The organism is Halobaculum sp. EA56, assembly GCF_051195075.1.
Taxonomy (GTDB): domain Archaea; phylum Halobacteriota; class Halobacteria; order Halobacteriales; family Haloferacaceae; genus Halobaculum.
Window position 1 is genome coordinate 1 of sequence record NZ_JBNTJX010000002.1, and the last position, 55207, is coordinate 55207.

Consider the following 55207-nt stretch of genomic DNA (forward strand, 5'->3'; position numbering starts at 1 on the left):
AAACCCGTGGTTAGCGTCTCTGTTGTCGGATTCATCCCCGCGCTAAAGCACGGAGCTTTCTCCTCGATTCTCCGTAATCACGAGGAGGTCTTCACCGAGAATTCTCGGCTGTTCGATCACCCACTCTTGGAGGTCCCGTCGCTCGAGGATATCGAGCTCAGCGAGGTTTCTCGGCTTCACCTCCTCGAGTTCCTGTTCGGCCTCGTCGACGCTGAATATCACACCTGTTATCTCTATGACTGTTGTATAATCTCTTTCTGTGCCCACCCTCCAGTTGAAGCTCTCGACTAATCTTCTGGAGATCTCCTGGGTGGTTCTTTGATTACTGCTGACACCAGGAGACCCCATTTCACCCGTCACGACCGGCGAGCGCGAGCGGGTTCTGCTCGACGTAGCCGTTTCAATGTCGTTCTGGATTTTCTCTCTCGTCGCGATACCCCGACGCGGTCGTCCGCCTCGACGAGCGCTAAGTTTTAATCCCTCAGTGGATTTCTCCCTCGTCGCGACGGTCGACGTCTTCCCCGTCTGGGTCGCCCTTAGGTGGTTTCAATCCCTGAGTGGGTTTCTCCCTCGTCGCGACGACAGCGGATGGCCCGAGCGACCTGGACGCGAACCGTTTCAATCCCTGAGTGGGTTTCTCCCTCGTCGCGACCACTCGCGAGGACGTCTCGAACACGGTCGACGAGTTTCAATCCCTGAGTGGGTTTCTCCCTCGTCGCGACCCGCCCTCACGCCGGAGCCGGCGGTGTTGCTCCTCCCAGTTTCAATCCCTGAGTGGGTTCTCCCTCGTCGCGACCGGACGATACGGTAGTGAGCAGTTCATAGCCGTCCCGTTTCAATCCCTGAGTGGGTTTCTCCCTCGTCGCGACTCGGCTACCTTCCGAGCGTCTTCGACAACCTCTCCTAAGTTTCAATCCCTGAGTGGGTTTGTCCCTCGTCGCGACACGACAGGTGTCGCGTATCGACGACCTCGACAAGTTTCAATCCCTGAGTGGGTTTGTCCCTCGTCGCGACGCTACTACCGTAGGGGGGCCTGGGGACCGGGTGGCCGTTTCAATCCCTGAGTGGGTTTGTCCCTCGTCGCGACGCAGCGTGAGCACGCGAGCATGACCGAGACCGAGTTTCAATCCCTGAGTGGGTTTGTCCCTCGTCGCGACATTAAGGACATATTCGAGTGGACACAAAACGAACGAGTTTCAATCCCTGAGTGGGTTTGTCCCTCGTCGCGACATTCAACCATGACATGAAAGACTCCATCCTCAGAGTTTCAATCCCTGAGTGGGTTTGTCCCTCGTCGCGACCGGAGCAACCTCGAAGCGGACACGCGCCACGTGTTTCAATCCCTGAGTGGGTTTGTCCCTCGTCGCGACCGGAGCAACCTCGAAGCGGACACGCGCCACGTGTTTCAATCCCTGAGTGGGTTTGTCCCTCGTCGCGACCGGAGCAACCTCGAAGCGGACACGCGCCACGTGTTTCAATCCCTGAGTGGGTTTGTCCCTCGTCGCGACGCCGAAGTCGAGGGTTTTTGAGCCCGTCGACAGCGAGTTTCAATCCCTGAGTGGGTTTGTCCCTCGTCGCGACGGGCGTGATCTTCGTCTCGCCGCGGCGGTGGTACAGTTTCAATCCCTGAGTGGGTTTGTCCCTCGTCGCGACAGGGGGTAATATACGCCGGAAAGATTCTATAGTTTGTGCTCAACCGGCAATTCGGCAGTCGATCTTCGTGGACCCCCACCGTACACAGACGACAAAAAGGTCCACGAAGCCCGATCTCAGATCACGTTTGACTGCTCATCCGGTGGCTCCGACCCGATGTCCGTGATGTCGTCAAGACATGACTCACACAGCCGGTAGATCCGGACTCGATCACCGTCGCTCTCGTCGATCCGGTCGGCCAGTTCGTCCTCTAACTCTACCCGCTCAGCCTTCGTCACATCCACCTCGAAGACGCTATACTGTCGCCACGCGCCGTATCGTTCGAGCGTCCGATACACCCGGCGCCGGTTAGCGTCGTCGCTGACATCGTAGGTGACCGCGAGTCTCACCGTGACACCTCCAGCGCGTGATACTCGTCGAGTTCACCGGTGATCGCTTTCCGGAGGAGGATCGACTGCTGGTGGATTGCCTTCCGACGAGTCACCTCGTATCCGAAATAGGGGTGGGTCAGCGTCTCCTCCATGTAGTCGTCGAACTTGTCGAGGTACGTCCGGAAGGCATCGTCCTGCAGCCGGTTATCGTCCCGGAAGTCGTCGTGGGTGAACGTCCCGCGGTTCACCACCCGGGTGACGAACGCGTCACAGAACAGGGGACGGAACTCCTCCTGCAGGTCAAGCGCCAGCGACGGTCGGCCGTGCCGGTCCGCGTGTAACACTCCGAGGAATGGATCGAGGTTGTAACTCCGGAGTCCCGTGAGTACCTCGTTTTTCATCATCACGTACGTCAGCGACAGCAGCGAGTTGATATGGTCTTCCGGCGGACGCTTGCTTCGCGTTTCGAATGTCCACCCGTCGACGAGCGTCTCGTCGAGTCGGGCGAAATACCGCTCGGCAGCCTCGCCCTCGATCCCTCTGAGGTCGTCCTTCGAGTCGGCGTGACCGACGCGTTCACTTAGATCCCGGAGCACGTCCGTACCGGTGACACCCTTCCGAGAGAGGAGCGTCCGCGCGTTTCGGATCTTCGCGCGGATCATCGCCTTTGCGATGTCGAGTTCGACCGCGTCCTCGAGCGCATACTGGGCACGGCGAACCTCTGCGATCGTGTTCCGTTCTGGAACGAAACTCCCGCGATACTTCCCGCGCTGGGTGAAATAGTTCAGCACGATTCCGTGTTCGTTCGCTTCAGCAACGAATGGCGTCGAGAAATTCACGCCCCCGAAGACGTTGATCGTTTCGACTTTCGCCGTCGGGAACGTCCCGAGATCACCTTCGTCGCCGTCGACATCGTGGACGACGATCTGGCCGCCATCGACGCGGACCTGTGTTCCTTGAGTCGTGACGTACACGACCGAGTCGAGGAACATTCCATCGCTGGCTTTCATAGTTCGGCCTCCCATTCCTCGCTTGGTACTCGGTCGGGTTCGAGGATGAGTGTCTCTTGGGGCATGCAGTATGAACGAGTCGAACATCCCTCGCACTTCCGTGGGTTCTCCGTGATCGGTGGGACCTCATCCGCGTCCATTGCTCGCATCGCGGCTATCCGCTCCCTCACTGCTTCCCGCAGCTCATCGGTGATCCTGATGTGCATCCGCTGGTCTGTCTCATAGAGATAGATCGCTCCTTCTCTGACCGGTTCGTTGAGATGCGCTTCCAGCAGCAGACAGTAGCCGGCCAGTTGAAGCTCATCGCTCTTGTAGTAGTCGCCGCTTTGGGCACGCTTGCGCTCAATCGGAATCGGCTTGCCGTTCAGTTCAAGCACGTCGATCTTTCCTTTCAACCCGAGGTCTTCGTCCTCAAGGTAGAGTTCGTTCAGCCACCCACCCCGGGTAGATTGTGAATCGTGCATCAATTGTCCCTCGGTTCGTTCGTAGTTTCGCCCCTGTGTATCGAAGAAGCGGAGATACCAGTATCGCCGGGGACAGTACACGAACTGATTCAGATCGGAGACATTGAGTAGTTCGTCGGTCATATCCGTCGACGCTCTACCCTAACTGACGGTGGGCCACCACCGTCGGAATCGACGTAGATTTTGTGCTGACCGTGACGGATTTCCACCGGCTGGACGACCTCTGGTAAGTCGACGACTTCGTAAAAGCGATTCATCAAACCATCGTCAATATCTGCATCTTCAAGGGATGATTCGGCGATTTCTGGGCGGATCCACGATTCGAACGTTTCTCTGATTTCGCGATTCGGCCCACTGTAGTCGAGCGGACGGTTTTCGTACCCTGGGAATCGCGCCGAAATCATGACTGGTTGACCATTCTCACGACGCGAAACGACGATCGTCTCGTCGTTTGCTATCTCGTCGATATCGTAATAGCGGAGTGTCGTGAGTAGGTCATACGTGGTTAATGCGTGTCGATCCCCTCTTGGGTAGCGAACGTTAACCGGCAACGAACGGCCGCGGAGGCCCCGAAACGCCTCGAAGCAGTGTTCAGTGAATCCGAGGAGCTTGTGAGTCACACTGTTGTTCGTGATCGGATGGCCGAACTCACCGACGCCGTCGACCGCACTCGTCACGCTCCGAACGAACGCCGCCCACTTGTCATACTCCGTGACGGATTCGAAGTCTTCTCTGAGCTCTTCGTTGAACCACTCCGAACCCTTCATTCGAGTGTGGATTGCGTATGCCGCTCGAAGCCCAACGAGCGCTCGTAGCACCGCGTGATCCTGTGCAGTACTTCGTCCTCTCCCAAGCCCCTCATAGATCGTCTCAACGAACGACGGGTAGTCGAGTCGATCCGGCCACGACATCTGCTTCAACCCATATACATGCACTACCGCCTCGTGCTGGCGGCCCGCGCGTCCGAACCGCTGGATAAACGAACTCGGGGTTGCCGGTGTCTCCATGAACAGTGTCCGGATGTCGTAATTGAGGCCGACTTCTCCCTTGCTTGTTGTGTTTAGGATGAAGAACGTCTCGTCCTCCAGCTGAGCGTCCGGGTCGTTTGTGTCGAACCCGTTATCTTTCGCAGTGTGTTCGAAAACATCCGGGAACTCCACTTGCAAGTACGTGTGAAAGTCGTTGCTTGCAGCGACGCTATTGAATACAAGCGCGACCTGAGGTTCCGACGTCTCTTCCGCCTCAGTAATGAGTTCTCGGAGACGTGTTGCGACCGCCTCCCGGTGGTCATTTATCGCAGCTTCCTCATGACGGGTGACGGTAACGTCCTGTCGGAATCTGTCACCATCGTCGTCATATTTCACAGAGAGGTCCCGGGTCGGAACAGAGAGTTCCTCGTCGATGAACGAGACGAACGATTCATCCGGGGTTGCCGACGCAAGGAGTACGTCCATTCTAGGACGCCGATCGAGGAAAATCTGAATCTGAAGCAGAAGTCCGCTTGCAGCGAGGTCCCCGTAGAAGTGAAATTCGTCGTAGATCACTGCATCGAATCTATCGAAGAACTGCATCGGTTTCGTTGCTCCCCGATACATGTCTTGAATGATCGCCTGCAGGATGTCCGGGTTCGTGACGACGATGTCGTGGCCAGCAAAGCGATCCGTGAGTTGGAGGAGGTTTTCTACCCGCTCGTCCCCGTGCCCAGACAACGAATCGGCGCTGAGCCGTGCGATATCAACGCCTTTCTTGTCAAACCGCTCTGCCTGTTGGTTGAGTAGCGCGTTCGTTGGGTAGACGACGAGTGTAAGCCCGTTTTGTTCGATCACTTCATGGAAGGTCGCAGTTTTTCCGGCACCAGTCGGCGCTCGAAGGATACCTACAGGCTCAGAGTCGGAGGCGCGAGCCCACTCGGCCGTCCGATTTTGGAACGCGCGAGCATACTCGAATCCACGGCGTTCGAAGCCTTCACTCGCCGGTTCTGTTGCCAGCGAAGCGCCCTCAACGATCATCTCGCCCCCTCTGGCAATACCTCCGGTAGGATCTGTTCACGAACGTACTCCGGATCCGCACCGACGAAATGTTGGAGTCGTGGGTCGTTCCCCCGGCGGAACGACTCACTCCGTTCCAACAGCTCGGTGAGTCGGTCGCTTGGAACGTCGTACACCTCGCTTAGCAGATACTTGTTCAGCACCAACTGATCGAGGCTAGTTTTCTGCGCACGGAACTCCCCGGTCTGTTTGATCCCCATTCGGAAGGCGGGCTGGTGGGGGAGGGGCCTTGCGCTCCAGACCGTGAATTCGAACGTTGATCCCGGTGCGAGCCCCTGATAGTTCCGGATTGTCTGCCATGCAGCGCCTGAACGTTCGAGGATCTCGGGTACGGACTTCTTCCCGGTTACTCGCTTTGCAACCTCTGGATCATTGGTCGTGAAGTGTCGTTCCGACCGGTAGTCAGTGCTCCGGAAGGTTCGCTCACTTGCGTCCACAGCGAGAGGCCGCATGTCGGTCACAAATACAGGGAGGTCTCGGAGGTGGTCGTACGACGGCTCGGTCGCTTCCGACCCTGTGAGCGCATACCGCTTTTCAAGCCCGAAGTAGCGATAGCCGAGGGCGTGCATGAGCGCAGTAGCCGATAGCATCGGCTCCGTCCGGATCGAGCGCCCCTCAGCGCTCGAATAGAACAGAGGGGCATACAGGCGAGCTTCGTAGGTCTGCTCAATCATCCTCCCCGAAGACGGTCATCGCAGCGTCAGTAAGGTCACGGAACTCAGCGGCAAGCACCTCGTCGGCATCGTCCGCCTCACGGGAGGCAACTGCCTGCATCCGTTCGTACCAGTCCGGGAACGACTCGGCCCCTTCAATCTCGCCGTACACTTCCCAATCGGAGCGGCGCACGTCCTCAATATACGTGCCGATACTGTCGCTCAGATCGTCGTCCTCGTTGTGGTACTCCATCAGAAGCTCGCCGGTCGACAGCGAAGTGTCATGCTCGCCGAGTACGATGCCGAGCACAGAGTTGCGGACGTTCCGTCCCGTTCGCGTCTCTCGGGCTCCGTATCGACCAGTATTCAAAAGGTTGTGAAGTGTGTACAGCAGCATCGGGCCTGTCGCTGCTTCCAACGTGATGAAATGTACGAGTGAGTTTCCTGGCTGTACCTTCACATAATCGAACAGGGCTTCGGACTGTTCGCCCTCTTCGTTACGCATCGTCCCGGACTCATACACCGCGTTCCGGGTCTCCTTGTTCATCAGGTCGTACTCGTCGGTCGTGTAGGTGTAGCCCTCAATAACCCGCGACTTGATCGCGAAATCCTGATCTCCGGTACCGGCGAGGCCGTACGTGAGTGTGCCGACGTTCACCGATTCTAAAAGGTCAGCCGGTTCGTTGTACGTATACGCCTCGTCCACGAGATCGCCGTCGAGTCCCCGAAGCAGGTCAAGTCCAGTTAGTCGTTCTTTGCTGGTGAATTTCTCGCCGTTAACCTGTGCGTGTAGTCGGTCACCGAACTCCTGCGTCTCGGCACGGTCGTTGCTGGAGTTGCGAAAGAGGGTCGGTTCGGTGATTTCCCGTTTGACGACGAGCGTAATGCTCGGCTTCTGCGTGCGGTAGATCTCGAACGAGTCGACGAGGCCGGTTTCAGGGTACGTGAGTGTCATTGGTTTTGTGAGGGGGTGATCAGTCGGCAGACTGTTCGGTTACTTCTGTCTCGTTTGGCTCGTAGTCGTACACCACCTGCTCGAAGGCGTACAGATACGAGTTGACGAGAGCGTTCTCCCAGTCGGAAAGCTTCTTGAGCGTGTACAGGTTGTTCTCCTCGAGATACGCTCGGAGCGCGTTCACGAACGCTTCAGCCTGTTCAGGTGTGGCATAGCCGGCGTAGTCTTCCCTGTCAGCTGCAGCGTACACTTGCGCTTCGACGTAGTCGAGGAGATCCTCCTCTGTCATTCGCTGGCTTTTCCCGCTGAGGAACGCGTCTATCGCCTCGCGGAAGATTTTCGTCTTCTTGTACTTGCTGTCGAACTGTTTGCCGAACAGGTCGATCCCCCGTTCGGCGACGGTTTGCATGTCCATGTATTGGTGGTGGTGGTATGTCTCAAGGTACGACTCCAGTTCACGGAGTCGTGACGGCTCGTCCACGTTCCGGACGACGAAATCGCTCAGCGAGTGGAACGTGTCTCGATCCAACTGGAGGTATGGATTACTCATCCCGGACTCGAAGCCGACCGTCGCGATGATCTTGTGCAACGCGAGCGCCCGGCGCAGGTGTGACTCCGATCCTTCCTCCCGGTCGACGAACGACGGGAGTGGACCGAATCGTGCCGCTTCATCGAGCCCGAGGACCTCTTGTTCTCGAATGGCTTCCTCATCGACGAACGCCTTCTCGGTGGGGTTGAACTGCGCGAACGGTCGACCGAGAACGACTTTCATCCCGACATCCTGTGCGCGTTGCATCAGTTGCCGGACGACGACCATCCGTTCGTTCTTTTCACCCATTGCCGGATGGCTCCCGAAACGGAACGGCTGGATGTAGTACTGCGGGGAGGTCAGGTTCTTCTGAACGCTTGTGTCTCCCAGATCTAGTGTTTCATCTTGCTCGAAACCAAGCATCTCCCCACCGAACAGATGAAGATCACCGAGGAACTCATCGAAGTAATAGTACGCGACGCCGACGCTCGCGTTCAGGTTTACACCCGCTCGATCACAGTGATCGGCGAGAAGCGCGTACTCGAGGTTGCACACCTCACAGATTGATTTGTACTTTTCGTGCGGTGGGACCCGTCGAGAGAACTCCTGGGTCCGGTATATTGCGGACAGTCCTTTTTGATACTGGGTTTCGGCAGGTGAACCACAGAGGAAGCACATCTCCTCTTTCGAGGGGAGATATGTCGATTCAGCCGCATCGAAGAAGTGATCGATGGCCGTCGCGATCGCGTCCGTCTCGGGTTCCAGATCTGCATAGAGGTCTGAACGGACCGCCGCCGCGAGCTCTTCGAGAAATTCTCGGTATTCATCGAATTTCCGTACGAGGTGAGCGATGAAGTGGATCTTCACCTTCTGTGGACCCTGCTCCTCGTAAATATCATCATATGCTGCCTGTACATCAGGGTCACTGAAGTCTGATTGACCGTCGATGTAGACCGCCTTTGCGAGTACCCCAAAGTATTGGTCGAACTCTTCGGGGATCCGTTCGAATCCTTCCACGCCTGCCGTCCCGGCGCCGAGGAGCTCTCTGAACTCCTCAGCGATGAGTTTCTCTTTTTGCTCCGGATCGAGAGCGAACTCTGCGAGGATGTCGTAATCGAAGGAGTTCCAGTTCAGTTTGCAAGAGAACGAATAGCTCTCGACGAGCATCTCCTTCAAATGGTCCCGGACTCGGACCTGTAGTGTTTCCCGGTCCGCTTCATTTCCGAGATACAGGACACGGCTTGGCGTACTACCGATGACTACGCCGTACTCTGTACCCCCGTCCTCACCGGTAATCACTTCTTTCGTTCGACTGACTAGTTCGTTGTTGAGCACTGGCTGCTCAACAGCGTTCAGCCTCACAAGGTGAATATCGTCATCGTCGACCTTCTTTGCGAGCGTTTCGTATCCTCCTTCGATCCCTTCACGAAGGATCACAGAAGCGACCTGATCACCGAGTCGACAGTAACGGTCGAGTCCGACGAACTCTGTGTCGGTCCCGCGCGTTTCTCGACTGTCTTCGGTCAGTTCGGTTCGCTGGACGAGGTACAGCAGGTCATCACGATATCCCTCACCGAGGAATTCTTCCACTCCGAAGTCGTCCCCACGTTCGAAGTACGTCTCGAAGGCTTCTCGCGTGTTTCCGTCGACTTCGACTCCATACGCTTCTCTGACGTACTTATTCGTGTCGTGGAGCACGAGGGCGGCTGCGAGAACCTCAAGTTCTTCTTCGAGCTCCATAATATCGCGGCCACCGTCGACTGCGGTATAGACGAACGCATTGACGCCGATCGTCATCGCATTAAGCAGGTGGGCGGCCAGGGAAGTCGTCTCCTCGGGCTCCGTTTTCGCATCGTACTCGCCGGCTGCATCAAGCACGTTCTCAATGAGTGGCGTACCGACGAGATACTCGTGAGCGTACTGCGCAGCGCCGGCAGGTGTTTCTCGATCTGTCACGATTGGACCCCCACCTCAACGGTTCCACAACCGCGCGCGACAGAACTCCCCACACCAGAGTACTCGCTGAACTGGGCGAGCGCTGTCACGGCGTTCCGCGTGGCCTCACTGGCGTCTTTGAATTTGTACGTGCACGTTCCGGTGAATCCCTGTGCGAAGATCGGCGAGCCGTCTTCGCCACGATTCACAAGGATACTGTGCGTTTCATACGCCTTCGCGTCGGGTTTCTCGATGAGGTTCCCCTCGAAGTCCGCACGGGTCATTCCCAGTTCTAATTCGTCGCTGCATTCCTCCGGGATCGTCGCGTTCCATTTGCGCAACAGCGACTGAAACACCGCTCCTCGGTGGGGAAACATCGTCGTGATTTCACCCGACTCGTTGATACAGGTCGGCGTCCGAAACCGTACCTCGATCTCGAACGTCTCTGGTCGGTCGTCGACGGTCGCGGCTGCGTCTGCAAGCAGCTCCCTGTGGGTGACGTTGCTGCTCGCAAAGCCACGAATTCGCATCGATCCCTCCGAGAGGTCGAGCGAGTCGCCACTGAACACGAACGCGTCCGCGAGTGCTTCGAAGACACTCTGGTCGGCCGGGTCGGTTACACCGAGCGAAAGCTGATACTCTTCGCTGGGGTCCACCTGCTTGTGGAATTTCCGGTCGGATCCCCGGAACGACCCAAGCAGGCCGCTGTTGTGAAGACTTCCGAGCTGTGAGTCGTGGATGCGCCTGCTCACGTCCGAAGCAACTTCATCGACGGCGCTCAACAGTGCTCCGTACACCTGATACCCATCCGCACTTGGAATCGCGAACGAGTCGGTCGGCTGGAGCGTCAATTCGACCTGCCGCATCGCCACCTCCGTTCGCCGAGTCGTTGTCCATCCTGCTGCACGTCTTCACACTGCAAGTTGGTATCACTTGAAATTTATTCACGTTATGATATATATGCAGGAACCTGCGATCGGTTACAAACATCTGCGGAATCCTGCGACAATACCGTTTAGGCGCAGGTGTACCTCTTCGGAGTATGCGCACGTACGTCTCGACGATCGGGTACTACGACACGCGGGTCGTCAGGCCGGTACTCGGACACGGGTTGAACGAAGGAGATGTCGTCGTGTTGCTCCGTCCGTACAACGATGACGAGGATGGGGACAGCGCGGTCGCAGACGTGAAACAGATCTTTTCGGAACTCGGGCCAGAGGTAGAGGTTATTGTCGAGCCGATCACGTACGACGAGTTTCAGACAGCGGTTCTGGAGTGTGTCGACGTGCTCACGGCGGCTGAGGGAGAAACAATCGTGAATTTCGGTGGCGGCCCGCGAGAGATCTTTCTCGCGTTTTCGATCGCCGCGCTCGTCGCAGACGAGAGGATCGACACAGTTCTCCAGTTCACCGACATTGATGAAGAAGTCAGGGAATTGCGATTGCCGAAGCTAATGGTTTCACCCCCAGCGAAGACGCACAAGACGCTGCGGACCGTCGCAGATCTCGGTGGAGAGTCGACACTCCCAGCAGTGGCTGAACGGAGCGACCAATCACGAAGTACCGTTGGTCGCCACCTCGACGAACTCGAAGCTGCCGGAGCGGTTCAAACCAAAAAACAGGGCAAAACGAGACAGATTACACTGACACTCGGCGGACGACTTCGGCTGCTCCAGCTCAACTGATTCGTGGACCCTCTTGAATGACGTGTATAGGGGGGGTCCACGATCCGCGCGTCCGTTCTCGCAGATCGTGCGTAAGCTATAGGCCCTCTGCGCGGAATATCACCCCCTGTCGCGACGAGGGAGAAACCCAGTACGGGATTGAAACTAAGCGACGGATCGACCAAGAGCTACAGCATCGAGTCGCGACGAGGGAGAAACCCAGTACGGGATTGAAACGGCGACCTGCTCCCGCAGGCGGCCCGCTCCGGCCCGGTCGCGACGAGGGAGAAACCCAGTACGGGATTGAAACAGCAGGCGTACGACGGGTCCGACGACGACTCGAAGAGTCGCGACGAGGGAGAAACCCAGTACGGGATTGAAACCGTTCCCGCGGTACAACGAGAGCCACTCGGCGCTCGGTCGCGACGAGGGAGAAACCCAGTACGGGATTGAAACTGAGTAGACGAGCCCGACCTGCATTTCCGGCGCGTCCGGTCGCGACGAGGGAGAAACCCAGTACGGGATTGAAACCAGGACTCGAACGTGCAGCGGACCTCACCGCCGTGTCGCGACGAGGGAGAAACCCAGTACGGGATTGAAACACGCCGGCGAGCCACCCGAGCGGGTCGGTGGCCTGGTCGCGACGAGGGAGAAACCCAGTACGGGATTGAAACAAGTCGAAGTCCCAGCTGACGGTCGATCCGGCGTTGGTCGCGACGAGGGAGAAACCCAGTACGGGATTGAAACCCTAACCGCCTAACCTATCACGGTCACGACAAAGGTCGCGACGAGGGAGAAACCCAGTACGGGATTGAAACTTTCAGGACATGGACACCGGGCCGGCGCGGATCGCGTGTCGCGACGAGGGAGAAACCCAGTACGGGATTGAAACCCAGTCAGCCCGGTCGTCGGGGAACTCAGCATCGACGGTCGCGACGAGGGAGAAACCCAGTACGGGATTGAAACACACTTGCGAAAGTCGCTCCGGACGCCGTGGACGAGGTCGCGACGAGGGAGAAACCCAGTACGGGATTGAAACCGGAAGTCGCCACGGTCCTCAAAGTCGGGGTTCGGGTCGCGACGAGGGAGAAACCCAGTACGGGATTGAAACGCCGCGTGACGACCTTGACGGGTGGGATGAAGACAATTGTCGCGACGAGGGAGAAACCCAGTACGGGATTGAAACATTGCCTCTTTTAGTGCATCCATCTTGCTGTTTTGGGTCGCGACGAGGGAGAAACCCAGTACGGGATTGAAACGTGTCCGTCGCGGGCGGGACAATCTCGACATTTTCGGTCGCGACGAGGGAGAAACCCAGTACGGGATTGAAACGACGTGGTTCTCCACAACGGCGCTTGTGCCAAACGTCGCGACGAGGGAGAAACCCAGTACGGGATTGAAACATGTAATGTCTAAATGGACTCGCGTGCGTGGGAGTTTGTCGCGACGAGGGAGAAACCCAGTACGGGATTGAAACTACGACTCGGTTGACAAGGACCGCGACGAGAACATTGTCGCGACGAGGGAGAAACCCAGTACGGGATTGAAACTCACTCCGGCGACTTAGTGTTATCGGCGGCGTACACGTCGCGACGAGGGAGAAACCCAGTACGGGATTGAAACAGGATGAGGGAAATCCGGCGGAGATGAGCAAGTCGGGTCGCGACGAGGGAGAAACCCAGTACGGGATTGAAACGTCAATGCTCTCGCACCGTTTGACCTTCCGCGCGTGTCGCGACGAGGGAGAAACCCAGTACGGGATTGAAACGAGCTGCCAGTACGCCTGCCCGGGCCCGAGCATGTCGTCGCGACGAGGGAGAAACCCAGTACGGGATTGAAACGAGCTGCCAGTACGCCTGCCCGGGCCCGAGCATGTCGTCGCGACGAGGGAGAAACCCAGTACGGGATTGAAACGAGCTGCCAGTACGCCTGCCCGGGCCCGAGCATGTCGTCGCGACGAGGGAGAAACCCAGTACGGGATTGAAACAGGGAGGCCCCGTAACGGCCGAACACGTCATGATAGTCGCGACGAGGGAGAAACCCAGTACGGGATTGAAACAGGACGTGTGGATCAGGAGTTCGCCACTTCGGAATTGTCGCGACGAGGGAGAAACCCAGTACGGGATTGAAACGCGTGAGTTGTTCCGATCGAGCTGCCATACTCGATCGTCGCGACGAGGGAGAAACCCAGTACGGGATTGAAACAAAGCGTTCTCGTCGAACTTGAACACCGAGGCGTCGCGACGAGGGAGAAACCCAGTACGGGATTGAAACTTCTCCGGCCGGAACGCCACACCAGACAACCCACGGGTCGCGACGAGGGAGAAACCCAGTACGGGATTGAAACATAGCTAATGGGCGCACTCGACGGATTCACGTCGTGTCGCGACGAGGGAGAAACCCAGTACGGGATTGAAACCTGTCGGTGCTGTCGCACGGCCGTCACAGCGGCCTCACGTCGCGACGAGGGAGAAACCCAGTACGGGATTGAAACGGACATTCTCGGAGACGCGGGCGAGGAGATCGCCGCGTCGCGACGAGGGAGAAACCCAGTACGGGATTGAAACCGTAGGCACCATTTGGCAGGCCACGAGAGCTGACCCGTCGCGACGAGGGAGAAACCCAGTACGGGATTGAAACGCGGAACGGCCTCCGACTCAGACTTCGTCCGTGTCAGGTCGCGACGAGGGAGAAACCCAGTACGGGATTGAAACCTCGACGGTCGTCATGCCGAGGGGTCCCCCGAGACCGTCGCGACGAGGGAGAAACCCAGTACGGGATTGAAACGCAGTCCCATCAACGTCGACGACGTCGGCGCACGTCGCGACGAGGGAGAAACCCAGTACGGGATTGAAACAGTATCGGGAACGGTGAGCATTGGACGGCCGAATAGTCGCGACGAGGGAGAAACCCAGTACGGGATTGAAACGAGGATGAGTAGTGTCAAGGAACCGGCGGCGGACGGGTCGCGACGAGGGAGAAACCCAGTACGGGATTGAAACTGGCGGTCGCCGGCGACCGTGCGCGACGGCTGGCTGTCGCGACGAGGGAGAAACCCAGTACGGGATTGAAACATTGGCAGCGGGTCCCGCATGCGCATATCGACGCCGCGACGAGGGTGAACGCGACGGGACGTATTTTGTCGCGGTAGACGCGATAGGAACGACGAAAGAGTGCGCGGCGTACCGTGTCTCGACAGACAAGCCACTGTGAGTCCGCGAACACTCGAGCCCGTCGTGTGGCTTCACCGCCGACAAGGATTGGAACGCGGCATGGAGCATTCTTTCTCGTGGCATCAAGCGGTTAGGAGCGGGACGCTCCGAATCAACGCCTGTGGAGACTGCGCTCTCTCCGAGCGGTTTCAGTTTCACCTGATAGATGACATGGGGCGGTCGTAGGTTCTCACTCTCAAACCGACAAACTGCGGGGAGAGACACAGACACTCACTCGCCAGAACACCTCCTCTTGAGATCACTTTCAGTTTCACCGAGCACGGACGGCTCGCGTCTTTATGTCCAGTGTCCGTTCTCATGTGTATGCTCCAGGACTGCTTACACGAGGGGGTCGAACTCCCGACGCTTCACCCGGGCGTGACGCTGCTCGATATCGACTCGTCGCTCGGCGTCGAGCCCCTGTGTGCGGTCGTCCTCGACCACTTGATCGGCGACTCCGGTCGCGCCTTCTGGGTCGACGCCGGCGGACACGTGCGAACGCGAACCCTCCACCGGCTCGCACCGCACCCACGGTATCTCGACCGGATCACCGCTGCACGAGGATTCACTGCGTATCAACACGCATCGCTGCTCGACCGGCTTCCACGGGTCGTCTCCGACGCAGCCGTCGACAGGACCCCACCCGCGCTCGTCGTCGTCCCCGCGATTGACCGGCTGTACCGCGAGGACGACATTCCGCGCGAGCAATCCAAGGACCTGCTCGTCCGCCGGCTTGCGACGCTGGCGGGGATCGCTCGCCAGCGTGATATCCCGGTGGTACTCACGCGGTCACGCGAGGACGACCTGAGCGCTCCAGTCGAAGCCGCAGCACACGAGACACTTTCGTGTACCGCGACAACGTTCGGGCCACGGTTCACCGACCAAGAAGGGACCGACGAGACGCTCGTCTACCACGTGGGCGACGGCTGGATGCAGACGACGCTCGCGTTCTGGCGAGAGATACTCGAACACCGCGCTCAGGTCGCCGGTGCTCCCGTCGACGACGGCGAGCAGACGATCTCCGTTGACGAGCCCACAGCACGAGTGTCCTCGCCCGTAACACCTGAGGGGTGGTGACTGTGGGTCGAACGAACCCCACCTTCCGCGATATCCTCGCTCGGATGGAAGACGAGTGGGGTGACTTTCGCCGGGAACTCCGACGCCGTCATCAACCGCTGTTCGACCGACTGTGGACGTACGCACGTGAGCACGCGGACGCTGCGAGCCAACTCAATCACCCTGACCGCCTCGCGCCCATGCTCGTGAGCATCGCCATCGAGCAGGAGGACCGCATCGACGAACTCGAACAGCGGGTCGACGAACTCGAAGCCGCTCGAGACGATTCGACGACCGACGGGCCCGACCGGGACGCACACCTCCGGAGGGACGAGTAACGACGCGATGGTGCTCACACTCGATTTCGACGACGACTGCGTGACCGAGTGGCGACTGGCTCGGGACAGCGTCGAGCGAACCGAAGTCGACGACTACCACCCAACCATGTACGTGGGTGCCCCTGTCTCGGAACTGTACGGTCTCGACGGCGGCCAGACGCCGAAACCACAGATACCGGATCGAGGGGCGCTCACCGAGTCCCTTCGGAGCCTCCGGGCGTTTCTGGAGGGACAGGCGGCGGTAGAGGACGCAGGAGTGGATGTGTGGAGACAGACGTTTCGATCGAGCGCCCGGCCCGTCCTTCGCGTCGACTGTCGAGGTATCGAGGACGTTCGTTCGATCGCCCGTCGGATCCACCAGTTCGGCGAGCCGGACGAACACACTTGCTACGACGTCGATCTCACTCGACAACTCCGCTACACCCTAGAAACTGAGACCGACCCTGTCCCCGATACCTCGAGTCGGGATCTCCGGACCCTCGAGATACAATTCCCTGCCCACGAAACTGGACTCGACTCCCTCCCTCAGCTTCAGGTGGGTGGCGAGTCGGTCGGGTCATCTCCCCGTGAGGTCGCGGAGGCGGTCTCACACCGGATTTCATCTGTCGACCCGGACGTTCTCGTCGTCGACACGGCACGGGTTGTGCCGCTGCTGTTCGAGGCGGCCGCGGAGTTCGGGTTGGAGCCGTACGCGCTCGGTCGCGAACCGGGGTACACCCAGTTGGCTTCGGAGTCGACGTACACCAGTTACGGGCAGGTCGGCCACTCACCTGCGCGCTACACCGTCCCCGGACGGGTGGTGCTCGACCGCTCGAACACGTTCTTCTACACGGAATCGGGGCTCGATGGGTGTCTCGACCTCGTCGAGCGAGCCGGGTTGCCCCTAGAGGAACTCTCGTGGGCGTCGATCGGACGCGTGCTGACCGCGATGCAGATCCGCGAAGCGCGCTCGCGAGGGGTGCTCGTTCCGTGGCGACCGTGGCGTCCCGAGTTCTTCCGGTCGGCAACGACGCTCGATACCGCTGACCGCGGCGGGACGACGCTCGCACCGGAGGTCGGTGTCCACGAGGACGTCCACGAACTCGACTTCTCCTCGATGTACCCGAACATCATCCGGACGCGCAACATCTCTCCCGAGACCGTCCGGTGCGGGTGTTGTGAGAACACACGCGTTCCAAACGTGGGGTATTCGATCTGCGAACGCGATGGCTACCTCCCCGATGTCCTCGGGCCGCTCATCGACGGCCGAAGCGAGATCAAACGTCGAATCCGCGAGACGGACGACCCCGACGAGCTCGCGACCCTGGAGGCACGGTCGTCGGCGATCAAGTGGATCCTCGTCTCGTGTTTCGGGTACCAAGGCTTCTCGAACGCGAAGTTCGGCCGGATCGAGTGCCACGAATCGATCAACGCGTTCGCTCGTGAGATCCTTCTCGACGCGAAGGACGCGCTGGAAGCGGGAGGGTGGCGCGTCCTCCACGGGATCGTCGATTCGATCTGGGTGACGCCGGCGCCGACCGTCGCCGATGCCGACCGTCGAGACCTCGAGCAGATCGCTCACGAAGTAAGCGAGAACACCGGGATCGAGTTGGAGTACGAGGCCGAGTTCGACTGGGTTGCGTTCTGCCCCCGGCGAAACGGCGATGGTGGAGCACTCACTCGGTACTTCGGTCGCCGCAGTGGGGTGCCGTACCCCGAAGAGGGTCTCGGTGACGCGGTGAAGACTCGTGGTATCGAGGCACGGCAGGACGATACCCCAACGTGGGTCGTCCGGTTGCAAGAGGAACTGATCCGGACGCTCGACCGCACGCACGATGCGGAGGCGACCTGTGACGTGCTCGCAGAGTGGATCGAGCGACTGGAGGGTGGGGACGTCTCTCCGAGGGATCTCCTTATCTCTCAGCGCGTCTCGAAGCGGGTAGAGCAGTATCGCCACGAGACGGTGACGGTCGCGGCGCTGAAACGGGCGAAGTGGAAAGACTGCGCGCTTGCGCCCGGCCAGCGCGTCGAGTACCTCGTCGTCGACGACGACGCGCGGGGACTCGGCCGTGTTCGCCTGGCACACGAGTCGCTCGACTCGTACGATACGGAGTGGTATCGTGCGCAGGCGATCCGGGCGGCAGAGAGCGTGCTCTCGCCGCTCGGGTGGGACCGAGAGCGAATCCGTGAGCGGTTGGAGGGAACGACCGCGCGAACCCTAGCGAGGTACAATGCACCGGAGTGATTCGATACGTGTACTCGCGTTGCCTCCGGCCACCGCGGTGGGAGCGTTCCAAGTGACCCACACGGGTAGTCCCTCCATGGACGAACAGACGACCGAACGACCCGATCCTCACAGAATTCGATGAGCTACTATAACGACAGTTCGTGGACGCAATGCCCGAAGTGCGGCGAAAAACAGAAAGTCTCCTCGGGGTGGGTTACCTGCCGGGAGTGCGGTGAATCCTTTCACGCATGAGACGCCGCCGGATCATCTCGATATACTCCGGTCCGTAGCTTCAGTTAGTTCGTTCTGTAGCGAGGGGTCGCGCTGTAGTGCGATGGATACCACCGGCTCTCGTCCGTGTCTGCCCGTCGAACGTACGTCTCCGCGTCAGTATGTCGCTTCCCGAGAAGGCGCTCGACGAGGAACGTCGTCGCTTGCACCTCGCTGAACACGTCCCGGTCGATCAGTTCCGCGGTCACCTCCTTCGCACCCGCAAACCACCCTCGGAGGGACCCGTCTCCGACCGGTTCGCCGTCGTACCACCGAACCGTACAGATCACGCCGTGGCCGTGTGACGGACTCTCCTCGACCGAGGTTGCCTCCGTGTGGAACCCCAACCAGAACGTCCGAAACGCCGTGACCTGGAACTCTCTCGTCACGATGTAGAACGCCTCGTGCATGTGGAAATCGAGGTGGTCGGCGAGTGCCTCTTCGATAGTGACTCCGACTGCAGTCGGTTCGAGACGAACCTCGGTCTGCTTGTGTCGGTGTTCCTCGGGGATGTACGTCGAAGCGGCCGTTCCGAGTTCCTCGTAGATCTCTCTGCTGCCGTCGTACTCCTCACCGAACGGTGTCGCTTCGGTGATTCGATGTTTCAGCCTGAGGTTGCAGCCGCCCCAGTGGGTGTAGTGCAGGTTGTACGTGTCGTCGGGTCGCTCGTAGGCGACGAGTGCTCGATGTCCCATCTGTCTGTGTGAGGCGAGATGAGTCGCCCCGCACCCGTCAGGGGGCAATAAAACGCTCACGAAGCCTCAGTTCTCGAGACCGCATACGGCAAAGAGCTCACCGCGCTCACCTTCGTATCAGATGAATACGGTACTAGGCCTCAGTTCACACTCGTTGAACTCTCACATGACATGAGGTATGCAAATATCCCCTCGAGTCGAACAACCGGATTCCTATCTGAGGTACACCAGCGATAGTGATAATACCGAAGCTACCGGAGACAAATATAATGGATCAAGAAGAATACCTCATCTGGGAAGTCGAAGAAGGAACGTTGTCAAGGGACGAAGCAGGGGCGATCATTGAGTCTCTCGCTGACCAAGTAGCGTCGGAGACCGAGGAGGAGATCGAGTACAGAGAAGTCCGCCCGCTGACAGGCCCCGAGACAGTCGTCATTTCATTCGTTGTCGGCGTAGCAAGCAAAGTAGCTGCACAAGCGATCTACGATGCACTCACCGACGCACCAGAAACACACTCCGTTCGTGTGAGCGACGGTCTCTCCGTCACGCACACCGGATCCGGAGATATCAATCTGACAGTTTCTGATGCAGAGATCGGAATCGCGGACGATCAGACGGATGATGAACTACGGGAAGAGTAACTGTCCGGGGCCGGCTACCCGTCGAACAGCAACCGGATCCGCGAGTCGAAGTGATCGATCAGCGTGTCACGGACGCGTTTGCTCGCATTCGGCGCAATTCGATCCGCAGCTTCGCCTTCGATGACAAGTGAGGTGAACACTTCCGCAAACAACTCCGATTCGCTCGTACGAGTACTGGAGATCCCGTCGATGTCAGATTCCGGGATCGGTCCGTGGAGTCGCTCGCTGATCCGTTTTGCTTCGGTCCGCTGTTGCTCCGTTTTGAAGACCGGATCACTCTCTTCGTGACCTGCATCAGCCGTAACAGCATCGTAGAACACGTGTCCGACCTCGTGAGCGAGCACAGGACCAGTTCGGTAGCCGAGGAAATCGAACGTGTCCTGACCGATCTCGATGATCTCGATCCCCGGAAGGTACTGACCGTACAGGCCATCGGCATGGAAATCGACGCCGAACTTTGTCTCCGAGATCAACCCGAGATCTCGGATGAATTGCTCGGCTTCTGCGGCACGGTCTTCGAGTACTTCGTGCCGGATCGTATCGACGTGCGGGAAGTCGTACTGTCGTGGATCGTCTTTCCACTCGTCGAGGTCCCGTGTCACAGGGTCGTTCCGGAGTTCGTCTCGCTCTTGGATATCCGGATCCCGTGTCTGGTGGAACTGTGCCGCTTCGATCCGCTTGTCACCGCCGCCTTGGAGCGTAAACGGCGTGTCTCGACCGCCGAGTCGAATGAATCCATCTGAGAGCTCTGTGATGTGTTCTTCGAGGTCGCGGTCGAGTGTGTACATGGACGGGATCCGTGCTTAATTCATCTCGGAGACGATTCGATCGAGCGTATCGACGAACGACTCAGCCGAGTCCTTTCGATCACGCGCGCTATACAACTGGGAGTCGACGGTACTCGGGTTGATGTTGAGGACGGTTGCGGCCTCCCCACGGCTGAACCCATGGATATCCCGCAGGGCATACACGTGCGCCTGCTTCTTCCCGAGGACACCGTCCTCTGAGAGACGTGCGGCATCGTTGAGCGCCTTGCCGACCGGTGAGAGGGTAACCTCCACCCCCGACTCGAGGAGCGCCTGAACGGTGTCGCTCATGACACTCGAGTCCACTTCGACCGTCTGCTTCGGGACGAACCGGTCGTCGGGCTGATCGTACTCTCCGATCGCGAGCTCGCCGCGTGAGTGGAGGTAGTACGCGACATCGCTTTCCAGTGTCTCGTTCTCAACGGTTGCGATCAGGACGGCCTCCTGCTTCGGGAGGTACTCCGGGAATCCACCCAGGGCGGTCCCGTCGATCATGCATCTACCTCCCTTGCCACCGTTGAATGGCAACTCATGTCGGTCCCGTATCTCTGACAGGGTATTAACCCTTTTGCCCAAATTATCTCTGACCCGATTCGCCACCTCTCTCGGTGTGTTCCGGTTCAGTAATCTCGTTCCCATTGTTTGCTACTGTACAGTAGCAATCTATGTCCGGAGTTTTATAAAACTGCCGGCAAATGAGAGGGATCGAGCCTCGGGCGTATATAAAGGACGTTCGAAGCAGGGGTACACGGCCCGAGTGAATACGCAGAAGTGACTGGAATCTCCAGAAGCGACTCTACCGCGATTACGGACAATAGCAGCGAACCGGTCCGTCGTTATGCTCCTCGCCGTCGGCTGTGATCTCACAAGTGAAGTACTCACCTTCGGGATAGATGAGAACGCGGTCTTCGTCAGTGTTCTCGATGCGTTCGACGTCTTCGATGGTCCACTCCGCGTCCTCATTCCCAAACCACGTGTAGTACTGGTTTTCACCGGCAACCTCGAAATCGAGTTTGTAGATACTGATGTACTAGAGTTCCCAGATCTGCCGACTGAGATTATCCCCGGCGACTCCTGATCTCAAACGTATATCAAGAGGAGCGTAACCGGGTTGATTAATCGTCGACGTCGAAATGATCGTAGAGCCGATCGATGGTGAACTGATTTCGGAGTTTCGTCACGGTATTTTGGTTCGCGTACATTCCAGTTTCCCAGTACGCATTCTTGATGCTACGGGTATCGCGCCACTCGACACCAACGAGATACTCCCGTTCTTCAGGACTCTCCGCATTCTCATCCATCGCCGTGGCGTCAAGGTCGGTTTCCAAGATCGGAATCTCCTCGCCGTCATCTGTTTCGACGGTAAACTCGGTTACCGGTGTTCGTTCACTGATTACCTCACCGACACCAACGTATCCTTCACCCGGAATATGTGTGAACACCCTATCGCCTACCGAGAGCTGCTTCAGCGTTCGGCTGTACCACGTTCCCTGACCGCCGGAAATGAATCCGTATTCTCTTGCGTCGGTCCACGACCGGTGTTTCCCGTGTCCGAACGAGACGTAATAATCCGTCCCGTTCCAGGACTCGCGTTTGCTCGGTGCTTCCGATGTGGACTGGGGGTCGACCAGCCACGTCCGAGCCAGGTATTCGCGCCCGTCGTCCTCGTAGTAATCGAACCGGACCGCGTTGATCGGTACGCTGTACTCGTCTGCGAGATATTCGATGATCCGCTCGGTCGCGGCATCGAGTTCGGCGGCGACAACCGTCAGCGAGTGAGTCTGATTGATATCCTCGGGAACTCCCGATTCACCCTCCGGTCTCGCAGAATCGAACTTCTCGCTGAACGCGGCTTCGAATTCCCGAGACTCATCATAGTCGTCAAAGATCTCTGTCAGATCGTCGTATGTGAGGGTTCGAACCCACGAGGCGTAATCCAGCACCTGCGCGACGACATCCCGCGGTGTTCGCTGTCGTTTGAGTTCGATCACGTGGAGGTCGCCCATAGCATCGATCCCGAGCAAGTCGAGTCGATTACCGCTCGCCGTCCGAACCTGCTGTCCGATGATCAAGAGATCCCGACCGAGGACGTGGGGGTCTTCACGGAGGAGCTCCTCCAGCCGCGACTCTTCATCGAGTGTGCTGGATGAAACCCGGGCGAAGTTACTGTCGTCCAATCTCCAGAGGCCGAATTCGATCGGCATGATCTATCTCTCGGAGGGAGAAGATATCTGTCTTCCCTACAGCAACGAAGTCTAACTTCACCCCCTACACGAACGGTCGCGCGTCAGCCAACTCGAACAACAACTCGACGTCCGCACGGGCGTAGTGGGTCAACATCGCTTCGAGCCCCGACACCGAGATATCGTCGCGCTTCCCGTCGATCGCGTCGAGATAGATCTCACCGAGGACGGCGAGGTCTGCCGACTCGACTGCCTCCGAGTGCTGCTTCGCCCACTCGGTGGACGGAACACCGTGCTCGAACGCCCCCGGAAGGGTCTCGACCGGTTCGATTCCGACCTTCTGCATCGTGTCCTCGAGGCTCGTGTACTCGCCGTAGCGTCCCAGGCGTCGGGCTGGAGGTCGATGTGGTCGATCTCGTCGAGTACCGATTGCACACGCTCGTGCGTCCGCTCACCGACCTCGGCACCGGCGATCCGGGCGCGACCCTCCAAATGAGCGAAGTCGAAGCGTTCGCCGTTGTACGTGATCACCGTCTCCACCGAAGCGATGTGATCCACGAGTGCCTCGATCAGATCGAGTTCGGAACGCGGCCCCCAGCCGTCCCGCCACTCCACGATCGTCTCACGTGCTCCGTCCACGTATTCGTGGGCGATCGCGGCTCCCGTGAGTTCGAAGTCACGAGAGTCGGTGAAGTTCGGGTACTCGTCGTCAGGAACTGACGGCGAGACGGTCTCGATGTCGAACGCGGCTCGTCGAATGTCGCTCACACCGACCGTAGCCGATTTGATTACATAAGGCTCCGCTCTGGGTGGGACCGATAACCATCGTTTGCGACGATGGTGACGTTCGGTTACGTCCCGCTCACAGCAGCCACACCTCGCTCCACCCCGTCACGGCCACGCTCACGCGCCCGTTGTACCAGTTCTTCGCGACGTTCAGCAACCGCACCTCATCGCCGACCCGAACACGGTCGGCGCCGCTCCGACGCCAGGCCGTGAACTTCGTCGTTCCGGTCTCATCCTCGATGAGGCCGACCTGGTCGATCTTCCGACTGTTCGGCTCGAACAACCGTGTCACCTCGCCTTGGATGTTCACTTGAGAGGCGTCCACGTCCGCCAACTGCTCGATGTCGACCACGCGCTCCGGCCGTGTTTTTTCCGCCTCCACAACCGCAAGCGACGCACTGAGAAGCGAGGTACCGTCCACGACCCGGTCGGCCAACTGCCGCGCGATCGCCGCTCGACTCGTTCCGTTCGACAATCCCTCCTGAAGCCGTGTCGCTTCGCGATTCACCGCCGCCAACGCCTCACTGTCCAACCGCGCCCTCGGGTCGCCCGGTTCGAATCGTGGGTCGACGCTCGCCGCCCGTTCTGCGAACGTTTCTCTTGCATTCCGGGCCGTCGTTTCCGCGACGTGCCGCGTCCGCGCTTCCCGGTCCGACCCCTGGCGCCGATCACGTCGCTCCACCGTCCGACGAATCTCTGCCTCCTCGGCCGCGATGCGTTCTTCCTCGACCAGCGTCAGTCCCCGACCCCGAGCAGCTGCCGTGTCCGTGTCGATCCGTCCGTGGATCTCGTGTTCGACCGACGGCCGGAGTGCGTTCATCCGGACAGCCGCTTCGTCGATGACTTCGAATCCGTCCTCGTCGATGACCGTCTCTTCCTCGTGAGTCTGTGCTACACCTTCATTACCGACGACGCTCTTGTGTGCCATTGGAGTAATCCACTCCGAAGTCGTTTCACGACGCCCGACAGCCGCGATCCCACTCGCGGCCCTTCTGCACAACACCGATTCCCGACCAGCCAACTCTGCGCGCGCCGCTCGCGCCTTCGAGCGCCCGAAGGGCGCGAGCGGCGCGCGCAGGGAGGCGAGGAGACGATCAGCCACGCGCGCCGGAGCGGCCGGGGCGAGCGGCCAGCGGAGCGTGGGTTCCGGGTTCGAGCGCGACGCAGGAGCGCGCAGAACCCGGGAGCCACAGCCCGCTGGCGTGCCCATCGGCACGAGCGAGCGCGGCGCGACGAGAGGAGCGCCGCGAACCCGGCCGCGAGAGGCGAGCGGGGCGGGTGCCGGCTGGTCCACGCGAGCAGGGTGCCAGCACCTCGGGCTTGATTCGAGTGCTATCGGTGGACGGGACGGACGAGGAGCGAGACGACCCGTTCAGAGTTCACACGAGAGCACGGCCCTGAACTACTGCTGATAATTGCACACCAACCATTATGACCTGTAATTTTCACAGTCGGGGTGATGTACGATACAGACGGTGAGCGTGTGACGATCGCGTGTGAAAACGACGCTGTCCCCGGTGAATTCCAGCCGCGGTACATCGCGGCCGGGACGTTCGTGGTTGATTACTCCACAAACCACTCGTTCGAACCGAGCGACGCACCAGAAGGTGAGCCAAAAACCGCCGTTGCGGAGGCATTCAACAGACTCGCGGAAGCCTCCCGCGCTGGAGGGATCGGAACACTACGTGGGGCACATACCGATCTACTTGCTGTCGGACGGTTTTCGAGTGATGGACTCGGACTAATCGAGGGTCCGCGGGATGGAGACAAGCACCTGAAGACACTACAGTTCTCTGAATATGCAGTCATGGGGCCGAGCGATGACGAATACGACAGCCTCTCGTCGATTTCTCAGACGAAGGGTGGAACAGTTGCTGGCCTCACCGAAGACGAGATCGCCGAACTCCAGACACACCTTGAACGGCTCGAGGCTCGGGGTCGGTTCCGGACGCCCGTCCGCTGACACTGGGGACTTTGTAATTCAGAACTAATACGCTTCTATGGCGAATCCGCTGTTCTCTACGTACACCCAGGGAGAAAATCGAGTCACGTCTACGATCCTCGCAGTGCTCGAACAGGTGAACGGGCGACTTGCAGAAGACATTCTCGAGACGCTCGTTGACGAATCCGACATCTCGCTTACGACCTTCGAGAACCAGGTCACTGGTACGAAATCCGTTCCTGACGGACGGATACAAGCGTCGACAGCGTTGTGGTTCGAGACGAAGACACGGCCCGATGCTGTCGACCGGACGGACACGGAGGACCTCGCGGACGTCGAGGAGTTCGAGCATCGTCCGACGCCCGAGTGGCTCTGAACCGAGCGAGTCGGCCGGTTACTGTCCGAGTCCGTCAAGTTGTATTTGTAAGAACCGGATGAGTTCGTCGATCTCGTCCTCAGGAAGTTCCGTCTGTTGGAACACGCCCTTGAACGAGTCCGCAAACCCGTCGCTCTCGAGTTCCGCCAGCACGCGTTCGATCTGTTCGGCTAACTGACTCGGATTTCCCCGATGGATGTGTTGTTCGATCCGGTCGAGTTCTGCTTCGGAACCGACTATCACCAGATCCCGCACATCCGCGAGCCGACCGCTATGGAGTTTGAGCGCGAATAGCAGCGCAGGCTCGGGAATGCACGCTGCCAGATCTTCCGCCACTTCGAGAGGCTCGACGGTGCTGTGTTCGTGGAGATAGCGGTACGACCACTCCGCGTCGGTCTGCCGACAACGGAGCGCGCCGACGAGTGCATCGAATTCGACAGCGTTGTCGCCCACCGATTTCTCGTACCGGACGATCCTCCCCTCGTAAACGTTTGCCACGTCGTTATCGAACGCTTTGCTGTACCCCAATTCGCTAAGGAGAGCGTCGTACGCGTCGAGTTCTGTCTCGGGGATCACCATATCGACGTCAGTCGTGAACCGAGTCTGAAACGCCGAGATCGCCCATCCTCCGACGAGAACGTACGAGAGTTCTTCAGCCTGTATGGCGCGGTGTGTGTCGGTGAGTTCGACTTGTCGGTCTTGAAGACTCATTGTGGCTTGTTCAGTCGGCAGTCATCTCGTCGTGATGACTCGCGTCGACGTCCACGTCGTGTTCGTCGGCGATCATCTCCAACGCAGGTTCGTACGCCGACCGGGTTTGCATCATCTGGTCGACTGCAGCGTCCAAGGGGATCACGGGATTGCCGTCGACCCACTTTGCGTCGATCGCCTCTGTCTGCGGGAACAGGATGTAGTGGACGCTCCCGTCGACATCGGCCGCGTCCGGGCGCTCACCGACGGTTGTGTCGACCCCGAACCGCTCGAAAAACTCGATCCACCGATCGATGTCGCGCTCGTGAACCTCGATGAACACGGGGTAGTCGTCGTGACCGCGGGCGATCTGGAATCCGCCGTGCGTCCAGACGTAGGCGGCGTCGATCTCCGTGTAGGCGAACTCCATTCGGGCGAAGTGAGGGATTACGTACGCGTCTTCCTGCGAAACCTCGTCGCGACTGTATAATGTCCCCATCAGTTCCTCGTAGCGCCGACGCATCACGTAGTCACGGACTCGAACTCCGCTATCGGTATTCGAGATAACTTCTGCATCGGCCAATCGTCCGACCCAGTCGTAGACCCATGAGTACGACGTGCCGATCTTGTTCGATATTCGGTTGATTGAATCGCCACGCTGTGCTGCCAAGACGATCTTTGCAGCGGTAGGATTCATCAAGTCGGTCGTCGTCATCTCTATTAGTTATCTCGAATGAGATGATACCTAATGAATCCGTCGGTGGATCCGGAACGGAGACGAGAGAGTGCTCGCTACCGATCCGGTGTATCGACTCCGCTACACGGTTTTACTGAGGTACTATACGAGATTTGGGAGAAGACGAATCGTAGGTGGGGTACCTCCGTAGAGTCTCGGAGTATCGCCACTGCGATATGCTACCGTGAGAAGCGAACGTGCTGACGTTCAGTATGTATACTCCGTGTGTAGCGTCCCGTCGTCCTCGTACAGGTACACGGTGTCACCGGAGTTGTTCCAGATAGCCGATCCGCTCCCCCAGTAGATATCACCGTCCGAACTGGAATCGGTCCCGTCGCCGGTATGGAGTCGTCCGGTCCCACCGGCGGTGAGCGTGTAACCGTCGGGGAACTGGTAGACGTGACTCGCCTCGTCCTCGACGGTCCACCCCGTCATATCGATGTCCGCAGTCATCGTATTCTCGAAATCGACCCACTCGTCGTTGAGCGTCGACCCGTCTTCGTTGACCTGCGCGACCGCGACATCCGAGCCCGAACTCGACGAGGACGGTCCGCCCGAGGCCACTTGGACCTCGTTATCGTCGAACACGAACGCCGTGTCGCCGTCGTCGTTCCACACGCTCGTCCCGCGACCCCAGTACAGGTCGGTGGTCGTGTCCGTTCCGTCGCCCGTGTGCACGCGGACGGTCGACCCCGCACCGAGCCCGAACGAATCGGGGAACGTGTAGGTCGTTCCTGCTTCGTCCTCGATCGTGAACCCGGACATGTCGACGATGCTCGATCCGTCGTTCGTGATGTCGACGTACTCCTCGCTGAGGTTCAACTCCGTCACGGAGATGGAATACGGCGACGGGTACGTCCGCGTCTGGACGAGCGCGCCGGCGTCGTCCCTGACGAAGACGGTGTCGCCGCCGTTGTTCCACACGGCCGACCCGCGACCCCAGTAGAGGTCGCTCGCGGAGTCGGTCCCGTCGCCGGTGTGGAGCCGAACGCTCGCGCCGGCATCGAGCGCGAAGCCCGAGGGAACGGTGTAGGTGTATCCCGCCTCGTCGGAGACGGTCCACCCGCTCAAGTCGACCTGGTCGTCACTCACGTTTGTCAGGTCGACGTACTCGTCGTTGAGGGTGTCTCCGTCGGGACTCACGGTCGGGACGATCACGTCCGGGACGGACCACGTGACCTGCGCGACGACGTCACCCGAGGGGTCGTCGACGGTCGCCGTATCGGCGTCGTTGTCCCACCGGAACATCGACGCGCCCCAGTAGAGGTCCGTCGACGAGTCCGTTCCGCTCCCCGTGTGCACGCGGACGGTCGCGCCCGGATCGAGCGAGAAGTCGGTCGGGAAGGTGTACGTGTCGCCGTCGGCGTTCGAGAGCGTGACGTCCGTGAGGTCGACCGTCGACCCGCCCTCGTTCGTGATGTCCACCCACTCCTCGTTCAGCGAACCCGCGTTCCGATGGACGCGGTCGATCGAGAGGTCGACACCCTGCGTCGAGCCGCTGTAGGCGCTCCACAGCGAGAAGTCCGTCGTGTTGAATTGGCCAGTGGTCACGAGCGACGGGTCGCTGTTGGCGTTGTTCGTGTCGTCCGTGACGGCGTCCTCGTTCAGCCGGAGGTCGCTGCCGAGCGCGCTCGCGAGGTCGTCGAGATTCGACCGCCTGGTGTCGGTCGATTCGGAACTCCCCATCAGGACGACTGCGCCCCCGTTATCACGGAACGTGGTGAGGGCGTCGACCTCGGCGGCGGTGAACGCGGCGGCCGGACTGGTCACGATGATCGCCCGGGCGTCCGCGAGCTGCGGGCCGGTCGTCGTTTCGACCGAGTTCACGCCGGCAAGCTCGATCCCCTGTCCCTCCAGATACCGCTGGTAATACACGGTGTCCTCCGCACAGCAGGCGTAATCGCCGCCAAACTGGTCGTGGCCGCCCTCGACGAACACCATCCCCGACCGGTCGCTCGCCGCGAGCGAGTCGACGAGATTGGTCAAGAATACGAAGTGCTCGTACTGTTCGGCGTATGAGTCGTGATCCTCCTGGATCGGTTGTCCGCCGAACAGCGCCGTGCGGGCGCCGGTGTCGACGCCGACCAGCGGGATCGGATCGCTCCCGTAGTCGACGGCGCCGGACCCGTGCGTCTGTGTCGCCTCGGCTTCCGCCCACATCGGGACGCGCGTCTCCGGGATCGCACCGTTCGTCGTCCGAACGCTCGACGTGTTCGGGTGGAACGTCTCGACGACGTCGTTGTCGCGGACCTCCGTCGAGTTCGCAGGGTCGCTTTGTCCCCACACGCCGAGTCCGTCGGCACGGGCGGTGTCTTCGAGGTCCCAGTACTCGTCTGTGTTCGACATCGTCGCGCTGTACACGCGGGCGTACCCCTCCTCGAGCGCGATCTTGTTGTAGACGGTGTCCTTCGTCCCGGACCCGTCGCGATCGTACCGGATCTTCGCGAGGAGGCGCCCGTAGATGTCTTCTTCCTCGGATTCGGAGTCGACTGCGATCTGGACGGCGGTGCCGACGGGGAGTTCGTTCTTCGCGAACTCGGAGGCGTTGTTCCCCCAGGTTTCGAGATACGCGTCGTCCTCGATACCCTCCCACTCGGCGACGTTCTCGTATCGTGTATTGCCGCTCCTCTCGGGAGTGTCGATCCCGAGGACACGGATGTTGTACGCCGTCCCGTCGCTGTCGAGTTCGACGTCGACGGTATCGCCGTCGACCTCGTCGGTGACGGTCGCATCGTACCACGTCCCCGGTTCGAGTTTCGTGTCCGCACCGAGTGCGGGTTCGCCCGCGAGCGTGATTCCACCTGCTGTCAGCACACCTTTCAGAAACGTGCGTCGTTGCATCGGCGAGTATGCTCTCCGATAGGAGGGTGAAAAAGATACGCTATCGAATATACATAAACTAAATAGTGGTACGGTGGACGCTATGGGGGTCTCCCCGGTCAGTCGATGCTATCGAGTTCGCCGAGGCGTGCTTGCTTCGACTCTCCGGTGAGATCGTCCACCCGTAGTCCCTTGGAGCGCGCCGCTGGGAGCTTGATTCGGTAGGTTCCGGAGTCCGTCCTGTGACAGTCGGCGGGAGCGAGGAACCACCACGGCTCACGATCGAATCGGACGGCGAGTCGAGCACTGAGACCGAGCATCTCGGCGAAGTACTGGAGGTCCGTGACTTCCTCGCTGTCGATGTAGATCGGATCGCCGGCGGAAGATTTCGCTTCGATCGCGTACCCGTACTCGCCGTTTCCGCAGATCACGTCCGGGAGCTCGCGCTCGGTCGAACTCCCTGACGCGGGCGCACGCATCGGTGCGAAGCCGGCGTCCGCGAGTCGATTCACGAGTTCGCGTTCGCGGCGGTCGCCTTTGGGGTTCCCGGGCATTCGTCAGCTGTCGCTGTCGTGGATAGGTGCGCCGACTGGAAAATTGCTCTGCCCGATGGTGATCACCGAAATCACTATACGGTGAGTAGACCACACCCGGAGTATGCCACGCTGGAAGCAGGTCGTTCGTGATCTGCGAGCGTGCGGTCTCTTGCGTCAATTCTGACTCGCGCGGGCGCCGTGTATCGTGACACACCGCGGCGCCGGCTCGAGAGCCGCTCCGAGAGGGGTCTATTCGGAGCGACGAGTCGTCTGACCGATACCGACACTACCAGCAACAGCACGACAGATGCCCGTAGATCACGAAATCACGCAAGCCGACCCGCGACCTGACCAGCTCGTCTCGTGTACTACCTCCCGGAACGACGAGACAGAACCGACCGAACTCTGCATTTCGTTCGAACAGTTCGAACCGGCGGCTCGGACCACCGAGACGGCGGGCGCGATCTTCGATATGTGCAAGCACGTCGCACTCTCGGAGAACGCCTCGCGACTGGTGATCACGGCCACCGAAACTGCCGATGTCGTCGAACTCCTCGTCGAGAACGGATTCGTCATCGACGAGTACACACAGACGGCCTATTGGACTGCCGACGGGGAGATCCGCCAGGTGAACGGGCGCGTGGAAGCGCACTTCCACATCGACGTTCCCGAGTCGGACTCACCCTGCGGTTGTTTGATCGAGGATCGGGAGGGGTACCCGGAACGGTAGTTCGGGTTCCGCCCTCACTTCTTCAGCTACGGTCCCCTGACTGAGTTCGGTAGATCGACTGGCGAGCACCGTAGCTCGAGGTCGCGTACTGGTTCGGAGCTCTGAAGCTGCCACGGATCCCCGTCGGAGTCTCGTTCGAACTCCTGGCGTCTCAAACACCCGTGATCCGGATCCGGACTGAACAGCACACGACGGAGTCTTGTTTCCCCGAGTCGGTACGTCAACTCGATCTCGTGGACCTGCATCAGTCGCCTCCGACGTGGTGCAGCCGACGGATGATGGTTCCACAGTCCGTGCACGTTTCGACGATCGAGTCGTGTTCGGGTTCACACCTGGTGTGACGCGTGTTCCACGGGTGTCGACAGGTTCGCACTCGTCCGTATGCGAGCGGGTCGCGTCGGGATGTTCGGAAATCGAATCGACACAGTCTGTGGAGGAGTATCTTCGATAGCACCTCACCCGTCAGGTGCGACAGACCGCCCACGCGATGGAGAATGGACCGCGTTCGACGGGGGTCGATATACTCGATCGTCGTGTCGGTATCTACGGGAGTGCTGCGCGATGGCAGCGTCCGAATCACGCGTTTCGAACGATTTCGTCCGTGAATCTCCGGGCGAGAGGTCGCTTCTGATACCGGTTGATCATTCTACCCGTTTCTCGATTCTCGCTGATGTGGCCCAGTAGGACAGAATCGGCGACAGGCGCCGGTTCGCGCTCGTTCTCCACAGAATCGGATCAGCGAGGATGAGTCAGGTCGGTCAGATCGTCCACAATCGCCGGAGAGACCCCCCGTGAAGTCGGTGTGACCGGGTATCCACGCCTACGATGGGCCACGGAACCCACTACTCGAATCACCGCTGCTCCAGTGCATATTCCCTCCATCGGAAGTGATCCCGCAATACCAACGCGTTCGAATACTCGTTCCAGTAGGGTATCTGCGTCGAATGACGGATTCAAATGACGTCCGATACTGGGATATCGGCACGTGGTGGATACTCGAGTCTCCCTCGCAACTCGACCACAAGGGTTCGCTTCGACTGGAACTATCGTGCCCGTCGCGTGCGACCGTCATGCCGGAGTACGTCGATAATGTCTCGGATATTTAGTAACAGAAAATCCCTAGCAGAGATGGATGTTGATCTAATACTGTACGACAACCCGACCATTCTTCGCGACTCGTACGGGTCGCGTTTCCGACAGTGATTCCGAGGTATCAGCCGCTCAGACGGCGGTTTCGTTCGCGTAGAGGCGACCGTATCATCCCCACCGCTTCAGGTCGACGGGGTGCCCCGGGGCGCGATTGGCTCTGTTGTTGATCCCCAATTCCCGCTCACGACGATGCCACGGGGGTTCTCTCCGGCGAAATAGACGTGCTGATGAATTTTGATCTGAATCCGGTGAATTCGGGGAGATCAGCCGATGTGTCAGCATACATGCTCATATGGTTTTCTCGATACGTCGTCGATTCTCGAATTCCGGTGAGAGAGTCGATTCTACCGGAGAAATCGCGGAAAGAAGATCTCAGGAACAGCGAGTCAAATCGCTATATGACTTTGAGACTCACCTCAATGACCCCAAAATTACGCACTATCAGCTTATTTGCCGTTGATTTCGCGGAGTTCGGATTCCAAACTCACATCGAATAGCTCCCGGTCGGTCGTGAATTCAGCCAGCGTTGCAGCCCTACGGTTACGACCGGACTCTGGATCCAACTCATCTGCCCCAGGTGGTGTGATTTTTTAAATACGATATCGGCACCAAGGTGGAGTAGGAGGCCCGGGTGGTCACGAACATCGTGGCCGGGTGCTGGCACACCCGACCGGGGTTCCGCAGAGAACCCATGAAGAGCAAACACACGTCGAGAGATGAACGTTCCGCTAAACCTGAGAGCCTCGAAGACAACCGGATCGGACCTATCCCCGAAATCAACCGATACGGAGAACCGACCGGGTACCAGTTCCTTCGGTGTCGTTGCTGCGGTACCGAGGTCATGACGGAAAGCCGTGAACACGCCACCCACTACGAGGGGTGCTCGTTCCAGTGAGCCGCAGTGAGCCCCCGGGAGAAGTCAGGGTTCGATTCGTCGGTGCGAACGGACTCGAACAGCGGCTTCGATTCGAGCCGCGAGCCTTCGATGACGGGTACTGGCGGATCGTCGAAGAGCGACTGGGAGGACGCTGGTCTCGAATCTGTCGGGAACCCGTCCGTGAACTCGACTACGATCACGTAACCGACCGGACACGGTCTGACCAGCGTTCGGAGCGTAGGTGGTCGGAATGACCGAGGATCCTCCTCTGGAGGACATCTCGCTCCCCTCCGAGGCGTACATCGCACTCCGGTGTGACCTACTCGTGATCGGCGATTCGATTATCACCGACAGACACCATGCGAGCGGGGGGAACTACGATCCGACCGACCCGGCAAACCAGATCGGAGGAACCATTCCCTCGTTTAGCCTTTCAGGGTGGCTACGACATGGAATGGAGCGGGCGATCCAACGTCGAGGGGGTACCGCTTGCCATCCCGGAGAAGCAAACGCGAACTTCAAGAAATCCGATGTGTACGAACGGGATCTCGAAGACGGGTACCATCCGAAGGGAGCCTGTCGAGAGCGGGGAACGCCGTGTCTCCTCGCGGAACTGTTCGGGGAACTCGGCGGACCCCCGGGGACGCTCCTGCGGCGTCCGATTCGGTTCTCTCCGGTTCGGTCCGCTGTCACCTACGAAGACGGTGAAGCGGAAGGCCACTACCGGAGACTGAGTCGACACATCGCCTCACGAAATCGTGACGACGGTCGCCAGTCGCTCAGAAGCGTCGAACTCGACGCGGTTGCGAACTTGGATGGAACATGGTACCTTCACTTTCGCGAGCCCTCCCCTGCATCGTTTGGGTTACTCGCTGCGGCCGTCGACTTCCTCGCGGAGCGACGGATGGATTTCATGCACCAACTCGGAGGTGCGCGAAACAACGGCGCTGGCATCATCGAACCCACCCTTTGCAACCCGCTGTATTCGACCCGCGAACTCCGACGGGTGTTCAACCGGAGTCGTAAGCCGACGGCCGCAATGGACGAGGCGGACGAGGAGTGGGCAGATACCGTTCGTCCGGCCTGTGAGAAGGCACTACAGACACGTATCGATGCGACCGACATGGAGGCGACCGATGCGTGATGAGGGCCGTCACAACGGTCATCTCGCCGTCTACCGCCACGACGTACACAAGTTTCTCCGACGGAGTCACGTGGATCGACGCGACACGTTCGAGGGTATCCGAGTGAACGAGTCAGTCGGCTACGGTGCAGATCGTGATGCTGCGAGACTGTCTCGACCGGACGGGGAGCCGTCAGCTCAACTCGATGCACACGTCCGCCACGAGCGTCTCTCGCTACTTTCCGGACGCTCAGTCGCTGAGGATGCTGGCTATGCGACCGACGACTGTGAGTATCGAACGACACTCCGTGAACTACTCTCGCACGAGACTGCCGCGGAGGCCCATCGAGCGTGGCTGTATAGTTGGCTGCCGGCGGTGTTCAACGAGTCGGTTCACTATCCGTACACCTCGCTGAAGTACCACACCTTGCTCGTGGCAGCGCTGTACGATGCGTATGACCGGGGTTACTCGTTCGATGACCTCTCTGTTGTCGTCGACCCGCCGAGCCGCGTCGAGCCGCACAGAACCGTCTACGCGGACGACCGGTTTGGACTCCGGATCGATGTGAACACTCCCCCCTCCAGATCGACTCTACTGGGGACGACCCCATCTCGTTCTTGGGCGACCGTGTGGAATACCCTCCCCGAACATCCACTCGCTGTCGAGAGCGATCGCTTCGAGATGGTCCTTGATTCCCAACTGCGACGAATCCGATCGTGGAGTACAGCCCTCCAGTATATCGAAGACTTCGAGGCGTGGAGGCCAACGCGATGACCGAAATTCAGCAGGTCTGCTTCGCCCTCGACGGCGATTACATGGGCCACCCGTATCACGTGTCTGGAAGTGCACTTGTCCACGCTATCACAAGTGACTCCGCACGACTCGCCGGAACGACGCTCAACGCGAGCACCGGCGTGTTTGTTCCCGGGGCATATGGGGTCTATCCGGAGGAGCATTCATCAGGTGGGATCAATCCCTCTCTCGGCGGGACGCTCCCGGAAGTGCGAACGTACGAGGATCTGTTCCTCTTCCGCGACGCCTCACACGCATGGATGCTGGATTCACGTCCAAGCGCGGCGACCAACACCCACGACCTACGTGTCCACGGTGGTAAACCTGTTTTCGCCCCGACAACGACCTTCGGGACGCCACCTGGGGCGTTTCACGACCGTCGATCGGTGCGTTGGTACGTCCACGCCTACTTCCACTCCGACAACCGGTCTGTGCTCCCGCTCACGGAGGATGAACTCTCTGAGCTGGCGGTCGGCGGTGCTAGGAACAACGGGTACGGTCGATTGGAGTACGTGGATTCACAACTCGTGGATATTACAGACCTCGACTACTCGTGGCTCGAGGACGCGAGCCAGTATTGCATCGAACTCGTTTCACCGTACGTGCTCTCATCCACCTACCCTCACGTTCGCGCGTCAGATATCCCGTGGTGGTGGGGGGTCTCCGGTGATCGAGTTCGGACTCGCGAGACGAGACTCGTAGAGCACGGAACAGAATACACCCTCAACACGGCCGATCACGGTCAAGTGTTCGAATATACCGGGTCAGATCCGATCGGGACGGCGAAGAACGGGATCACCCGTGCCGGTCCCCATTCGAAGTATGGGTTCGGCGAACTACGGGTGCTCCCACAGTAATACCGACTGAGTCACGGATACAGCGATACCCCAATCTAAAGAAGCGCCAGACGGGGGAACACGCGGGTGCTCGTCGTCGCGGAGTGACCGCCGGAGGGGAAGGGATGGTACCTTCCCCGGCCGGCTACTCCTTCGGGGTCACGGCGATGTAGCCGTCACTGCGGACCCGAACCCGGTGCGCGAGATACGTGAACTCGACGGCGGTGTCGTCGTCCCCGGCGGCGGTCGGGCTACATATCCGGTCCAGCGCGTCCGGGTCGACGACCTCGAACAGCGGCGCGTACCGACGCGGCTCCGTCGCCCGGATCTCGGCGGTCGTCTCGACGACCGCGACGCTCGGAGGGACGGCCTCGGGGTCGAACGTCGCGGTGTACTCCCCGGTGTCCTCGTCGTAGCTGACCGTCACCGAGTCGGGCGGATCAGGCGGCACTGTCGCCTCCGGTGAGGTGTCTCCCGTGGCGGCCGGCCGGGCCGACGCCCGAACCGGCGGCCGTCCGCGGCGCCGCGCCGTCGGGTCCGACCCCCGACAGGTCGGCCACGTCGGGAGCGCCGCGGACCGGGTCCGTCGGGGCTTCGACCCGGGCCGACGGTTCGCCCGCGACGGGACGCCGGGCGAACCGGAGGGAACCACGGACGCCTCGGTCGACGTCGTCGAGGTCCATACGCTCAGTATCGACGGAACTCTGGTTTATTCTTTCGCAATATCTCGACCACTCGGCGGCGGATTTGAACGCTCGGGCGGGTAGCGGAGATGTTTGCTACCCCCGACCGGAGACGGAGGGGTCGGCCGGGGAGGCTAACACGGCGGGCGACGAAGCGTCGCGGACAGCATGCTCGCGGACGTTCCGGGGATCCACCACGTCACGGCGATGGTCGGGGACCCCCAGGAGAACCTCGACTTCTACGTCGACACGCTCGGGCTCCGCCTCGTGAAGCGCACGGTCAACCACGAGGACGTCCTGCGGTACCACTTCTACTACGGCAACGGCGCCGGCGACCTCGGCACCGTCTACACCTGCTTTCCGTACCCGAACGAGCCGCCGGGTCGCCGCGGACGACCGCAGATCACCGCGGCGTCGTTCGCCGTCCCCGAGGGGTCGCTCGACTACTGGCGCGACCGGCTGGGCGCCCGCGGCGTCGACGCCGAGCGCGCCGACCGCTTCGACGACGCCGTCCTCCGGTTCGAAGACCCCGCGGGCACGCGTCTCGAACTCGTCGGGGCCGACCAGCCCGTCGAGCCGTGGACCGACGGCGGGGTGCCGGCGGACGCGGCGATCCGCGGGCTACACGGCGTCACCGCCCTCCCGACGAACCCCTTCGCGACCGCGAGCGTGCTCGACACGCTCGGGCTGGCGTACGAGGGCGAGGAGGGGGACCGCGTCCGCTATCGCGCCGGCGGCGATCACGCGACCGTGGTCGACCTCCTCGACAGGGGCGGCGACTTCGCCCGCGAGGGCCGGGGAAGCATCCACCACGTCGCGCTCCGCGTCCCCGACGGGACGGAACTCCGGGAGTGGCACGACCTGTTCCGCGAGCGCGACGTGGAGGTCTCCCGGATCCGCGACAGGCACTACTACAGGGCGGTCTACGTCCGCGAGCCCGGCGGGATCCTGATCGAGCTCGCCACGGAGGGCCCCGGGTTCGGCGTCGACGAGGACGAGTCGGCGTTCGGCGAGTCGCTCGTGCTCCCGCCGTGGGCAGAGGAGGACCGCGGGATGATCGAGGGGCAGCTCCCCCCCGTCGAGGTCCCGACCGGGGATCGCCGGTCCTGATGTTCCCGGGCGGGACGCTCCCCGACGGGCTCCCGGGGCCGCACGCCGGCGGTCCGGTCGTCACGGCCGGGGCGCCCCGCGGCGCCGCGAAGGCGGCCGTGGTCTGCCTCCATGGACGGGGGGCGACGCCGCAGGGCGTACTCAACCTCCTCGACCCGGTCCGTCGCCGCGGCGTCGCGTTCGTCGCCCCGGGCGCGGACCGGAGTCGCTGGTATCCGTACGCCGCCGACGCGCCGCGCGAGCGCAACGAGCCCCACCGCTCCTCCGCGCTGGCTGTCGTCGAGTCGACGCTCGCGGCGACCCGCGCGACGCTGTCGCTCCCGGCGGAATCGGTGGTTCTGGTCGGCTTCTCGCAGGGCGCGTGCGTCGCCGCCGAACACCTCGCGACCGCCGGCGGGCGCCATCCCGCGGCGCTGCTCAGCGGGTGCCTGCTCGGCCCCGAGGTCGACGCCGCGGGGGACGACGGCGACCTCGGCGGCGCGGCCGTGCTCGTCGCCGGCGGCGCGGACGACCGGCGCGTGCCGCCCGAGCGCGTCCGGGCGACCGCCGCGGTCCTGCGGGCGCTCGGCGGCGACGTGACCGAGCGCGTGTACGACGGCGTCGGCCACGAGGTCGTCGACGACGAGTTCGCGTGGCTGCGGAGCCTCCTGGACGGACTAGTCGAGGAGTGATCGGGGTCGCCGCGACCAGGGCGGGGACGCTCGGCCCCCGGAAGGGTCGGGAGAGAACGTTCCGCAGTCGATCGTCGGGCCGGGAGACGGAGACGTCCGGGCCCGGTCAGCGCATCCCGTCCAGCGACCGGACCGTGTCGGAGATGAGGTACGCCTCGGGGGACCGCTCGTCGCAGATCTCGAGCGCGTCGAACGTCTCCCGGCCGCCGTCGACGGTGATCCGGTAGGCGGTGCTCGAGAGGCGGACGTCGCGGTCGGCGGGATCGTACTCGGTGCGCGTCACACCCGTGGTTCCCGCCCGACGTGTATAACACGAGCGATTCGCGCAGCTCGGGGCCGAACACGACGCTATCCGGCGGTTTCGGGAATCGGCAGAACTCGCCAGGTCGGCGCCGCACGGCGATCGTTCGGGCGGCGGCGGGACCGACGCGACGCGCCCGCCACACACGCGTCCCCCGGACGGGCTGTCCGCTCGGGAGGCCGTCGTTTCCGCCCGGTCACTCCCCGAACAGTTCGCCGTACAGCGTCGCTTCCGCCCGCCGGATCCGTTCGAGGAACGCGCTCTTCGAGAGCCCCAGCTCCGCGGCCACCTCCTCGGATGTCGCCTCCCGCGGCACCGAGAAGTAGCCCGCCGCGACCGCCGCCCGCACCGCCTCCGCCTGCGGCGGGGTGAGGCCGAACCGCCCCGTCACCGGCTCGGACTCCTCACGGAGCGGGTACGTCCGCCCCAACCGGACGCCCACGGTCTCGCCGGCGGTCTCCATCACCCCCCGGAGCACCTCGTGGCCGACGACCGCGCCCGTGACGGCGGCGTCGCCGTCGCGGTAGACGACGTCCTCGACGAGCAGGCCCGCGGAGACGAGTTCGTGGACGACGCACGGGTGCTTGGAGAGACAGCGGTACGTGTCGCGCCCGTCCGCGCGCGAGCGGTGGAGGTACCGGATCCGGTCGTCGGCGTCCAGGCGGGCCGCGAGGTCGTCGTCGCGGGCGGCGCCGAACCGGAGGAGGACGTTCCCGTCCGCGCGCAGCTGCGGCGGCTCCGCGCGTACCCGCGTCCGCGTCGCCGCCGTCGCCTCCGCGAGCGGACAGTCGTCGCCGCTGACGCGCACCTCGACGGCGAGGCACTCCTCGATCATGGGTCACGATGGCACGGAATATATTTAAAGTACGTACATGTGCGGGCGAATCGGTAAGTGCGACAACGGTAACGGTCGATCATACATGAACATCGAGGAGGTCAAGGAGCGCGCCGGCCCGCGGCAGTTCGGGCCGAACGACGACATGCCCGAGGAGTACCGCGTGCGGGCGACGCGGATGATCCAGTTCCACGCGAACAGCGAGGTGATGGGCGGCTACCTCGACAAGGAGTTCACCCGCCACGCGCCGTCGCTGGACCGGAAGCTGGCGAACACCGCGAAGGTGCAAGACGAGATCGGCCACGCCCAGTTGCTGTACCGGGCGGCCGAGACGCTCGGCGTCAAGACGCGCGAGGAGATGCTGGAGGAGCTGAAGAACGGCGAGGGGAAGTTCCTCAACTGCTTCCACTACCCGGTGGACTCGTGGTACGAGGCGCCGATGATCGACTTCTTCGTCGACGGCGGCGCGATGCGCCGGCAGGCCACCCTCAAGTCGACGAGCTGGACGCCGTACGCTCACGCCATGGACAAGGTGTGCTTCGAGGAGGGGTTCCACGTGAAACACGGCGAGTCGATCCTCCGGGAGCTGATGCGGGGGTCGAAGGCCACCCGCGAGCGGATGCAGGAGACGTTCGAGGAGTGGTGGCCCCGCGTGCTCCAGTTCTTCGGGCCGACCAACGACCAGTCTACCCACAACGACTTCGCGATGGACGTCGGGCTGAAGACCGTCACCAACGACGAACTGCGCAACTCGTTCCTGAACATGTACGTCCCGAAGGCCGAGAAGTACGGCCTGGAGATCCCCGAGTACCCGCGCATCTTCGAGCGCGACGACGGGACGATGGCCGTCCGCGAGGACGACCTCGACTGGGACGAGTTCTGGACCATCGCGCGCAACGAGTACGAGGGCAGCCACGAACAGATCGGCTCGCGTCGCCGCCGGCAGGAGGCCGTCGAGTGGGTGCGCGCCAGCCTCGATAGCTGGGAGAGCGAGTCCGCGACCGCCCCGCAGGCGGCCGACTGACCATGATCTGGGAAGTGTTCAGACAGGAGGAGCCCGGCGACTACCACCGCCACGTCGGCAACGTCCACGCGCCCGACCGGGAGATGGCGAAGCTGTTCGCGCAGATCCAGCACGCCCGCCGGATGCAGACCAACTCCCTGTGGGTGGTGCCGCAGTCGGAGATCGGCGAGGTCGACGCCGAGGACGCCGCCTTCGGCGGTCGCACGGACAAGTCCTACCGGTGGGCGATGGCGTACAACGACATCGACGCCTCCTTCGCGCAGGAAGTGGAGGACAGCGAGGCCGAACAGCGCGAGGCGGCCCGGAAGCGCCGCGAGCAACTGGAGTCGGAGGGGGAGGCATGAGCGACGGACGCGCCGGCGACGACCCGGAGTACGTCGCCGACGGCGGCGCGGACGACGCGGCGGACCCGCCCGCGGCCGGGTCGCTCGACCGCGACGACCTCACCCCCGAGGGACAGGTGGCGCTGGAGGAGCTACTGTTCCGACTCGCCGACGACGAGTTCGTCCACGCCGAGCGGCTCACCGAGTGGCAGATCTTCGCGCCGACCATCGAGTCGGACCTCGCGCTCGCCAACGTCGCGCAAGACGAGTTCGGCCACGCCCGCCTGTGGTACGACCTCCTGCAGGAACTCGGCTACACCGAGGAGGAGTGCATCTGGCGGCGTCCCGCCGAGGAGTGGACGCACGCGACGCTCGTGGAGCGCCCGTTCCCGGAGGGCGGTTGGGGCGACGTCGTCGTGCGGACCTACCTGTACGACGTTGCCGAGCGGATCCGCCTGGAGGCGCTCGTCGACACCAGCTACGCGCCGCTCGCCGACCGCGTCGGCAAGGCGCTGGCCGAGGAGGAGTACCACCGCGAGCACGCCGTGAGCTGGCTCGAACGCCTCGCGGCCGACGACGACGCCCGCGAGCGCCTGCAGGCGGCCGTCGACGACCTGTTCCCGCACGCCATGTCGCTGTTCGCCCCCGGCGCCCGCGAGGGGGGGATCCGGGCCCGCGGCTTCCGCCGCGAGTCGCTCGCGTCGATGCGCGAGGAGTGGCTCGACACCGTCGTCCCGACGCTGGAGTCGTACGGGCTGACCGTGCCGGAGCCGGACGAGGTGGACCGCCCCGAGGCGACCGGACGCGACGGCAGCCACACGGACGAGTGGGACGACCTGTACGAGGCGTTCACCGCGACGCACCGCGAGGTCGACTTCGACCGCCCCGCGCGCCTGCGGGGGGAGGAGGCGTAGATGCCGACGAACATGCCGACGGACGTGCCGGACGGGTCCGCGGGCGACGCCGCGGGCGCGCCGGCCGACTCCGAGGCGTGCGGGTACACCGCCTACGACGACGGCGAGGCGCCCGAGGAGTACCCGAAGACGGGCGCGGGCGCCACCGGCGTCGAGGCCGACGTGTGGGACGCGCTCTCCGAGGTCGAGGACCCGGAGATGCCCGTCGGCGTGGTCGACCTCGGCCTGATCTACGGCGTGACCGTCGACGAGGGGACGGGCCGCTGTGAGGTGGAGATGACGCTCACGTACACGGGCTGTCCGGCCCGCGACATGCTCACGAACGACGTGCGCTGTGCCGCCGAGGCCGCGCCGGGCGTCGAGGAGGCCGAGGTACGCCTGCGGTACACCCCGGAGTGGACCGTCGCGATGGTGACCGACACGGGCCGGGAGGCCCTGCGCGAGTTCGGGCTGAGCGTCTGAGCATGCGCCGGAACGTCCCCGACCCGAGCGTGGCCGCCGGTGCCGCGGGGAGCGACGGCGACGACGACCCCGCGGAGTGCCCCTACTGCGGGTCGGCCGACACCGAGCGCGAGCACCCGAAGGGGCCGGGACTGTGCCGGTCGATGCACTTCTGCCGCGAGTGCGGCGAGCCGTTCGAGCGGTTCGGCTAGGGGCGGTCGCTCCCGCCGACGCGACGCCGACCGCTCGGTCGCCGCCGCCGCCGACGGCGACGGCGTCCACGTGACGTGTCCCTTCGACTGACCGCGCCCCGACCGTTAACACGGAGGCCGGAGTACGGCCAACCATGTCGGCGACGCCCTCCGAACGACGGCCCCGGTACCCGCTCGCGGCGGTCGCGCTGGTCCTCGCGGCGTTTCTCCTCCGGTTCGCGATCGAGTCGGCGATCGACTCGTACGTCGAGACGGGGTCGACGTGGCTCCTCACGTTCGGAACGGTCGGGGAGACGGCGACCGGCTACCTGCTCGCGGCGAACCTCCTCGCCACCGTGGGGGTGCCCGCGGGGGCGTTCTACCTGGGGTATCGATACGGAATGACGGCCTGACGGGTCCTCGCGGTCCCTCCCCCCCCCGTCCGTCGCATCGGCCGTCCCCGCCGTGTCCGATGCTCGTACTCGTCAGGCGTCCCCGCCGTCCCCGTCCTCCTCGCCGGCCCGCGTCTTGATGAGGAACTTCATGTCGCCCTGCAGGACGACGGTGCCGTCCCCCTTCGTCACCTCGCAGTCGATGACGACGAGGCCGGCGTCGTCGCGGCTCTCGACGTCGTGGGTGTCGGTCACCTCCATCTCCATCGAGATGGTGTCGCCGATGAAGACGGGGTTCGGGAGGTCCATGTAGTTCATCCCGAGGAACGCCAGCGCGGTGCGCTCGACGATGCCCGTCCGGTAGACGAACCCCGTCGCCTGCACGAACGTCATCGGGCCGTGGGCGATGCGCTCGCCGAAGGCGTTGTCCTCGGCGTAGTCGGCGTTGGTGTGCAGCTCCGTCCAGTCGCCCGTCAGCGCCGAGTGCATCACGAAGTCCGACTCGGTGACGGTGCGCCCGACGCTCACGAACTCCTGGCCCTCCTCGAAGTCCTCGAAGTAGTGCGGCTCGTAGCTGTAGGCCATGCCGGCCTGTCTCCGGATCGCGTGAAAGTCGTTTCGCGTGGCTCGGGGGGCGTACGGGTGTCGGTTCCGGGGGTGCCCGGCCGGGCAGGATCCCTCGCCTACTCGGGCGCCATGCCCTTCTCCGCGAGTTCCGCGAGCGCCTCGGCCGTCTTCGTCCGCGCCTCGCCGTCGACGCCCATCCCGTCGAGGACGTGCGGCGCCTTCGTGAACTGGACCTCGCGGTACTCGACCAGCTGGATCCGGTTGCCCCAGGGGTCACGGACGTCGACCCCGCCGGTGTCGAGCCGGTCGGCGTCGACCTCGTCCAGTCGCTCCTCGACGGCGTCGAGGTCGTCGACGACGAGCCCGACGTGGCGGTGGCCGTCCGGATCCTCCCCCGCGTCCGCCGTCTCGCTCAGCGCGACGAACTGGTCGCCCAGGTCGAGGAACGCCATCCCGGGGGCGGTCCCGCGCAGGTCGACGGCGAACAGCGACCGCCACCACTCCACCGCGGCGTCGACGTCGCCCACCTCCAGGGCGACGTGGTTGATGCCCAGCGCCCGCGCCCGGTCGTCCGGTCCGGTCATACCGGACGCACGGGCGGCGGGGACGTAGCCGTGGCGGCACCGGCGACCGGGCCCCGCGGTCGGCGGCGGCGTCGCGTCCGGACCTCGGGTCCGGCCGTCCGGAATACGAACCCACAAGCCGCCGCGGCCGAACCCGAACCCATGTACGAGGTAGGGATCGTCGGCTGCGGCGTCATCGGCACCCGGCTCGCGGAGTCGTTCGCGGCCCACCCGGAGACGACCGTCGCCGCCGCCTGCGACGTGGACGCCGAGCGCGTCGAATCGTTCGCGACGGAGCGCGACGCGGCCGCCTACACCGACCACGGGTCGATGCTCGACGCGGAGGACCTCGACGTGCTGTACGTCGGCGTCCCGCCGAACCACCACCGCGAGGTCGCCGCCGCGGGGCTGGCGGCCGGCGTGAACGTCGTCTGCGAGAAGCCGATCGCCGAGGACGCCGAGGCGGGCGCCGAACTCGCCACGCTGGAGGCGGGGACGGACCTCGCGACCGCGGTGAACCTCCCGTTCCGCTACACGCCGGGGTTCGTCGACCTCCGCGAGCGCGTCGCGGCCGGCGAGATCGGGACCCCCCGGCGCGTCTCGCTGGAGTTCCGGTTTCCCCGGTGGCCCCGCGAGTGGCAGGACGTGGACTGGCTCCGCGGCCGCGAGCAGGGCGGCCCGGTCCGCGAGGTCGGCACCCACTTCCTGTTCGGGGTGCGCGAGCTGTTCGGGGGGATCGACCGCGTGAGCGCCGAGGTGCAGTACTCGGGGCCGGACACGTACGAGGAGTCGGTCGTTGGGTGGTTCGAGGCGGGCGGTACGGGCGCGGAATCTGCCGACGGGGCCGGCCCGATCCACGGCACGTTCGACCTGCTGTGCGACCACGACCGGCCCGAGGAGAACCGCATCACCGTCACCGGGACCGAGGGCGAACTGGCGCTGACGGAGTGGCACCGGCTGGTCGCCGACCCCGGAACCGACGACGAGCGGGAGCTGTGCGCCGATACCGGCGAGACGACGCTGACGCTCGTGGACGAGTTCGTGACCGAGCTCGACGGCGGCGACGGCGACCTGGTCAGCTTCGCGGAGGCGACGGCCGTCCAGCGGGTCGTCGACGCCGTGTTCGACTCCGGGGGCGAGCCGGTCGCGGTCGGGGAGTGAGCGGGGCTATCAGATCCGGAACGAACGCCCTTTTTCCGACGATACCGACATGGAAGAAGCCGGTTACGTTAAGTCGCTCACACCTCTCCAATAGACGATGGCCGATTCCTCACGGCTCGACACCGGCGTTCCGGGGCTCTCCGAGGTCCTACGGGGGGGACTGATCCCGGAGCGCGCGTACATGCTCAGCGGCGACCCGGGAACGGGCAAGACGGTGCTGGGGCTCCAGTTCCTCTCGGCCGCCGACGGCCCCGCGCTGTTCGTCGGCTTCGAGGAGCCGGCCGAGCAGGTCCGGGCGAACGCCGCGTCCCTCGGGGTCGACCTCGACGGGGTCGCCTTCCTCGACCTCAGCCCCGACGGCGACGTGTTCGCGGAGGACCGCAGCTACGACGTGTTCGCCGCCGACGAGGTCGAGAGCGAGGGCGTCACCGCCCGGATCCGGGCGGCCGTCGAGGAGCACGACCCCGACCGGGTGTTCGTCGACCCGATGACGCAGTTCCGCCACTACGTCCGCGACGACTACCAGTTCCGCCGCGAGGTGGCCTCGTTCATCCGCTACCTCACCGACCGGGGCGCGACCGTCCTCTTCTCGACGCAGCCCACCTCGTCGGTCCCCGACGACGACCTGGAGTTCATCTGCGACGGCACGGTCACCCTCGCGCACGCCGAGAAGGGGCGCACGCTGGAGGTGACGAAGTTCCGGGGGTCGGGCTTCGCGAGCGGCGCCCACACCGCGCGGATCGGCGAGGGCGGCGTCCGGGTGTACCCGAAGCTCGTCCCCGGCGACCACACCGCGGCGTTCACGGCCGAGACGGTCCCGACCGGGATCGACGGGCTCGACGACCTCCTCCACGGGGGCTTCGCTCGCGGCACCGTGACCGTGCTGTCGGGCCCCAGCGGCGTCGGAAAGACGACGACGGCGACGCACGCCCTCGCGGCGGCGGCCGCGCGCGGGGAGCACGCGGCGGCGTACCTCTTCGAGGAGAGCGCGGCGACGTTCACGCACCGCTCGGAGTCCGTCGGGCTGGACGTGCGCGGGCTCCGCGAGGCGGGCGACCTCGCCGTCAGGGAGGTGGAGCCGCTGGGCGTCTCCCCCGACGAGTTCGCCGCGGACGTGCGCGAGGCCGTCGAGGAGGACGGCGCGCGCACCGTCCTGATCGACGGCGTCTCGGGGTACCGGCTCTCGCTGCGCGGCGAGCGGGACGACCTCGTCCGGGAGCTCCACGCGCTGTGTCGCTACCTCCGGAACGTCGGCGTCACGGTGATCCTCGTCGACGACGTGGCGTCGATCGCCGGCGATATCCAGGTGACGAGCGACCGGATCAGCTACCTCGCGGACACCATCGTCTTCCTGCGCTACCTGGAACTGCAGGGCGAACTCCGGAAGGCGATCGGCGTCCTCAAGAACCGCACCTCGGACTTCGAGCGAACCCTCCGGGAGTTCCGGATCACCGACGAGGGGATCGTCCTCGGCGACCCGATGACGCGGCTCCGGGGCGTCCTCTCCGGCTCCCCAGAGCTGGTCGATGACTGAGGGCGGGACGGAACCGCTGCGGGTCCTGCTCGCCGTCGACGAGCGGAGCGACCGGCGGCTCCTCTCGGCGTGGCTCGCGGACGCCGAGGGGTTCGAGCCGGCGGACGCCGACCCGGGGGCGCCGTTCGACGGCGACGTCGGCGCCGACGGCGACGTCGACGTGTGCGTGCTCGACGTCCGCGGCGCGCGCGCCCACGGCGACGCGCTCGCGACCGCACGGTCGCGGTGCGCGACCTACCTGCCGACGCTGCTGTTCGTCCCCGAGCGATACGGCGACCCCGAGGCGGCGCTGGCGGACCTGGGGACGGCGGCCGAGCACGTCGACGACACCGTCGCCGCGCCGGTCCGACGCACGACGCTCGACCGCCGGCTGCGGTCGCTGGGGCGGGCTCGGCGCTACTCGACGGAGCTGGCGGACAGCCGGGACCGCTTCCGGCGGCTCGTCGACAACCTCCCCGACCCGGTGTTCGCCTGCGAGGGGACGACCGTGACGTACGCGAACACCCCGGCGGAGTCGCTGCTCGGCGTTCCCGAGGGGTCGCTGGCGGGGGTCGAGCTCCCCGAGCTGGCGGTCCCGGCCGACCGCGAGGAGGTGACCCGGGCGCTGGAGGCGGCGCGCGCGGACGGGCGGGCCGGGCCGGTCGCGGTGTCGCTGTCGCGGTCGTCGTCGGTCGACGTGGACGGCGGCGCGGACGTCGGTCCGCGCGAGGCCGCCGGACCGGACCCGACCGCCGCGGCCGACGACGCGCCCGACGGTCCTCCGGACGACGACCGGGCCGCGGACCCGGTCCCGGTCGAGGTGACCGCGGTGGCGCTCGGCGACGGCGAGCTCCAGGTGATCGCCCGCGACCTCCGCGAGCGGCGCGAGCGCGAGCGGCAGCTGACGCTGTACCGGCGGGCGATGGACGAGGCGACCGTCGGCATCACGATCAGCGACCAGACCGACGAGGAGGAGGGGCTCGTCTACGCCAACGCGGAGTTCGAGCGGCTGACGGGCCGCGGGGCCGACGAGATCCTCGGCCGGAACCCGCGGTTCCTCCAGACGGACGCGACCGACCCCGACGCGGTCGCGCGGCTCCGGCGGGCCATCGACGCCGGCGAGGAGGCGTCCGAGACGGTCCTGAACCGCCGGGCGGACGGCCGCATGTGGTACAACGCGCTCGACATCTCGCCGATCCGCGGCCCGGACGGCGAGGTGACCAACTACCTCGGCTTCCAGCGGGACGTGACCGAGCGGGTGACGCGCAGCCAGCGGCTGACGGTGCTCGACCGGGTGCTCAGACACAACATCCGAAACCGGCTGAACGTGGTGCTCGGCTACGCCGCCGACATCGAGGAGGCGCTCCCGCCGGCCGGGGACGACGACGGGGACACCGACGGCGTCGGCGTCGGCGGGAGCGACGGGGCCGCCACCGCCGACGGCGAGGACGGGGGGATCGACGCCGGGCGGATCCGCACCGCCGCCGAGCGGATCCGGTCGGCCGCGACGGACCTGCTCGACCTCTCCGACAGCGCCCGTCGCTTCCGCGAGGACGTGGTCGCGGCGAGCGAGGGCGGCACCCCGGTCGACGCCGGGACGGTCGTCCGCGACGTGACCTCGGCCATCGCCGCCGCCCACCCGGAGGCGGAGGTCCGCTTCTCCGCGCCTGAGCGCCCGGTCCGCGTGCCCGGCGCCGCGCCCCTCGCGCTCGTCGCCGACGAGCTCGTCTCCAACGCGGTCCGGCACGTCGAGGGCCCGACGGTGACCGCGTCGCTGTCGGTCGAGGACGGGGACGTGGTGCTGCGCGTCGCCGACGACGGCCCGGGGATCACGCCCGACAGCCGGGCGGCGCTCGGCTCCGGGTCGGAGACGCCGACCGAACACGGTCAGGGGATCGGCCTCTGGCTCGTCCGGTGGACGGTCGACGCGGTCGGCGGGACGGTCCGCTACGAGGACGGTCCCGACGGCGGGGCGGTCGTGATCGCGCGGTTCCCCGCCGTCGACCGCGGGGGCGACGAGGACGGCCCGGGGGGCTGACTCACCGCCGCTCGCCGCGCAGCCAGAGGTAGCCGCAGCCGTCGAGCGAGGCCGTGACGCCGCCGTCGGCGACGCGGTAGTCGGCGTCGCCGAGGACGCGCTCGGCGTCGGCCGGGTCGACGTCGAAGCCGACGACGACCTCGCGGGGCTCCCCCGAGAAGTTGTGGACGCACAGCAGCGCCCGCCCCTCGCGGTCGAAGCGGTGGGCCCACACCTCCGTCGGGTCGGTGTGGACGATCGAGAACTCGCCGCGGCTCACCGCCGGGCTGTCCCGGCGGGCGCGGACCGCGTCGGCCACGCGCTCGAACAGCGACCCCTCGACCCCGCGCTGGCTCGCCACGTCCGCCTGGTACACGCCCGGCCAGCCGGTGCCGTCGACCGGGATGACCAGGTCTCCGGGGTCGGCCTCGGAGAAGCCGGCGTTCGGCTCGCTCCCGTCCCACCGCATCGGCGTGCGGACGGCCTGTCGCTCGGGCAGGTCGAGGTCGGCGTGCATCCCGATCTCGTCGCCGGAGTTGACGATCGGCGTCCCGGGCAGCGACAGCAGCAGCGAGTGCGCCATCGCGATCCGGTCGTGGTCGCCGTCGTACAGGTCCGCGAGGCGGAGGCGGTGGCCCCGCCCGAAGATCCACGAGTCGCGGCCGTCGCCGCCCTGGCGGAACTCCTCGCGGGCGTGTTCGAGCGCCTCGTGCGGGAGCTTCAGGAGGTTCCACTCGTCGTGGTTGCGCAGGAAGTTCGCCCACCAGGCGTGACCGTCGGGGTCGGGCTCGGGGAGCACCTCGAACATCCGGTACAGCGGCCACACGTCCTCCACCCCGATGCCGTAGGTGACGTGGGAGTTGCCGACGAAGTTGAACAGCGCGTCGAACCCCTCGCCGTCGGCGAAGTAGAAGTCGAGGCGGTCGGGCTCGTCGTCCGCCTCCGCCAGCAACACCGCCTCGTCGTTCACCGCCCTGACGCGTCGCTTCAGCTCCCGGAACAGCCCCTGTGGGTCCTCCAGCCTGTGGGCGTCGTGTCCCTTCGGGAGGATCATCGGGTGGGCCGCGTCGATGCGGAAGCCGTCGACGCCCCGGTCCAGCCAGAACTCCGCGATCGAGAACAGCTCCTCCTGCACGGCGGGGTTGGCGACGTTCAGGTCCGGCTGGTGCCAGTAGAACTGGTGGAAGTAGTGTTTGCCCGCCGTCTCGTCGTACGACCAGACGCCGTCCTCGAACTCGGGGAAGATGTTCTCGGTGTGGTACGCCTCCTCCACGTGGCTCGTCCACAGGTAGTAGTCGTGGTACTCGGACTCGGGGTCCTCGCGTGCGCGCTGGAACCACTCGTGGTCGATGGAGGTGTGGTTGAGTACCAGATCCGTGATCAGCCGCATCCCGCGCTCGTCCAGTTCGTCGACGAGGGCGTCGAAGTCGTCGAGCGACCCGAGGCGGTCGTCCACGTCGCGGTAGTCGGCGACGTCGTAGCCGTTGTCGCGCAGCGGGCTCGGGTAGAACGGCCGCAGCCACAGGCAGTCCACGCCGAGGTCGTCGAGGTAGTCGAGGCGGTCGATCACCCCGCGGACGTCGCCCCAGCCGTCGCCGTCGCTGTCCCGGAAGGTCTTCACGTCGAGGCTGTAGACGACGGCGTCGCGGTACCACTCCGGGCGGCCGCCGTCGGCGAACACCCCGGCCGCCGTCGACGCGCCCCCGCCGGACCGCTCCCGTTCCCGGGTTCCGTCCCCGCTGGCGTCTGCGTCCATGTCGCTCGGCGATGTGCGCGGCGGCCGGTAAAACCTCTCGAAGCGGTGGCGGCCGCGATCCGGTCCGGTCCGGTCCGGCTCGGTCCCGTTCGATCCGCCCGGGTCCGGTCCGGCTCGGTCGCCCCCGCCCCGGTCGGCCCAGCCTCAGCGATCGGTGCCGGTCAGGCGGTCGTCCCAGTCGATCCACTCGTGTTCCCACCCGGTCTTCGCGAAGTAGCCCTGCTGTGAGAACTCGGCGTCCTCGCGGCGGGTGCGGTTGCGCACGCCGGCGCCGGCCTGCTCGCCCTCGACCAGCAGCGGCGGCAGCGACACCGGGCCGGCGGTCTCCGCCTCGACCAGCCGCCCGGCGTCGTCGGACTCGTAGGCGACGACCGTCTGGTCGGCGCCGCGGCCGCGCGGGAGCACGAGCCGCCCGTCCGGCGAGAGCTGGTCGCGCAGGTCGCGCGGCGGCTCGACGGCCGCCGCCTCCACGAGCACGCGGTCGAACGGCGCGTACGCGGGCAGGCCGCGGGCGCCGTCGGCGCGGTCGACCAGCACGGCGTCGTAGCCGGCGGCCGCGAGGTTCTGCCGGGCGTCGTACACCGCCGGGCGGGAGATGTCGACGGCGTGGACGCGTCTCGCGCCGACGACCTCCGCGAGCACCGCCGCGGTGTAGCCGACGCCCGCGCCGACGACGAGCGTCTCGTCGCCGGGGGTCGGCTCCAGCGCCGACAGCAGGCGCGCGACCGTCGCCGGCGCGAGCACGCGCGTGCCGCCCTGCTCGCCCGCGCGGTTCGCGTACGGCGCCTCGGCGACGAACTCCTCGCGGGGCACCGTCGCCATCGCCTCGCGGACCGCGTCCGCCGGCGCCTCGCCGAGGCTGTGCTCGACCGAGTCGAGCATGTCCTCGCGCAACAGCGCCGGGTCCGGTCCGTCCATGGCCGACGCGAGGGACTCGCAGGTAATGAACTGCACGCTCGGACGTCGACCGGGCGGCCCCGTCCCGATCGAAGTCGCCGTCGCCGTCGGGCGGATCACGGGTGGCTCTGCTCGCGCTGCCGTGGCCGGACCGTCGCCGCGGACCGCCGCCGGCCGCTCGCGGTCGGCCGTGCGCGCGCGGCGCACAGGACGGCGAGCACTTTTGCGGAGCCGGTCGTCCGTACGGCCGATGGATCCGGATCTACGCGAGGCCGTCGCCGACCTCCCGCCGAGCGCGAAGCTCGTGTTCGTCGTGCTGGCCGAGCACGACCGACTGACGCAGGCCGCGCTCGCGGAGGAGACGATGCTGCCCCAGCGAACCGTCCGGTACGCCCTCGACGAGCTCCGCGAGGCCGGCGTGCTGGCCGAGGAACTGAACATCATGGACGCGCGCCAGCGCTTCTACTCGCTCGTCGACGGCGACCGTGCCGAGGACGCTCCCGAGGTCGGCCTCGCGACCGAGTCGTCGGCGTCGGCCCGGTAGGTCGCCGGGGCCGGCGCTCCGGGTCGGCGACCGCGGCGGCCGCGGCTACGGCCCCGACTCGCGCTCCGCGCGCGTCCCGCGGACCCCGCGAGCGAGGGCGACGAACGCGACCGATTCGAGGTAACAGCAGCCGACGAACAGCGTCCAGAAGCCGGCGTCCCCGACGCGGATCCCCGCCCCGTTGTACAGCGCCGTGTCGAGGAGGAACGCGCCCGCGAGCGCCGGCCACGCGACGACGGTCAGGATCCCGGGGAGGGAGGCGAGTCGAACGACCGCGAGGAGGGCGAGCAGCGCGGCCGTCGCGGCGAGGGTGACGCGGGCGCCGGCGGCGGCCCGGAGGTCGTCACGGATCGACGTGTGGAGGGCCATCGGCCGAGCCTCGCGGCGAAGCGACAAAACGGTCGGGGCGGGGTCACCGCGGTCGCGACGGCGGTCGGGGACCGGTCGATCCGGCCGGCGCCGACGACCACGTCACCCCTCGAAGACGCCGACGGCGGCGTGTCGGTCGGTGCCGGGGACCGGGTCGACGCGCACGTCGGCCAGCCCCGCCTCGGTCAGCCAGTCGCGGACGGCGGCGGGGTCGTGGGCGCCGCCGTGGCCGGCGGCCAGGCCCCGCGCCTCCGCGGCGACGGCGGCCTCGGAGCCGTCGTCGAGCACGTCCGTCGCGACGAGGGCGCCCCCGTCGCCGAGCAGGTCGACCGCGGCCGACAGCGTCGCGCGCGCCTCCGCCGAGTCCATGCCCGAGAGGGCGTCGCCGAGGAACGCGAGGCCGAACGACCCGTCGAGGGCGGTCGCGGGGCCGGCGTGCAGCGTCACGCGGTCGCCGTGGACGCGGCCGAGTAGGTCGACCGCCGCCGGCGACTCGACGAGCGTCGCGTCGAGGCCGCGGGCGGCGAACTCCGCGGCGTACGCGCCCGAGCCGCCGCACAGGTCCACGACCGTCTCCGCGTCGGGCGCCGCCCGGACCGCGGCGGTGACGCACGCGCGGACGGTCGCGTCGTCGGTGGCGTAGTGAGCGCCCAGCGCGTTCGCCTCCCACTCGCGGTGGCGCTCGGGCGGCACGCCCGTCTCCAGCGTCTCCGGCAGGCCGACCAGCTCGTCGAGCACGTCGAGCTCGTGGGGGATCGGCCCGATCGAGCGCACGTCCCGCTTGGCGAGCATCCCGAGCGCCCGGTTCGTGGGCTCGTACTCGCCGTCGACCGCCTCGAGGAACCCCAGCGTCGCGAGCGCCTCGACCAGCCGGGCGGCCCGCGGCTCCGACACGTCGGTCTCGGCGGCGACCTCGGCGGGCGTGCCCGCCGTCGACAGCAGCGCCTCCAGCACCCCGGTCCGCCGCGCGGCCCACACGAGGAACAGCGCCTCGGTCCCCAGGCCGGTCCGCTCGTCGCTCGGCATCGTTCCCGAGGCTTCGACGGCGGGGACAAAAGGCCATCCCTCCGGCGCGGCCGCCGCGCCGTCGACGGCCCCGTCTCCGACCGCGCGACCGTCGCCTCGTCGTCGGCTCCCCGTCCCCGCCAGCGCGGTCGACCGCCTACCCCGTCGGGTCGCCGTCGCCGCCGCGCATCGGGACGAACCGGACGCCGCCGTGGTCATCGCGGTCGACGCCGTCCTCGCGGACGGTGAGCCGGATCAGCCGCTGGCTCCCCCCGAACGGGCCGTCAGCGGGGCCGACCGGCGCGACGACCCGGCCGCCCGCGCGGACCTGCTCGACGACCGCGTCCGGCACCTCGGGCGCCGCGCACGTGAGGTACGCCGCGTCGTAGGGGGCGTGCTCTGGCCACCCCTCGTGGCCGTCGCCGACGCGGACCCGGACCGAGTCGTAGCCGAGGCGCGCGAGGCGCTCGCGGGCGTCGGCGGCCAGGTCCGGGTCGTACTCGACGGAGTAGACGGTCCCGGGGTCGACCAGCTCGGCCGTCACGGCCGCGTGGTAGCCGCAGCCCGTGCCGATCTCCAGCACGTCGTCGCCCGGCCCGACGTCGAGCAACCCGCACATCAGCGCGACGACCGACGGCGCGCTGACGGTCTGGTCGCCCCCGATGGGCAGGGGTCGGTCGGCGTAGGCGGCGCCGGTCCCGTGACCGGGGACGAACTCGTGGCGCGGCACCGACGCGAGCGCCTCCAGCACCGCCGGGTCGACCTCGCGGCGACGGCGGAGCCGGTCGACCATCCGCTCGCGGGCGGCCTCGGTGTCCATACCGGGGCTTGGTCGCCGCGCCACAAAACGGCTTGTCCCGATCCCTCACCCCTCCACACGACCCGCGGCGACGGCGGGCGAACGGGGCGCGTTCGCCCGACCGTGGCCGCTCCGTCCGACCTACGGCGCGACCAGCCGGTCGACCGTTCCGCGGAACGCCGCCCCGTCGAGCGCGGGCGAGGCGCCGGCCCACGCGGCGTAGGCGACGCCGCCCTCGCGCCACAGCGCCTCCCACGCGCCGTGCTCCTCCGTCAGCGCCGCGTAGTACGCCTCCGTCCCGCGCAGGTCGACCCGCTCGCGGGTCTCCGCCGGCTGGTCGGCTGGCTCCGGCGGCAGGTCCGGCGCGAGCGGACTCCCCTCCGCTGCGGCCGTGATCCAGAGGTGGTCGCTCCCGTTCGCGCGGTTGCGGAACACGCACTCGACGGCGTCCGCCTCGGGGAACGCGAGCGCCGAGTCGAACAGGAACACGTCGTCGCTCGCGGGCACGAGCGGGCGCACGGGCGGGTCGCGCGCGAGCGACGCCCGCGACACCGGCCGGCTCCCGTCGTACGGCCGCCCCCCGGCGTACTCCCACAGCCCGTGGGGGACGCCCGGCGGCCGACAGGCGTACCGGACCCAGTAGTTCAGCGCGTGGAACGGCGCCGCGCGGACCCCCTCGCTGGCGGCCGCATCCGCGGGCTCGAACCCGCGGAGCAGGGCCGCGAGCTCGTCGTCCGCGAACGACCCCTCGGTGACAGACGCCTCCAGTTGGGCGCGCTCGCGCTGGAGGCACGCGCCGCGGCGGTCCTCGTAGTCGGTCCCGAGCCAGCCGACCGCGTCGCCGCAGTCGACCGGCGTCGGGTCGGGCGTGCGCCACAGCGGGGCGACGCCGGCGGCGGGCGGCGCCCAGTCGTACAGGAACTCCTTGATACGCAGCCCCCGGCCGTCGCCGCGGACGACCGCGCGGACGCTGCAGGGGTTGCCGTCGCTCCACGGCGTCTGGCCCATGTCCGCGGCGTCGACCCCCTCGGGCCGGCCGGGCGGCTGTT

Annotated in this window: 57 protein-coding genes, 1 pseudogene and 2 CRISPR repeat arrays (1 of these 60 cut by a window edge); of the genes and pseudogenes, 26 read left to right on the forward strand and 32 right to left on the reverse strand. The window is 64.4% G+C overall.

From position 1 onward, the window contains the following. Positions 1-42 precede the first annotated feature (42 nt). From ACQUQ1_RS03135 to cas6, 9 genes are all read right to left on the reverse strand, one after another. Complete coding sequence (locus ACQUQ1_RS03135) at positions 43-360, reverse strand: hypothetical protein (RefSeq protein WP_435062811.1); 318 nt, start codon at positions 358-360, stop codon at positions 43-45. A gap of 472 nt (positions 361-832) precedes the next feature. Beyond that, a CRISPR array of direct repeats spans positions 833-1653; the repeat unit is 37 nt; unit sequence GTTTCAATCCCTGAGTGGGTTTGTCCCTCGTCGCGAC. A gap of 116 nt (positions 1654-1769) precedes the next feature. Next, complete coding sequence (gene cas2, locus ACQUQ1_RS03140; RefSeq protein WP_435062812.1) at positions 1770-2042, reverse strand: CRISPR-associated endonuclease Cas2; 273 nt, start codon at positions 2040-2042, stop codon at positions 1770-1772. Beyond that, positions 2039-3034: a CRISPR-associated endonuclease Cas1 gene (gene cas1, locus ACQUQ1_RS03145; protein WP_435062813.1), complete on the reverse strand. Its 996-nt coding sequence runs from the start codon at positions 3032-3034 to the stop codon at positions 2039-2041. Before cas1 ends, cas2 begins: the two co-directional genes overlap by 4 nt. Continuing rightward, positions 3031-3621, reverse strand: coding sequence for a CRISPR-associated protein Cas4 (gene cas4 / locus ACQUQ1_RS03150; protein ID WP_435062814.1), 591 nt, complete (start codon positions 3619-3621; stop codon positions 3031-3033). The genes cas1 and cas4 overlap by 4 nt, the downstream gene beginning before the upstream one ends. Then, complete coding sequence (gene cas3 / locus ACQUQ1_RS03155; protein WP_435062815.1) at positions 3618-5507, reverse strand: type I-D CRISPR-associated helicase Cas3'; 1890 nt, start codon at positions 5505-5507, stop codon at positions 3618-3620. Before cas3 ends, cas4 begins: the two co-directional genes overlap by 4 nt. Next, positions 5504-6220, reverse strand: a complete 717-nt coding sequence (locus ACQUQ1_RS03160; RefSeq protein WP_435062816.1) for a hypothetical protein — start codon at positions 6218-6220, stop codon at positions 5504-5506. The genes cas3 and ACQUQ1_RS03160 overlap by 4 nt, the downstream gene beginning before the upstream one ends. Further along, on the reverse strand, positions 6213-7154 hold the full coding sequence (cas7d, locus tag ACQUQ1_RS03165) for a type I-D CRISPR-associated protein Cas7/Csc2 (RefSeq protein ID WP_435062817.1): 942 nt from the start codon (positions 7152-7154) through the stop codon (positions 6213-6215). The genes ACQUQ1_RS03160 and cas7d overlap by 8 nt, the downstream gene beginning before the upstream one ends. A gap of 19 nt (positions 7155-7173) precedes the next feature. Continuing rightward, positions 7174-9639: a hypothetical protein gene (locus tag ACQUQ1_RS03170; RefSeq protein ID WP_435062818.1), complete on the reverse strand. Its 2466-nt coding sequence runs from the start codon at positions 9637-9639 to the stop codon at positions 7174-7176. Continuing rightward, complete coding sequence (gene cas6, locus ACQUQ1_RS03175) at positions 9636-10484, reverse strand: CRISPR system precrRNA processing endoribonuclease RAMP protein Cas6 (RefSeq protein WP_435062819.1); 849 nt, start codon at positions 10482-10484, stop codon at positions 9636-9638. Before cas6 ends, ACQUQ1_RS03170 begins: the two co-directional genes overlap by 4 nt. A 176-nt stretch (positions 10485-10660) precedes the next feature. Here cas6 and csa3 point away from each other — a divergent pair, with 176 nt between their 5' ends. The 5 genes and pseudogenes from csa3 (at position 10661) to ACQUQ1_RS03200 (ending at position 18111) form a co-directional block, all read left to right on the forward strand. Continuing rightward, entirely contained in the window at positions 10661-11302 is a 642-nt protein-coding gene (gene csa3 / locus ACQUQ1_RS03180) for a CRISPR-associated CARF protein Csa3 (RefSeq protein ID WP_435062820.1), read from the forward strand. Positions 11303-11410: 108 nt separating this feature from the next. Then, positions 11411-14355: direct repeats of the CRISPR family, unit length 37 nt; unit sequence GTCGCGACGAGGGAGAAACCCAGTACGGGATTGAAAC. A gap of 46 nt (positions 14356-14401) precedes the next feature. After that, positions 14402-14656, forward strand: a pseudogene (locus ACQUQ1_RS03185) (zinc ribbon domain-containing protein); the annotation flags it as partial. A gap of 161 nt (positions 14657-14817) precedes the next feature. Further along, positions 14818-15570 carry a hypothetical protein gene (locus ACQUQ1_RS03190; RefSeq protein WP_435062821.1) on the forward strand — a complete coding sequence of 251 codons (753 nt, stop codon included), beginning with the start codon at positions 14818-14820 and terminating at the stop codon, positions 15568-15570. Positions 15571-15572: 2 nt separating this feature from the next. After that, complete coding sequence (locus ACQUQ1_RS03195) at positions 15573-15887, forward strand: hypothetical protein (protein WP_435062822.1); 315 nt, start codon at positions 15573-15575, stop codon at positions 15885-15887. Positions 15888-15894: 7 nt separating this feature from the next. Then, complete coding sequence (locus ACQUQ1_RS03200; protein WP_435062823.1) at positions 15895-18111, forward strand: type B DNA-directed DNA polymerase; 2217 nt, start codon at positions 15895-15897, stop codon at positions 18109-18111. A 278-nt stretch (positions 18112-18389) separates the two neighbouring features. On the opposite strand, the gene ACQUQ1_RS03205 is transcribed toward ACQUQ1_RS03200, so the two are convergent. Then, positions 18390-19058, reverse strand: a complete 669-nt coding sequence (locus ACQUQ1_RS03205; RefSeq protein WP_435062824.1) for a DUF6735 family protein — start codon at positions 19056-19058, stop codon at positions 18390-18392. 269 nt (positions 19059-19327) lie between these two features. Between ACQUQ1_RS03205 and ACQUQ1_RS03210 the strand changes: the two genes are divergently transcribed. After that, on the forward strand, positions 19328-19699 hold the full coding sequence (locus tag ACQUQ1_RS03210) for a hypothetical protein (RefSeq protein WP_435062825.1): 372 nt from the start codon (positions 19328-19330) through the stop codon (positions 19697-19699). A 14-nt stretch (positions 19700-19713) separates the two neighbouring features. On the opposite strand, the gene ACQUQ1_RS03215 is transcribed toward ACQUQ1_RS03210, so the two are convergent. Both ACQUQ1_RS03215 and ACQUQ1_RS03220 read right to left on the reverse strand, forming a co-directional pair. Continuing rightward, a complete protein-coding gene (locus tag ACQUQ1_RS03215) occupies positions 19714-20487 on the reverse strand; it encodes a hypothetical protein (protein ID WP_435062826.1) in 774 nt (257 codons plus the stop codon). 15 nt (positions 20488-20502) lie between these two features. Continuing rightward, positions 20503-21000, reverse strand: coding sequence for an RNA polymerase sigma factor (locus ACQUQ1_RS03220; RefSeq protein ID WP_435062827.1), 498 nt, complete (start codon positions 20998-21000; stop codon positions 20503-20505). 343 nt (positions 21001-21343) lie between these two features. Between ACQUQ1_RS03220 and ACQUQ1_RS03225 the strand changes: the two genes are divergently transcribed. After that, positions 21344-21583, forward strand: a complete 240-nt coding sequence (locus tag ACQUQ1_RS03225; RefSeq protein WP_435062828.1) for a hypothetical protein — start codon at positions 21344-21346, stop codon at positions 21581-21583. Positions 21584-21620: 37 nt separating this feature from the next. Here the strand turns inward: ACQUQ1_RS03225 and ACQUQ1_RS03230 are convergent, their stop codons facing one another. Both ACQUQ1_RS03230 and ACQUQ1_RS03235 read right to left on the reverse strand, forming a co-directional pair. After that, positions 21621-22709 carry an endonuclease NucS domain-containing protein gene (locus ACQUQ1_RS03230; RefSeq protein WP_435062829.1) on the reverse strand — a complete coding sequence of 363 codons (1089 nt, stop codon included), beginning with the start codon at positions 22707-22709 and terminating at the stop codon, positions 21621-21623. 64 nt (positions 22710-22773) lie between these two features. Then, positions 22774-23034 (reverse strand): hypothetical protein, encoded by a 261-nt coding sequence (locus ACQUQ1_RS03235; protein WP_435062830.1) that lies wholly within the window; start codon positions 23032-23034, stop codon positions 22774-22776. A 59-nt stretch (positions 23035-23093) separates the two neighbouring features. On the opposite strand from ACQUQ1_RS03235, the gene ACQUQ1_RS03240 reads away from it, so the two are divergent. Next, positions 23094-23408, forward strand: a complete 315-nt coding sequence (locus ACQUQ1_RS03240) for a hypothetical protein (RefSeq protein ID WP_435062831.1) — start codon at positions 23094-23096, stop codon at positions 23406-23408. A 142-nt stretch (positions 23409-23550) separates the two neighbouring features. Here ACQUQ1_RS03240 and ACQUQ1_RS03245 read toward each other — a convergent pair whose 3' ends face one another. Then, the gene (locus ACQUQ1_RS03245) at positions 23551-24576 is read right to left on the reverse strand and encodes an SOSS complex subunit B family protein (protein WP_435062832.1); all 1026 of its coding nucleotides are present in this window, start codon (positions 24574-24576) and stop codon (positions 23551-23553) included. 357 nt (positions 24577-24933) lie between these two features. On the opposite strand from ACQUQ1_RS03245, the gene ACQUQ1_RS03250 reads away from it, so the two are divergent. Continuing rightward, positions 24934-25437: a hypothetical protein gene (locus ACQUQ1_RS03250; RefSeq protein WP_435062833.1), complete on the forward strand. Its 504-nt coding sequence runs from the start codon at positions 24934-24936 to the stop codon at positions 25435-25437. Between the two features lie 37 nt (positions 25438-25474). After that, positions 25475-25792: a hypothetical protein gene (locus ACQUQ1_RS03255; RefSeq protein ID WP_435062834.1), complete on the forward strand. Its 318-nt coding sequence runs from the start codon at positions 25475-25477 to the stop codon at positions 25790-25792. A gap of 18 nt (positions 25793-25810) precedes the next feature. On the opposite strand, the gene ACQUQ1_RS03260 is transcribed toward ACQUQ1_RS03255, so the two are convergent. The 4 genes from ACQUQ1_RS03260 to hjc form a co-directional block, all read right to left on the reverse strand. Next, positions 25811-26503: a hypothetical protein gene (locus ACQUQ1_RS03260; protein WP_435062835.1), complete on the reverse strand. Its 693-nt coding sequence runs from the start codon at positions 26501-26503 to the stop codon at positions 25811-25813. Positions 26504-26513: 10 nt separating this feature from the next. Further along, a complete protein-coding gene (locus ACQUQ1_RS03265) occupies positions 26514-27179 on the reverse strand; it encodes a helix-turn-helix domain-containing protein (RefSeq protein ID WP_435063293.1) in 666 nt (221 codons plus the stop codon). A 246-nt stretch (positions 27180-27425) separates the two neighbouring features. After that, a complete protein-coding gene (locus tag ACQUQ1_RS03270) occupies positions 27426-30059 on the reverse strand; it encodes a lamin tail domain-containing protein (protein WP_435062836.1) in 2634 nt (877 codons plus the stop codon). Positions 30060-30157: 98 nt separating this feature from the next. Beyond that, positions 30158-30592, reverse strand: coding sequence for a Holliday junction resolvase Hjc (gene hjc / locus ACQUQ1_RS03275; RefSeq protein WP_435062837.1), 435 nt, complete (start codon positions 30590-30592; stop codon positions 30158-30160). Positions 30593-30881: 289 nt separating this feature from the next. Between hjc and ACQUQ1_RS03280 the strand changes: the two genes are divergently transcribed. After that, positions 30882-31304: a hypothetical protein gene (locus tag ACQUQ1_RS03280; RefSeq protein ID WP_435062838.1), complete on the forward strand. Its 423-nt coding sequence runs from the start codon at positions 30882-30884 to the stop codon at positions 31302-31304. 2019 nt (positions 31305-33323) lie between these two features. On the opposite strand, the gene ACQUQ1_RS03285 is transcribed toward ACQUQ1_RS03280, so the two are convergent. Then, positions 33324-33530: a hypothetical protein gene (locus ACQUQ1_RS03285; RefSeq protein WP_435062839.1), complete on the reverse strand. Its 207-nt coding sequence runs from the start codon at positions 33528-33530 to the stop codon at positions 33324-33326. Positions 33531-33580: 50 nt separating this feature from the next. Here ACQUQ1_RS03285 and ACQUQ1_RS03290 point away from each other — a divergent pair, with 50 nt between their 5' ends. From ACQUQ1_RS03290 to ACQUQ1_RS03300, 3 genes are read left to right on the forward strand one after another with little or no spacing between them, the layout of a single operon-like run. Then, on the forward strand, positions 33581-34474 hold the full coding sequence (locus ACQUQ1_RS03290) for a hypothetical protein (RefSeq protein WP_435062840.1): 894 nt from the start codon (positions 33581-33583) through the stop codon (positions 34472-34474). After that, positions 34467-35228: a hypothetical protein gene (locus tag ACQUQ1_RS03295; protein WP_435062841.1), complete on the forward strand. Its 762-nt coding sequence runs from the start codon at positions 34467-34469 to the stop codon at positions 35226-35228. Before ACQUQ1_RS03290 ends, ACQUQ1_RS03295 begins: the two co-directional genes overlap by 8 nt. Then, entirely contained in the window at positions 35225-36103 is an 879-nt protein-coding gene (locus tag ACQUQ1_RS03300) for a hypothetical protein (protein WP_435062842.1), read from the forward strand. The genes ACQUQ1_RS03295 and ACQUQ1_RS03300 overlap by 4 nt, the downstream gene beginning before the upstream one ends. Positions 36104-36227: 124 nt before the next feature. Here ACQUQ1_RS03300 and ACQUQ1_RS03305 read toward each other — a convergent pair whose 3' ends face one another. Then, positions 36228-36533, reverse strand: coding sequence for a HalOD1 output domain-containing protein (locus ACQUQ1_RS03305; protein WP_435062843.1), 306 nt, complete (start codon positions 36531-36533; stop codon positions 36228-36230). After that, entirely contained in the window at positions 36523-36765 is a 243-nt protein-coding gene (locus ACQUQ1_RS03310) for a hypothetical protein (RefSeq protein WP_435062844.1), read from the reverse strand. The genes ACQUQ1_RS03305 and ACQUQ1_RS03310 overlap by 11 nt, the downstream gene beginning before the upstream one ends. 168 nt (positions 36766-36933) lie before the next feature. Here ACQUQ1_RS03310 and ACQUQ1_RS03315 point away from each other — a divergent pair, with 168 nt between their 5' ends. After that, the gene (locus ACQUQ1_RS03315; protein WP_435062845.1) at positions 36934-37875 is read left to right on the forward strand and encodes a VOC family protein; all 942 of its coding nucleotides are present in this window, start codon (positions 36934-36936) and stop codon (positions 37873-37875) included. After that, on the forward strand, positions 37875-38546 hold the full coding sequence (locus tag ACQUQ1_RS03320) for an alpha/beta hydrolase (RefSeq protein WP_435062846.1): 672 nt from the start codon (positions 37875-37877) through the stop codon (positions 38544-38546). The genes ACQUQ1_RS03315 and ACQUQ1_RS03320 overlap by 1 nt, the downstream gene beginning before the upstream one ends. Before the next feature lie 106 nt (positions 38547-38652). On the opposite strand, the gene ACQUQ1_RS03325 is transcribed toward ACQUQ1_RS03320, so the two are convergent. Together ACQUQ1_RS03325 and ACQUQ1_RS03330 are read right to left on the reverse strand one after the other, a co-directional pair. Then, entirely contained in the window at positions 38653-38829 is a 177-nt protein-coding gene (locus ACQUQ1_RS03325; protein ID WP_435062847.1) for a hypothetical protein, read from the reverse strand. Between the two features lie 214 nt (positions 38830-39043). Then, on the reverse strand, positions 39044-39682 hold the full coding sequence (locus ACQUQ1_RS03330) for a helix-turn-helix domain-containing protein (protein ID WP_435062848.1): 639 nt from the start codon (positions 39680-39682) through the stop codon (positions 39044-39046). 85 nt (positions 39683-39767) lie between these two features. Between ACQUQ1_RS03330 and ACQUQ1_RS03335 the strand changes: the two genes are divergently transcribed. From ACQUQ1_RS03335 to ACQUQ1_RS03360, 6 genes are all read left to right on the forward strand, one after another. Then, the gene (locus ACQUQ1_RS03335; RefSeq protein WP_435062849.1) at positions 39768-40706 is read left to right on the forward strand and encodes a Phenylacetic acid catabolic protein; all 939 of its coding nucleotides are present in this window, start codon (positions 39768-39770) and stop codon (positions 40704-40706) included. Between the two features lie 2 nt (positions 40707-40708). Next, the gene (paaB, locus tag ACQUQ1_RS03340) at positions 40709-41050 is read left to right on the forward strand and encodes a 1,2-phenylacetyl-CoA epoxidase subunit PaaB (RefSeq protein WP_435062850.1); all 342 of its coding nucleotides are present in this window, start codon (positions 40709-40711) and stop codon (positions 41048-41050) included. Then, positions 41047-41943, forward strand: coding sequence for a 1,2-phenylacetyl-CoA epoxidase subunit PaaC (gene paaC / locus ACQUQ1_RS03345; protein WP_435062851.1), 897 nt, complete (start codon positions 41047-41049; stop codon positions 41941-41943). Before paaB ends, paaC begins: the two co-directional genes overlap by 4 nt. 24 nt (positions 41944-41967) lie before the next feature. After that, complete coding sequence (paaD, locus tag ACQUQ1_RS03350) at positions 41968-42405, forward strand: 1,2-phenylacetyl-CoA epoxidase subunit PaaD (protein WP_435063294.1); 438 nt, start codon at positions 41968-41970, stop codon at positions 42403-42405. A 2-nt stretch (positions 42406-42407) separates the two neighbouring features. Continuing rightward, complete coding sequence (locus ACQUQ1_RS03355) at positions 42408-42596, forward strand: PaaD-like zinc ribbon domain-containing protein (protein ID WP_435062852.1); 189 nt, start codon at positions 42408-42410, stop codon at positions 42594-42596. A 134-nt stretch (positions 42597-42730) separates the two neighbouring features. Then, complete coding sequence (locus tag ACQUQ1_RS03360) at positions 42731-42988, forward strand: hypothetical protein (protein WP_435062853.1); 258 nt, start codon at positions 42731-42733, stop codon at positions 42986-42988. 72 nt (positions 42989-43060) lie between these two features. On the opposite strand, the gene ACQUQ1_RS03365 is transcribed toward ACQUQ1_RS03360, so the two are convergent. Both ACQUQ1_RS03365 and ACQUQ1_RS03370 read right to left on the reverse strand, forming a co-directional pair. Further along, positions 43061-43552, reverse strand: coding sequence for a MaoC/PaaZ C-terminal domain-containing protein (locus ACQUQ1_RS03365; RefSeq protein ID WP_435062854.1), 492 nt, complete (start codon positions 43550-43552; stop codon positions 43061-43063). A gap of 98 nt (positions 43553-43650) precedes the next feature. After that, positions 43651-44118, reverse strand: a complete 468-nt coding sequence (locus ACQUQ1_RS03370; RefSeq protein WP_435062855.1) for a VOC family protein — start codon at positions 44116-44118, stop codon at positions 43651-43653. 141 nt (positions 44119-44259) lie between these two features. Between ACQUQ1_RS03370 and ACQUQ1_RS03375 the strand changes: the two genes are divergently transcribed. From ACQUQ1_RS03375 to ACQUQ1_RS03385, 3 genes are all read left to right on the forward strand, one after another. Beyond that, entirely contained in the window at positions 44260-45258 is a 999-nt protein-coding gene (locus tag ACQUQ1_RS03375; RefSeq protein WP_435062856.1) for a Gfo/Idh/MocA family protein, read from the forward strand. A 97-nt stretch (positions 45259-45355) separates the two neighbouring features. Continuing rightward, on the forward strand, positions 45356-46792 hold the full coding sequence (locus ACQUQ1_RS03380; RefSeq protein WP_435062857.1) for an ATPase domain-containing protein: 1437 nt from the start codon (positions 45356-45358) through the stop codon (positions 46790-46792). Then, positions 46785-48809, forward strand: coding sequence for a PAS domain S-box protein (locus ACQUQ1_RS03385; RefSeq protein WP_435062858.1), 2025 nt, complete (start codon positions 46785-46787; stop codon positions 48807-48809). The genes ACQUQ1_RS03380 and ACQUQ1_RS03385 overlap by 8 nt, the downstream gene beginning before the upstream one ends. A 1-nt stretch (position 48810) precedes the next feature. Here ACQUQ1_RS03385 and ACQUQ1_RS03390 read toward each other — a convergent pair whose 3' ends face one another. After that, positions 48811-50544, reverse strand: a complete 1734-nt coding sequence (locus tag ACQUQ1_RS03390; RefSeq protein ID WP_435062859.1) for an alpha-amylase family glycosyl hydrolase — start codon at positions 50542-50544, stop codon at positions 48811-48813. Positions 50545-50688: 144 nt separating this feature from the next. After that, on the reverse strand, positions 50689-51462 hold the full coding sequence (locus ACQUQ1_RS03395) for a protein-L-isoaspartate O-methyltransferase family protein (protein ID WP_435063295.1): 774 nt from the start codon (positions 51460-51462) through the stop codon (positions 50689-50691). A 229-nt stretch (positions 51463-51691) separates the two neighbouring features. Between ACQUQ1_RS03395 and ACQUQ1_RS03400 the strand changes: the two genes are divergently transcribed. Next, a complete protein-coding gene (locus ACQUQ1_RS03400) occupies positions 51692-51985 on the forward strand; it encodes a MarR family transcriptional regulator (RefSeq protein WP_435062860.1) in 294 nt (97 codons plus the stop codon). A gap of 45 nt (positions 51986-52030) precedes the next feature. Here the strand turns inward: ACQUQ1_RS03400 and ACQUQ1_RS03405 are convergent, their stop codons facing one another. The 4 genes from ACQUQ1_RS03405 to ACQUQ1_RS03420 all read right to left on the reverse strand — a co-directional run. Next, on the reverse strand, positions 52031-52354 hold the full coding sequence (locus ACQUQ1_RS03405) for a hypothetical protein (protein ID WP_435062861.1): 324 nt from the start codon (positions 52352-52354) through the stop codon (positions 52031-52033). Between the two features lie 102 nt (positions 52355-52456). Next, the gene (locus ACQUQ1_RS03410; protein ID WP_435062862.1) at positions 52457-53380 is read right to left on the reverse strand and encodes a methyltransferase domain-containing protein; all 924 of its coding nucleotides are present in this window, start codon (positions 53378-53380) and stop codon (positions 52457-52459) included. Positions 53381-53516: 136 nt separating this feature from the next. Further along, positions 53517-54179, reverse strand: a complete 663-nt coding sequence (locus ACQUQ1_RS03415) for a protein-L-isoaspartate(D-aspartate) O-methyltransferase (protein WP_435062863.1) — start codon at positions 54177-54179, stop codon at positions 53517-53519. A gap of 120 nt (positions 54180-54299) precedes the next feature. Continuing rightward, positions 54300-55207: the 3' portion of a hypothetical protein gene (locus ACQUQ1_RS03420; RefSeq protein ID WP_435062864.1), read on the reverse strand. It continues 178 nt past the right edge of the window; only the last 908 of its 1086 coding nucleotides appear in the window; its start codon lies beyond the right edge, outside the window; the stop codon is at positions 54300-54302.

Excerpts from the sequence above, each read along its gene's own strand:
- csa3 (WP_435062820.1), top strand. The coding sequence starts at position 10,661 with ATGCGCACGTACGTCTCGACGATCGGGTACTACGACACGCGGGTCGTC.
- ACQUQ1_RS03395 (WP_435063295.1), bottom strand. The coding sequence starts at position 51,462 with ATGGACGGACCGGACCCGGCGCTGTTGCGCGAGGACATGCTCGACTCG.
- ACQUQ1_RS03390 (WP_435062859.1), bottom strand. The coding sequence starts at position 50,544 with ATGGACGCAGACGCCAGCGGGGACGGAACCCGGGAACGGGAGCGGTCC.
- ACQUQ1_RS03160 (WP_435062816.1), bottom strand. The coding sequence starts at position 6,220 with ATGATTGAGCAGACCTACGAAGCTCGCCTGTATGCCCCTCTGTTCTAT.
- ACQUQ1_RS03265 (WP_435063293.1), bottom strand. The coding sequence starts at position 27,179 with ATGAATCCTACCGCTGCAAAGATCGTCTTGGCAGCACAGCGTGGCGAT.
- paaC (WP_435062851.1), top strand. The coding sequence starts at position 41,047 with ATGAGCGACGGACGCGCCGGCGACGACCCGGAGTACGTCGCCGACGGC.
- cas4 (WP_435062814.1), bottom strand. The coding sequence starts at position 3,621 with ATGACCGACGAACTACTCAATGTCTCCGATCTGAATCAGTTCGTGTAC.
- ACQUQ1_RS03405 (WP_435062861.1), bottom strand. The coding sequence starts at position 52,354 with ATGGCCCTCCACACGTCGATCCGTGACGACCTCCGGGCCGCCGCCGGC.
- ACQUQ1_RS03380 (WP_435062857.1), top strand. The coding sequence starts at position 45,356 with ATGGCCGATTCCTCACGGCTCGACACCGGCGTTCCGGGGCTCTCCGAG.
- cas7d (WP_435062817.1), bottom strand. The coding sequence starts at position 7,154 with ATGACACTCACGTACCCTGAAACCGGCCTCGTCGACTCGTTCGAGATC.
- ACQUQ1_RS03365 (WP_435062854.1), bottom strand. The coding sequence starts at position 43,552 with ATGGCCTACAGCTACGAGCCGCACTACTTCGAGGACTTCGAGGAGGGC.
- ACQUQ1_RS03375 (WP_435062856.1), top strand. The coding sequence starts at position 44,260 with ATGTACGAGGTAGGGATCGTCGGCTGCGGCGTCATCGGCACCCGGCTC.
- ACQUQ1_RS03190 (WP_435062821.1), top strand. The coding sequence starts at position 14,818 with ATGCTCCAGGACTGCTTACACGAGGGGGTCGAACTCCCGACGCTTCAC.
- ACQUQ1_RS03335 (WP_435062849.1), top strand. The coding sequence starts at position 39,768 with ATGAACATCGAGGAGGTCAAGGAGCGCGCCGGCCCGCGGCAGTTCGGG.
- ACQUQ1_RS03255 (WP_435062834.1), top strand. The coding sequence starts at position 25,475 with ATGGCGAATCCGCTGTTCTCTACGTACACCCAGGGAGAAAATCGAGTC.
- ACQUQ1_RS03250 (WP_435062833.1), top strand. The coding sequence starts at position 24,934 with ATGTACGATACAGACGGTGAGCGTGTGACGATCGCGTGTGAAAACGAC.
- ACQUQ1_RS03290 (WP_435062840.1), top strand. The coding sequence starts at position 33,581 with ATGACCGAGGATCCTCCTCTGGAGGACATCTCGCTCCCCTCCGAGGCG.
- cas1 (WP_435062813.1), bottom strand. The coding sequence starts at position 3,034 with ATGAAAGCCAGCGATGGAATGTTCCTCGACTCGGTCGTGTACGTCACG.
- ACQUQ1_RS03385 (WP_435062858.1), top strand. The coding sequence starts at position 46,785 with ATGACTGAGGGCGGGACGGAACCGCTGCGGGTCCTGCTCGCCGTCGAC.
- ACQUQ1_RS03295 (WP_435062841.1), top strand. The coding sequence starts at position 34,467 with ATGCGTGATGAGGGCCGTCACAACGGTCATCTCGCCGTCTACCGCCAC.
- ACQUQ1_RS03360 (WP_435062853.1), top strand. The coding sequence starts at position 42,731 with ATGTCGGCGACGCCCTCCGAACGACGGCCCCGGTACCCGCTCGCGGCG.
- cas3 (WP_435062815.1), bottom strand. The coding sequence starts at position 5,507 with ATGATCGTTGAGGGCGCTTCGCTGGCAACAGAACCGGCGAGTGAAGGC.
- ACQUQ1_RS03320 (WP_435062846.1), top strand. The coding sequence starts at position 37,875 with ATGTTCCCGGGCGGGACGCTCCCCGACGGGCTCCCGGGGCCGCACGCC.
- ACQUQ1_RS03310 (WP_435062844.1), bottom strand. The coding sequence starts at position 36,765 with ATGGACCTCGACGACGTCGACCGAGGCGTCCGTGGTTCCCTCCGGTTC.
- ACQUQ1_RS03230 (WP_435062829.1), bottom strand. The coding sequence starts at position 22,709 with ATGCCGATCGAATTCGGCCTCTGGAGATTGGACGACAGTAACTTCGCC.
- ACQUQ1_RS03260 (WP_435062835.1), bottom strand. The coding sequence starts at position 26,503 with ATGAGTCTTCAAGACCGACAAGTCGAACTCACCGACACACACCGCGCC.
- ACQUQ1_RS03370 (WP_435062855.1), bottom strand. The coding sequence starts at position 44,118 with ATGACCGGACCGGACGACCGGGCGCGGGCGCTGGGCATCAACCACGTC.
- ACQUQ1_RS03415 (WP_435062863.1), bottom strand. The coding sequence starts at position 54,179 with ATGGACACCGAGGCCGCCCGCGAGCGGATGGTCGACCGGCTCCGCCGT.
- ACQUQ1_RS03215 (WP_435062826.1), bottom strand. The coding sequence starts at position 20,487 with ATGTACACACTCGACCGCGACCTCGAAGAACACATCACAGAGCTCTCA.
- ACQUQ1_RS03400 (WP_435062860.1), top strand. The coding sequence starts at position 51,692 with ATGGATCCGGATCTACGCGAGGCCGTCGCCGACCTCCCGCCGAGCGCG.
- ACQUQ1_RS03270 (WP_435062836.1), bottom strand. The coding sequence starts at position 30,059 with ATGCAACGACGCACGTTTCTGAAAGGTGTGCTGACAGCAGGTGGAATC.
- ACQUQ1_RS03205 (WP_435062824.1), bottom strand. The coding sequence starts at position 19,058 with ATGGGACATCGAGCACTCGTCGCCTACGAGCGACCCGACGACACGTAC.
- hjc (WP_435062837.1), bottom strand. The coding sequence starts at position 30,592 with ATGCCCGGGAACCCCAAAGGCGACCGCCGCGAACGCGAACTCGTGAAT.
- ACQUQ1_RS03235 (WP_435062830.1), bottom strand. The coding sequence starts at position 23,034 with ATGCAGAAGGTCGGAATCGAACCGGTCGAGACCCTTCCGGGGGCGTTC.
- ACQUQ1_RS03330 (WP_435062848.1), bottom strand. The coding sequence starts at position 39,682 with ATGATCGAGGAGTGCCTCGCCGTCGAGGTGCGCGTCAGCGGCGACGAC.
- ACQUQ1_RS03210 (WP_435062825.1), top strand. The coding sequence starts at position 19,328 with ATGGATCAAGAAGAATACCTCATCTGGGAAGTCGAAGAAGGAACGTTG.
- ACQUQ1_RS03200 (WP_435062823.1), top strand. The coding sequence starts at position 15,895 with ATGGTGCTCACACTCGATTTCGACGACGACTGCGTGACCGAGTGGCGA.
- ACQUQ1_RS03225 (WP_435062828.1), top strand. The coding sequence starts at position 21,344 with ATGCTCCTCGCCGTCGGCTGTGATCTCACAAGTGAAGTACTCACCTTC.
- cas6 (WP_435062819.1), bottom strand. The coding sequence starts at position 10,484 with ATGCGGCAGGTCGAATTGACGCTCCAGCCGACCGACTCGTTCGCGATT.
- ACQUQ1_RS03315 (WP_435062845.1), top strand. The coding sequence starts at position 36,934 with ATGCTCGCGGACGTTCCGGGGATCCACCACGTCACGGCGATGGTCGGG.
- ACQUQ1_RS03300 (WP_435062842.1), top strand. The coding sequence starts at position 35,225 with ATGACCGAAATTCAGCAGGTCTGCTTCGCCCTCGACGGCGATTACATG.
- ACQUQ1_RS03355 (WP_435062852.1), top strand. The coding sequence starts at position 42,408 with ATGCGCCGGAACGTCCCCGACCCGAGCGTGGCCGCCGGTGCCGCGGGG.
- ACQUQ1_RS03220 (WP_435062827.1), bottom strand. The coding sequence starts at position 21,000 with ATGATCGACGGGACCGCCCTGGGTGGATTCCCGGAGTACCTCCCGAAG.
- ACQUQ1_RS03280 (WP_435062838.1), top strand. The coding sequence starts at position 30,882 with ATGCCCGTAGATCACGAAATCACGCAAGCCGACCCGCGACCTGACCAG.
- paaB (WP_435062850.1), top strand. The coding sequence starts at position 40,709 with ATGATCTGGGAAGTGTTCAGACAGGAGGAGCCCGGCGACTACCACCGC.
- ACQUQ1_RS03410 (WP_435062862.1), bottom strand. The coding sequence starts at position 53,380 with ATGCCGAGCGACGAGCGGACCGGCCTGGGGACCGAGGCGCTGTTCCTC.